The 56,427-nt window shown below is 73.8% G+C and carries 49 protein-coding genes and 1 tRNA gene (2 of these 50 running past the window's edge); 18 read left to right on the top strand and 32 right to left on the bottom strand.

Features of this window, described 5'->3' with window-relative positions:
* The 4 genes from ACFY61_RS17830 to ACFY61_RS17815 all read right to left on the bottom strand — a co-directional run.
* On the bottom strand, positions 1–541 hold the 5' portion of the coding sequence (locus ACFY61_RS17830) for a 4Fe-4S dicluster domain-containing protein (protein ID WP_389472970.1). It extends 59 nt beyond the left edge of the window; 541 of the gene's 600 nt are visible here — the first part of the coding sequence; it begins with the start codon at positions 539–541; its stop codon lies off the left edge, out of view.
* An 8-nt stretch (positions 542–549) separates the two neighbouring features.
* Positions 550–2,853, bottom strand: a complete 2,304-nt coding sequence (locus ACFY61_RS17825) for a molybdopterin oxidoreductase family protein (RefSeq protein ID WP_389472969.1) — start codon at positions 2,851–2,853, stop codon at positions 550–552.
* The gene (locus ACFY61_RS17820) at positions 2,850–3,947 is read right to left on the bottom strand and encodes an MFS transporter (RefSeq protein ID WP_389472966.1); all 1,098 of its coding nucleotides are present in this window, start codon (positions 3,945–3,947) and stop codon (positions 2,850–2,852) included. The genes ACFY61_RS17825 and ACFY61_RS17820 overlap by 4 nt, the downstream gene beginning before the upstream one ends.
* 197 nt (positions 3,948–4,144) lie before the next feature.
* Entirely contained in the window at positions 4,145–5,554 is a 1,410-nt protein-coding gene (locus tag ACFY61_RS17815; protein ID WP_389472963.1) for an MFS transporter, read from the bottom strand.
* 219 nt (positions 5,555–5,773) lie between these two features.
* Between ACFY61_RS17815 and ACFY61_RS17810 the strand changes: the two genes are divergently transcribed.
* Positions 5,774–6,958 carry a low temperature requirement protein A gene (locus ACFY61_RS17810; RefSeq protein ID WP_389472961.1) on the top strand — a complete coding sequence of 395 codons (1,185 nt, stop codon included), beginning with the start codon at positions 5,774–5,776 and terminating at the stop codon, positions 6,956–6,958.
* Positions 6,955–8,217 carry a cytochrome P450 gene (locus tag ACFY61_RS17805; RefSeq protein ID WP_389472959.1) on the top strand — a complete coding sequence of 421 codons (1,263 nt, stop codon included), beginning with the start codon at positions 6,955–6,957 and terminating at the stop codon, positions 8,215–8,217. Before ACFY61_RS17810 ends, ACFY61_RS17805 begins: the two co-directional genes overlap by 4 nt.
* Positions 8,218–8,283: 66 nt before the next feature.
* Here the strand turns inward: ACFY61_RS17805 and ACFY61_RS17800 are convergent, their stop codons facing one another.
* Together ACFY61_RS17800 and ACFY61_RS17795 are read right to left on the bottom strand one after the other, a co-directional pair.
* Positions 8,284–8,778, bottom strand: a complete 495-nt coding sequence (locus ACFY61_RS17800) for a DUF5949 family protein (protein WP_389472957.1) — start codon at positions 8,776–8,778, stop codon at positions 8,284–8,286.
* Positions 8,779–8,835: 57 nt separating this feature from the next.
* The gene (locus ACFY61_RS17795) at positions 8,836–9,438 is read right to left on the bottom strand and encodes a hypothetical protein (protein WP_389472954.1); all 603 of its coding nucleotides are present in this window, start codon (positions 9,436–9,438) and stop codon (positions 8,836–8,838) included.
* A 155-nt stretch (positions 9,439–9,593) separates the two neighbouring features.
* On the opposite strand from ACFY61_RS17795, the gene ACFY61_RS17790 reads away from it, so the two are divergent.
* Positions 9,594–10,034 (top strand): DUF6299 family protein, encoded by a 441-nt coding sequence (locus ACFY61_RS17790; RefSeq protein ID WP_389472953.1) that lies wholly within the window; start codon positions 9,594–9,596, stop codon positions 10,032–10,034.
* Between the two features lie 42 nt (positions 10,035–10,076).
* Here the strand turns inward: ACFY61_RS17790 and ACFY61_RS17785 are convergent, their stop codons facing one another.
* The 4 genes from ACFY61_RS17785 to ACFY61_RS17770 all read right to left on the bottom strand — a co-directional run bounded on the left by ACFY61_RS17785 (position 10,077) and on the right by ACFY61_RS17770 (position 15,734).
* A complete protein-coding gene (locus ACFY61_RS17785; protein WP_389472951.1) occupies positions 10,077–10,241 on the bottom strand; it encodes a hypothetical protein in 165 nt (54 codons plus the stop codon).
* A 70-nt stretch (positions 10,242–10,311) separates the two neighbouring features.
* Positions 10,312–12,480 (bottom strand): SpoIIE family protein phosphatase, encoded by a 2,169-nt coding sequence (locus tag ACFY61_RS17780; protein WP_389472949.1) that lies wholly within the window; start codon positions 12,478–12,480, stop codon positions 10,312–10,314.
* Between the two features lie 364 nt (positions 12,481–12,844).
* A complete protein-coding gene (locus ACFY61_RS17775; RefSeq protein WP_389472947.1) occupies positions 12,845–14,113 on the bottom strand; it encodes an NAD(P)-binding domain-containing protein in 1,269 nt (422 codons plus the stop codon).
* Positions 14,114–14,231: 118 nt separating this feature from the next.
* Positions 14,232–15,734, bottom strand: a complete 1,503-nt coding sequence (locus ACFY61_RS17770; RefSeq protein ID WP_389472944.1) for an ATP-grasp domain-containing protein — start codon at positions 15,732–15,734, stop codon at positions 14,232–14,234.
* Between the two features lie 149 nt (positions 15,735–15,883).
* Between ACFY61_RS17770 and ACFY61_RS17765 the strand changes: the two genes are divergently transcribed.
* Positions 15,884–17,377: a glycoside hydrolase family 26 protein gene (locus ACFY61_RS17765; RefSeq protein ID WP_389472942.1), complete on the top strand. Its 1,494-nt coding sequence runs from the start codon at positions 15,884–15,886 to the stop codon at positions 17,375–17,377.
* 17 nt (positions 17,378–17,394) lie between these two features.
* Here the strand turns inward: ACFY61_RS17765 and ACFY61_RS17760 are convergent, their stop codons facing one another.
* The 9 genes from ACFY61_RS17760 to ACFY61_RS17720 all read right to left on the bottom strand — a co-directional run bounded on the left by ACFY61_RS17760 (position 17,395) and on the right by ACFY61_RS17720 (position 28,705).
* On the bottom strand, positions 17,395–18,543 hold the full coding sequence (locus ACFY61_RS17760; protein WP_389472939.1) for a GNAT family N-acetyltransferase: 1,149 nt from the start codon (positions 18,541–18,543) through the stop codon (positions 17,395–17,397).
* On the bottom strand, positions 18,540–19,250 hold the full coding sequence (locus ACFY61_RS17755) for a lipopolysaccharide biosynthesis protein (RefSeq protein WP_389473239.1): 711 nt from the start codon (positions 19,248–19,250) through the stop codon (positions 18,540–18,542). The genes ACFY61_RS17760 and ACFY61_RS17755 overlap by 4 nt, the downstream gene beginning before the upstream one ends.
* 261 nt (positions 19,251–19,511) lie before the next feature.
* Entirely contained in the window at positions 19,512–20,789 is a 1,278-nt protein-coding gene (locus ACFY61_RS17750) for a glycosyltransferase (protein ID WP_389472936.1), read from the bottom strand.
* Entirely contained in the window at positions 20,786–21,571 is a 786-nt protein-coding gene (locus ACFY61_RS17745) for a polysaccharide deacetylase family protein (RefSeq protein ID WP_389472933.1), read from the bottom strand. Before ACFY61_RS17745 ends, ACFY61_RS17750 begins: the two co-directional genes overlap by 4 nt.
* Complete coding sequence (gene murJ / locus ACFY61_RS17740; protein WP_389472931.1) at positions 21,561–23,432, bottom strand: murein biosynthesis integral membrane protein MurJ; 1,872 nt, start codon at positions 23,430–23,432, stop codon at positions 21,561–21,563. The genes ACFY61_RS17745 and murJ overlap by 11 nt, the downstream gene beginning before the upstream one ends.
* A complete protein-coding gene (locus tag ACFY61_RS17735) occupies positions 23,429–24,850 on the bottom strand; it encodes an O-antigen ligase family protein (protein WP_389472928.1) in 1,422 nt (473 codons plus the stop codon). Before ACFY61_RS17735 ends, murJ begins: the two co-directional genes overlap by 4 nt.
* A gap of 2 nt (positions 24,851–24,852) precedes the next feature.
* Entirely contained in the window at positions 24,853–26,355 is a 1,503-nt protein-coding gene (locus ACFY61_RS17730) for a sugar transferase (protein WP_389472925.1), read from the bottom strand.
* Positions 26,352–27,578 (bottom strand): glycosyltransferase, encoded by a 1,227-nt coding sequence (locus tag ACFY61_RS17725; protein WP_389472922.1) that lies wholly within the window; start codon positions 27,576–27,578, stop codon positions 26,352–26,354. The genes ACFY61_RS17730 and ACFY61_RS17725 overlap by 4 nt, the downstream gene beginning before the upstream one ends.
* A gap of 20 nt (positions 27,579–27,598) precedes the next feature.
* Complete coding sequence (locus tag ACFY61_RS17720; protein WP_389472919.1) at positions 27,599–28,705, bottom strand: DUF3344 domain-containing protein; 1,107 nt, start codon at positions 28,703–28,705, stop codon at positions 27,599–27,601.
* A 291-nt stretch (positions 28,706–28,996) separates the two neighbouring features.
* On the opposite strand from ACFY61_RS17720, the gene ACFY61_RS17715 reads away from it, so the two are divergent.
* The 4 genes from ACFY61_RS17715 to ACFY61_RS17700 all read left to right on the top strand — a co-directional run bounded on the left by ACFY61_RS17715 (position 28,997) and on the right by ACFY61_RS17700 (position 31,624).
* Positions 28,997–29,398 (top strand): rodlin, encoded by a 402-nt coding sequence (locus tag ACFY61_RS17715; RefSeq protein ID WP_389472917.1) that lies wholly within the window; start codon positions 28,997–28,999, stop codon positions 29,396–29,398.
* A 215-nt stretch (positions 29,399–29,613) separates the two neighbouring features.
* Entirely contained in the window at positions 29,614–29,847 is a 234-nt protein-coding gene (locus ACFY61_RS17710; protein ID WP_389472914.1) for a chaplin, read from the top strand.
* 133 nt (positions 29,848–29,980) lie between these two features.
* Complete coding sequence (locus ACFY61_RS17705) at positions 29,981–31,102, top strand: chaplin (protein ID WP_389472912.1); 1,122 nt, start codon at positions 29,981–29,983, stop codon at positions 31,100–31,102.
* Between the two features lie 180 nt (positions 31,103–31,282).
* Positions 31,283–31,624, top strand: coding sequence for a hypothetical protein (locus tag ACFY61_RS17700; protein WP_389472910.1), 342 nt, complete (start codon positions 31,283–31,285; stop codon positions 31,622–31,624).
* A gap of 88 nt (positions 31,625–31,712) precedes the next feature.
* Here ACFY61_RS17700 and ACFY61_RS17695 read toward each other — a convergent pair whose 3' ends face one another.
* Both ACFY61_RS17695 and ACFY61_RS17690 read right to left on the bottom strand, forming a co-directional pair.
* On the bottom strand, positions 31,713–31,952 hold the full coding sequence (locus tag ACFY61_RS17695; protein WP_389472907.1) for a chaplin: 240 nt from the start codon (positions 31,950–31,952) through the stop codon (positions 31,713–31,715).
* Positions 31,953–32,095: 143 nt separating this feature from the next.
* Positions 32,096–32,524, bottom strand: a complete 429-nt coding sequence (locus ACFY61_RS17690) for a hypothetical protein (RefSeq protein WP_389472906.1) — start codon at positions 32,522–32,524, stop codon at positions 32,096–32,098.
* Between the two features lie 327 nt (positions 32,525–32,851).
* Here ACFY61_RS17690 and ACFY61_RS17685 point away from each other — a divergent pair, with 327 nt between their 5' ends.
* On the top strand, positions 32,852–33,262 hold the full coding sequence (locus ACFY61_RS17685; protein WP_389472903.1) for a rodlin: 411 nt from the start codon (positions 32,852–32,854) through the stop codon (positions 33,260–33,262).
* A 70-nt stretch (positions 33,263–33,332) separates the two neighbouring features.
* Here ACFY61_RS17685 and ACFY61_RS17680 read toward each other — a convergent pair whose 3' ends face one another.
* A complete protein-coding gene (locus ACFY61_RS17680; RefSeq protein ID WP_389472900.1) occupies positions 33,333–33,992 on the bottom strand; it encodes a vitamin K epoxide reductase family protein in 660 nt (219 codons plus the stop codon).
* Between the two features lie 182 nt (positions 33,993–34,174).
* Between ACFY61_RS17680 and ACFY61_RS17675 the strand changes: the two genes are divergently transcribed.
* Positions 34,175–34,963, top strand: coding sequence for a DUF6227 family protein (locus tag ACFY61_RS17675; protein ID WP_389472897.1), 789 nt, complete (start codon positions 34,175–34,177; stop codon positions 34,961–34,963).
* A gap of 100 nt (positions 34,964–35,063) precedes the next feature.
* Here ACFY61_RS17675 and ACFY61_RS17670 read toward each other — a convergent pair whose 3' ends face one another.
* The gene (locus ACFY61_RS17670) at positions 35,064–36,593 is read right to left on the bottom strand and encodes an MFS transporter (protein ID WP_389472895.1); all 1,530 of its coding nucleotides are present in this window, start codon (positions 36,591–36,593) and stop codon (positions 35,064–35,066) included.
* A gap of 62 nt (positions 36,594–36,655) precedes the next feature.
* Between ACFY61_RS17670 and ACFY61_RS17665 the strand changes: the two genes are divergently transcribed.
* Positions 36,656–37,654: a helix-turn-helix transcriptional regulator gene (locus ACFY61_RS17665; RefSeq protein ID WP_389472892.1), complete on the top strand. Its 999-nt coding sequence runs from the start codon at positions 36,656–36,658 to the stop codon at positions 37,652–37,654.
* Here ACFY61_RS17665 and ACFY61_RS17660 read toward each other — a convergent pair.
* The 3 genes from ACFY61_RS17660 to ACFY61_RS17650 all read right to left on the bottom strand — a co-directional run bounded on the left by ACFY61_RS17660 (position 37,651) and on the right by ACFY61_RS17650 (position 41,259).
* On the bottom strand, positions 37,651–38,634 hold the full coding sequence (locus ACFY61_RS17660; RefSeq protein ID WP_389472890.1) for a sigma-70 family RNA polymerase sigma factor: 984 nt from the start codon (positions 38,632–38,634) through the stop codon (positions 37,651–37,653). The genes ACFY61_RS17665 and ACFY61_RS17660 overlap by 4 nt on opposite strands.
* A 352-nt stretch (positions 38,635–38,986) precedes the next feature.
* The gene (locus tag ACFY61_RS17655) at positions 38,987–40,504 is read right to left on the bottom strand and encodes an MFS transporter (RefSeq protein WP_389472887.1); all 1,518 of its coding nucleotides are present in this window, start codon (positions 40,502–40,504) and stop codon (positions 38,987–38,989) included.
* A gap of 92 nt (positions 40,505–40,596) precedes the next feature.
* The gene (locus ACFY61_RS17650) at positions 40,597–41,259 is read right to left on the bottom strand and encodes a TetR/AcrR family transcriptional regulator (protein ID WP_389473238.1); all 663 of its coding nucleotides are present in this window, start codon (positions 41,257–41,259) and stop codon (positions 40,597–40,599) included.
* 319 nt (positions 41,260–41,578) lie between these two features.
* On the opposite strand from ACFY61_RS17650, the gene ACFY61_RS17645 reads away from it, so the two are divergent.
* Positions 41,579–42,856 (top strand): M6 family metalloprotease domain-containing protein, encoded by a 1,278-nt coding sequence (locus ACFY61_RS17645; RefSeq protein ID WP_389472884.1) that lies wholly within the window; start codon positions 41,579–41,581, stop codon positions 42,854–42,856.
* A 45-nt stretch (positions 42,857–42,901) separates the two neighbouring features.
* Here ACFY61_RS17645 and ACFY61_RS17640 read toward each other — a convergent pair whose 3' ends face one another.
* Together ACFY61_RS17640 and ACFY61_RS17635 are read right to left on the bottom strand one after the other, a co-directional pair.
* On the bottom strand, positions 42,902–43,327 hold the full coding sequence (locus ACFY61_RS17640; RefSeq protein WP_389472881.1) for a hypothetical protein: 426 nt from the start codon (positions 43,325–43,327) through the stop codon (positions 42,902–42,904).
* Between the two features lie 103 nt (positions 43,328–43,430).
* Positions 43,431–44,474, bottom strand: a complete 1,044-nt coding sequence (locus tag ACFY61_RS17635; protein WP_389472879.1) for an endonuclease/exonuclease/phosphatase family protein — start codon at positions 44,472–44,474, stop codon at positions 43,431–43,433.
* Between the two features lie 99 nt (positions 44,475–44,573).
* Between ACFY61_RS17635 and ACFY61_RS17630 the strand changes: the two genes are divergently transcribed.
* Positions 44,574–44,646: transfer RNA gene (locus ACFY61_RS17630), tRNA-Arg, on the top strand.
* A 290-nt stretch (positions 44,647–44,936) separates the two neighbouring features.
* Positions 44,937–45,785: a nitroreductase/quinone reductase family protein gene (locus tag ACFY61_RS17625; protein WP_389472876.1), complete on the top strand. Its 849-nt coding sequence runs from the start codon at positions 44,937–44,939 to the stop codon at positions 45,783–45,785.
* A gap of 1,325 nt (positions 45,786–47,110) precedes the next feature.
* Here the strand turns inward: ACFY61_RS17625 and ACFY61_RS17620 are convergent.
* From ACFY61_RS17620 to ACFY61_RS17610, 3 genes are all read right to left on the bottom strand, one after another.
* Positions 47,111–47,314, bottom strand: coding sequence for a hypothetical protein (locus ACFY61_RS17620; RefSeq protein ID WP_389472874.1), 204 nt, complete (start codon positions 47,312–47,314; stop codon positions 47,111–47,113).
* Positions 47,315–47,397: 83 nt separating this feature from the next.
* Positions 47,398–49,356 (bottom strand): MFS transporter, encoded by a 1,959-nt coding sequence (locus ACFY61_RS17615; RefSeq protein WP_389472871.1) that lies wholly within the window; start codon positions 49,354–49,356, stop codon positions 47,398–47,400.
* An 83-nt stretch (positions 49,357–49,439) separates the two neighbouring features.
* Complete coding sequence (locus ACFY61_RS17610; protein WP_389472869.1) at positions 49,440–52,232, bottom strand: hypothetical protein; 2,793 nt, start codon at positions 52,230–52,232, stop codon at positions 49,440–49,442.
* A gap of 160 nt (positions 52,233–52,392) precedes the next feature.
* Between ACFY61_RS17610 and ACFY61_RS17605 the strand changes: the two genes are divergently transcribed.
* The 3 genes from ACFY61_RS17605 to ACFY61_RS17595 all read left to right on the top strand — a co-directional run bounded on the left by ACFY61_RS17605 (position 52,393) and on the right by ACFY61_RS17595 (position 54,739).
* Positions 52,393–53,163 (top strand): GPP34 family phosphoprotein, encoded by a 771-nt coding sequence (locus tag ACFY61_RS17605; protein WP_389472866.1) that lies wholly within the window; start codon positions 52,393–52,395, stop codon positions 53,161–53,163.
* Positions 53,164–53,340: 177 nt separating this feature from the next.
* On the top strand, positions 53,341–54,234 hold the full coding sequence (locus ACFY61_RS17600) for a helix-turn-helix domain-containing protein (RefSeq protein WP_389472859.1): 894 nt from the start codon (positions 53,341–53,343) through the stop codon (positions 54,232–54,234).
* Between the two features lie 292 nt (positions 54,235–54,526).
* Positions 54,527–54,739, top strand: coding sequence for a DUF397 domain-containing protein (locus ACFY61_RS17595; RefSeq protein ID WP_389472856.1), 213 nt, complete (start codon positions 54,527–54,529; stop codon positions 54,737–54,739).
* A gap of 84 nt (positions 54,740–54,823) precedes the next feature.
* Here the strand turns inward: ACFY61_RS17595 and ACFY61_RS17590 are convergent, their stop codons facing one another.
* Entirely contained in the window at positions 54,824–55,675 is an 852-nt protein-coding gene (locus ACFY61_RS17590; RefSeq protein ID WP_389472853.1) for a hypothetical protein, read from the bottom strand.
* A gap of 152 nt (positions 55,676–55,827) precedes the next feature.
* Here ACFY61_RS17590 and ACFY61_RS17585 point away from each other — a divergent pair, with 152 nt between their 5' ends.
* On the top strand, positions 55,828–56,427 hold the 5' portion of the coding sequence (locus tag ACFY61_RS17585) for a PLP-dependent aminotransferase family protein (protein WP_389472850.1). The gene runs 597 nt beyond the window's last position; the window shows 600 of its 1,197 coding nt (coding positions 1–600); its start codon is at positions 55,828–55,830; the stop codon falls past the right edge of the window.

Below are 56,427 nucleotides of genomic sequence, written 5' to 3'. Positions count from 1 at the left end.
GGACCTTGTCGGCGGGCACGACCATGGCGACCCCGGTCCTGACGACGACGTCGCCGAAGGCGAAGGAGTCGGCGACCTGGACGCCGGGGCGTTCGGCCTGGAGCTCTTCGAGGGTCCCGTAGAAGAGGGCGCCGGTGGGGCAGACGGTGGCGCACATCGGGGCCAGGCCGTAGGCGGTGCGGTCGTAGCAGAGGTTGCACTTCATCTGGAGCTTCGCCTGGAGGTCGATCTTCGGTACGCCGAAGGGGCAGGCGTTGACGCAGTTGGCGCAGCCGATGCAGCGGGTGGTGTCGGCCTGCTGGACCACTCCGTCGGAGGTGACCAGGATCGCGTCGGCGGGGCAGACCTCGGCGCAGGGGGCGACGGGGTCCTCGCAGTGCATGCAGACGGTGGGGAGGGAGGCGACGGACCGGCCGGGGTCGGTGTAGTCGAGGTGGATCATCGACTTGCCGCGGTGGGAGTCGCATTCGCGGCAGGCGGACACGCAGGCCTGGCAGCCGATGCAGCGCCCCGGGTCGATGAAGATGGTGCGGCCCATCATGGCTTCGATCAGCTCCTCTCCGCCGTTCCGCGTCCCTGTGAGGACGTGGGCGGCAGCGGGTCGGTGCGCGAGACCTGCGTTTCGGGGTAGGCCTCGCGTCCGGGGGCGGTGGGCGGGGCCGGGACCTCGTCGATCCGGTCGCCGGCCTCGATCCGGGCGGCACACACCTTGTACTCCGGGATCTTGGACCGGGGGTCCAGGGCGTCGATGGTGAGCCCGTTGGCGGCGGTGGGGATCGGCCAGTGGTAGGGCACGAAGACGGTGTCGGGGCGGATGGCCTCGGTGACCAGGGCGGGGAAGGTCCCGCTGCCGCGCCGGGTGACGACCCGGACGGGGTCGCCGTCGCGGAACCCGTGGGAGGGGTGGACCTCCACCCAGGGGCGGGGGGTCTGTTCGACCAGGGCGCCGAGGCGGCGGGTCTGGTTGCCGGAGAGGAAGTGGGCGACGGTGCGCCCGGTGGTGAGGGAGAGGGGGAATTCCTCGGTGTAGGGGTCCATGGGGGCGTGCCACTCGACGACCTGCAGGTGGATCTTGCCGTCGGGGTGGTAGGTCCGGCCGTCCTCGAAGAGGCGGGGGGTGCCCGGGTGCTCGGTGGAGGGGCAGGGCCAGGCGATGCCGCCGGTCTCCTCCAGGCGTTCGTAGGTGATGCCGTAGTAGTCGTTGACCGTTCCGGCGGAGGCGACGCGGAGTTCCTCGAAAACCTCGCGGGAGCCGGGGAAGTCGAACTTGTCCCCCTGCCCGAGCCGCCGGGCGAGTTCGCAGATGACCCAGGTGTCGGTGCGGACGCCGGCGGGTGGCTCCTGGGCCTTGTTGTGCTTGACCACGCGGGCCTCGGTGTTGGCCATGACGCCCTCGTCCTCGGCCCAGACGGTGACGGGGAAGACCACGTGCGCGTTGGCGGCGGTCTCGGAGAGGAAGAAGTCGAACTGTGCGTGGAACTCCAGGGCGTCGTAGCCCTCCTTGACGGCCTTGTAGTTGGGGAGGGAGACGAAGGGGTTGTTGCAGATTCCGACGAGTCCGCGGATCTCCTGGCGCTGCATCTGCCAGACCATCTCCATCATGGAGGTGCCGGCGGGCGGGAGCTCGGACTCCTCGATGCCCCAGATCCGGCAGATCTGCCGGCGGTGCTCGGGGTTGGTGATGGAGCGGCCGCCGGGCAGCAGGTCGGCCTTCTGGCCGTGCTCGCGTCCGCCCTGGCCGTTGCCCTGGCCGGTGATGGTGCCGTAGCCGGCTCCGGGCTTGCCCAGGTTCCCGGTGGCCACGCACAGGTTGATGATCGAGAGGCAGTTCTCCACTCCCTGGGAGTGGTGCTCGACCCCGCGGGCGTGGAAGGCCATCGCGCGGTCGGCTCCGGCGAACATCCGGGCGACCTGGACGATCTGCGCCTCGGGGATCCCGCAGATCTCGGCGGACCGGGCGGGCGGGTAAGCCTGGACGGCCTTCATCACGTCCTCCCAGCCGGTGGTGTGCGCGGCGAGGTAGGCCTCGTCGGTGAGGTTCTCGGCGACGACCACGTGCAGGACGGCGTTGAAGAAGGCGGAGTCGGTGCCGGGCTTGAGGGCCACGTGGACGTCGGCGGTGCGGGCGACCGCCGTCTCCCGCGGGTCGACGACGATCAGTGCGGCGCCGCGGTCGCGGGCTCCCCACAGGTACTGGGTCATCACGGGGAAGCACTCGCCGACGTTGGACCCGGCGATCAGCAGGCACTGGGTGAGGAGGATGTCGGAGAAGGGGTTGGCGGCCCGGTCGATGCCGAAGGCCAGCTTGTTGGCGCCGGCGGCGCTGACCATGCAGAGCCTGCCGTTGTAGTCCACGTGCCGCGTCCTGAGGGCGACCCGGCCGAACTTGCCGACGAGGTAGGTCTTCTCGGAGTACAGGCTGGCTCCGCCGAGCAGGCCGAAGGCGTCGTTGCCGTGGGCGGTCTGGATGCGGCGGATCTCGGCGACGGTGTGGTCCAGGGCCTCCTCCCAGGAGACCTCCCTGAACTGCTCGTCGCGGGAGCGGCGCATCAGCGGGGCGGTGAGCCGGTCGGGGTGGTTGACCTGCTGGTAGGCGTTGATGCCCTTGGGGCAGAGCCGCATCCGGTTGATGTCGTGGTTGCGGGGCTCGACGCCGAAGACCTTGCCCGCCCGGTCCACCCGCAGGTACATCCCGCACTGCACTCCGCAGAAGCAGCAGTGGGTGGGGACGAGGGTCTCGCCCTCCTGGTCGGCGTGCCAGCGGTCGGCCGGGATCCCGCCCGCGTCGCGGAAGTCGCGGGTGCCGGGCGGGGCGATGGACGGGTCCAGCGGGAGGGGCTGGCGGGAGGTCACTTGAACCCCTTCTTGACGTGAGTGAGGTAGGCGTTGCCGCGCAGGACCCGCTTGCAGCGGGGGCAGTACTCGGCGAAGGCGTTGAAGTCGAGCTCCAGGTCCCGCATGGTGGCGCGGAGGTTCTCCACGTACGGGGCGGTGTCCACGGGTTCGCCGCAGCGCCGGCAGGCGAACACCTGCTCGTCCTGCCGGGCCGTGTACTTGAAGAGCTGCATGCCGACGGCGGCGGGGCGCTGGACGATGTGGAAGAACTTCCCGAACGGGATGTAGATGAGCGTGAACACGACCGAGACCATGTGGAGGACCGCCAGGAACTCGTAGCCGCCGCCGTGGAGGAAGATCGAGGAGAAGGTGAGCAACAGGCCGGTCACCGAGATGACGATGAGGCAGATCAGCGGCAGCAGGTCGTAGGCGAAGCGCTGGCCGGTGATGGCGCCGCGGTCCTTCATGCGCCGCCACAGGAAGTACGAGGCGCCGGGGATGACGAGGACGGCGGCGAGGTCCAGGCCGTGGAACATGAGCCAGCCGACGAGGTTCAGGGAGTCGAAGCCGAGGACCTTGAAGCCCCAGATGCGCATCTCGTAGCCGGGCCCGGCGGCGGTGCCGGCGGTGAAGGTGAACCAGCCCCAGGTCAGCGGGAAGGTGATCGCGGCGGCGAGCACGCAGCCCCAGAAGATCAGCTGGTGGGCGATCCAGCGGGAGCGCGAGCGGGCGCCGAGGAACTTCTGGAAGCCGAGGTAGGTGGCGATCATCCGGGGCAGGGCGGTGGGGGCCCGTCTGAAGTTCTCGGCGGAGAAGAGGCTTCCGAAGCCCTTCCTGAACAGGCGGCGGGCGGCGGGTGCGGAGACCCAGACCGTGTAGCGGTAGACGACGCCGAAGGCCAGGAAGACGGTGGCCACCGCGTACGGCAGCAGGGCCGAGTCGAAGTCGCGGAGGAACCGGCTGCCGAGCACGATCGCGACGATCAGCAGGAGGGACACGGCGGCCCCCGCCAGGGTGGCGCGGGCGGTGACGGAGCGCCGGGCACCGGGCGGGGGCGGGGGCGCCTCGGGGGGAGGAGGCGGAGCGGCGACTGCTTCGGTGGGCTCGGACACAGCACCACGCTAGGTGGTACGTACCGATTCAGCCCGCTATGCGGACTGTTCTGTTGCGCCGTTCAGGTGATCCAGACCGCGTGGAGTCCCTGCGCCTCGAAGACCTCCTGGGCGCGGCGGTCTGCTCCGGCGTGGGGGACGGCGTGTCGCGCGGGGTGAACGGCATGTCCAGGGCGGCGGCAGCGGCCGGGGCCGCGTCAGCTGGGGGCTTCGGCGCCCTTGCGGGCGTAGAAGTACCAGGCCACCACCACGCAGGAGGCGTAGAACCCGACGAAGCCCCACATCGCGCTGGTCACCGCGAAGTTCGCGAACATCGCCGGGACGAAGAAGAAGCCGTACGCGGCGATGCCCGCCGTGAAGCCCGTGACCGCACCGGACTCGATCTCCGCCTGCCTCAGCGCCGCCGCGTACGCGGGCGTGCCCTCCGCCAGCCCCTTCAGGTGCTGCGCCCGGAAGATCACCGGGATCTGGCGGAACGTGGACCCGTTGCCGATCCCCGAGAACAGGAAGGCGGCGAGGAAGCACAGGAAGAAGCCGGTGAAGGAGCCCTCCGAGCCGGCCGAGGGAAGGAAGGTGATCACGCCGGTGATCGATCCGGCCATGCCCAGGAAGGACAGGATGGTCACCCGCGCCCCGCCCAGCCGGTCGGCGATCCACCCGCCCGCCCAGCGCGCCAGCGCGCCCAGCGCCGGGCCCATCCACGCGTACGTCGCGACGGAGTACGCCGGGAAGGTCGTCTTGATCAGCAGCGGCAGGGCCGCGGCGAAGCCGATGAACGAGCCGAAGGTGCCGACGTACAGCCAGGTCATCAGCCAGTTGTGCTTCCGCCGGAAGATGATCTTCTGCTGGCCGAACGGGGTGGAGGCGACCTTCAGGTCGTTCTGCCCGAACCACGCCAGCGCGGCGAGCAGGACCAGCACCGGGATCCAGACGAAGGCCGCGTTCTGCAGGTGGATCTCCGTGCCGTCGGCCTTCTTCTGCCCCGCGCCGACCGCCAGCACCGAGGAGGTGATCAGGACGGGCGTCAGCAGCTGCACCACGGACACGCCGAGGTTGCCGAGGCCGCCGTTGATGCCGGTCGCGTTGCCCTTCTCCCGCTTCGGGTAGAAGAAGCCGATGTTCGCCAGCGAGGAGGAGAAGTTGGCGCCGCCGACACCGCAGAGCGCCGCGATCGCGACCATCACGCCGTACGGGGTGCCCGGGTCCTGCACGGCGAAGCCCAGCCACAGCAGCGGCACGACCAGCACGACCGTCGAGATCGCGGTGAACCGGCGCTGGCCGACCATCGGGCCGAGGAAGGTGTAGAGGATCCGGGCGGTGCCGCCGGTGATCCCGGGTACGGCCGTCAGCCAGAACAGCTGCGACCGGCTGAACCCGAAGCCGACGTCCGCGAGGCTGGTGGCGGTGATGCTCCAGACCTGCCAGACCACGAAGGCGACCAGCAGCGCGGGCACCGCGATCCACAGGTTCCGGGTGGCGACCCTCCGGCCCGTCGACCGCCAGAAGGACGGGTCCTCCGGCGCCCAGTCGGTGATGGTGCGGCCGGGCCGGTACTGGTCCGGGTCGGCTGCCTGCCGTACCGCTGCTTCCTGCGTTGCGGAACCCATGGCGCATCCTGAGACGTTGGGAGATGTCTTGCCCGTCCAGGTTCCGCCGCGCGCTCCGGCCCGCGGCAGGGCAGAACGTCGCCCGCGGCACGGGACAAGGTCCCGCCCCGGGCGGTGCGTCGGTCACGCCCGGGACCGGTCCGGCGCCGTCGGGCCATGCGGGTGCCGCGGGCCGCGCGCCTCGCCGGATCGCCCCCGTACGGCTGCTGTGCTGGGCGGATGGCCTACGTACCGATGACCGCCCGGAACCCCGAGGAGGGCCACCGGGCGGCGACACCGCTGGAGCTGTTCTTCGACCTCTGCTTCGTCGTGGCCGTCGCCCAGGCCGGGCGGCAGCTGGTCCACGCCCTCGCCGAGGGCCACACCGTCGACGGGATCACCGGGTACCTGTTCGTCTTCTTCGGCGTGTGGTGGGCCTGGATGAACTTCACCTGGTTCGCCTCGGCCTACGACATCGACGACGTGCCGTACCGGCTGGCGACCCTGGTGCAGATCGTCGGCGTGCTGATCTACTCGGCGGGCATCCCGCGCGCCTTCGACGGCGACGACTGGACCGTGGCCGTCCTCGGCTACGTGGTGATGCGCCTGGCCCTGACCGCCCAGTGGCTGCGCGCCGCGGCCGGCGAGCGGGGCCCGGCCCGGAGGTGCGCGCTCACGTACGCCGCGGGGCTGGTGGTCTGCCAGGCCGGGTGGGTGGCGCTGCTGGCGGCGCCGGAGAGCAGCCGCCGCTGGCTGTTCCTGGTGTTGGTGGTGGCGGAGCTGCTGGTCCCGGTGGTCGCCGAGCGGGGCCACCGGACGCCCTGGCACCCGCACCACATCGCCGAGCGGTACGGGCTGTTCACCATCATCGTCCTCGGCGAGACCATCGCGGCGGCCACCGTCGCCGTCCAGTCGGCACTCGACGAGGACGAGGCGCTGGACGAGCTGCTGCCGATCGCCGCGGGCGGACTGCTGCTGGTCTTCGCGGCCTGGTGGATCTACTTCGCGGTGCCCGCGCACGACCGGCTGCGCAGCAACCGGGAGGCCATCCCCTGGGGCTACGGCCACTACGTGATCTTCGCGTCGGCGGCGGCGATCGGCGCCGGGATCGAGGTGGCGGTCGAACACGCGGTGGGCAAGGCCCACGTCTCCACCGTCGCCGCGAACCTGGCCGTGTGCGTGCCCGGGGCGCTGTTCATGGCCTTCGTGTGGCTGCTGCACTCCCGGCACTTCAAGCGGGGCCCGGCCCAGCAGCTGGTGCTGCCGGTGACGGCCGTGCTGCTCCTGGCCTGCGCCTGGACGGGCCCCCTGGCGGTGCTGTGGGCCGGGCTGGTGGCGGCGGCCGCCGTGGCGGCGGGCGTGACCTTGGTGCACCGGGAGCGTTCTGGTCGTCAGGTGAGCGAGCAGGAAGGTGTGCGGCCATGACGGTCCCGGCACAGCGGTACAGCGACACGGGCGGCGACCCGGCGGGGGTGGACCTGGCCGATCCGGCGTTCTGGCAGCTTCCCCCCGAGCGGCGGCTGGAGGCGTTCGCCCGGCTGCGGGCGCTCGACGGGCCGCGCTACTTCGCCGAGGGCCGCGGGCGCGGGCACTGGGCGCTGGTGCGGCACGCCGACGTACAGGAGGCGAGCCGGAACCCGAAGGTGTTCGCCAGCGCCCCGGGGGTGACCACGCCCGAGCCGGCCCGCTGGGTGCGGGCGCTGTTCGGGGACTCGATGGTCAACCTGGACGGTGCGGACCACGCCCAGCTGCGCCGGATCGTGCAACGGGCGTTCACCCCGCGCCTGCTGGCCGCCGCCGAGGACGACGTCCACGCCGTGGCGGCGCGGATCGTCGACGACGTGCTGGCGGACCGGCCCGACGAGTTCGTCACCGCCGTCGCCTCCCGGCTGCCCCTGGAGGTCATCTGCAACATGATGGGGATCCCGGAGCGGTACCGGCCGGAGATCGCCGACCGGGTCAACCACGCCTCCGAGAACATCGGGGTCGAGCGCGGCCTGGCCGCCCGGATGCGGATCCCGGGCCGCGGTCTGCGCGCGCTGGCCCGGATGCAGCGGATGGTCGCGGGGATCGGCCGGGAGCGGCGCCGGGACCCGGGCGACGACCTGATCTCGGCGCTGGTGACCGCGAACGTGGACGGTCAGGCGCTGGGCGCCCGTCAACTGGGCGCGTTCTTCTCGCTGCTGATGGTGGCGGGGGTGGAGACCACCCGGAACGCGATCACGCACGGGCTGGCGCTGCTGACGGACCACCCGGAGCAGCGGGAGCTGCTGGTGTCGGACTTCGAGCGGTACGCCGACGGCGCGGTGGAGGAGATGATCCGGCACTCCACCCCGATCATCCAGTTCCGCCGCACGGTCCGGACCGAACACGACCTGGGCGGACGGACCTTCGTGCCGGGCGAGAAGGTGGTGCTGTACTACGCGTCGGCCAACCGGGACGAGGCCGTCTTCGCCGACCCGGACGCCTTCGACATCACCCGCTCCCCCAACCCCCATCTGGGGTTCGGCGGGGGCGGGCCGCACTTCTGCCTGGGCGCGCACCTGGCCCGGGTGGAGATGAAGGCGCTGTTCCGGGAGCTGCTGGCCCGCCCGCGCGGGCTGCGCGCGGTGGGGCTGCCGGATCTGGCGGGCTCGAACTTCGACAACCGGGTGCGGTCCCTGAAGTTCGCCTTCGACCACTGAGCGGTGCCGGCCACCGGGCGGGCTGGGAGCCCGGCGGCCGGCGGCCCGGGGGGGCCGCTCGCGCGGCTACTTCTGCAGCCGCATGACCCGCAGCACGCAGTGGGCGCTGCTGGTGAGCACGGACTCGTCGCCGACGTAGGCCCGCAGGGTGGTGTCGGTGACCGGCCGGCCGGGCACGGCCTCGGGCCAGGGGCGGGTGGCGAACAGGAAGTAGACCTGCTCGCTCTCGGAGGCGGCGGCCACCCACTCGGGCGGGGCGGTGCACTTGGCGTTCAGGCCGGGCAGGGTGAGGGCGACCTGCTCGCCCTCGACCAGTACCTGGACGGGGAAGGAGGAGGGGTTGCGGGTCCCGTCGAGGACGACGTCGCCGATCGGCAGTCCGATCTCCTCCAGCAGGCCCTTGGCGGCCTCCCCGGCCTTCTCCGGGCCCTGGGGGCCGTCGCCGAGGATGTAGGCCATGAGATACGGGATGTCGTGACCGTCACTGGGGTCGCCGATCCACGCCAGCACGGAAAGGGTGCCGAGCTGGGACCGGTCGATTTCGGCGTGAGTTGAAGTCATGCGCCGAACCCTAGTGGTCCCGGCCGCACCCCTTTCACGGCCCTTCACCCGGGCGGGCTACACCTCCCAGAATCCTTCTCCGGCATTCGACCGGGTGTTCGCGTCCTGGTACTGGAGGCGCACGATTGCCGCGTTTTCCGGGACTTCGAACACGACCCAGCCTTCCAGCCGGTCGCCGACCTCCAGGGAATCGAAGACGATCGGTTTGCCGGTGGTGAGTTCGCCGGCCGGGACCGACGGGTAGCGCCGGCCCGCGCTGTCGAGCGCCCACATGCGTCCCAGGGAGCCGTACGTGTCGCCGCCGACGTTGACGAAGGTCATCCCGGCGCCGACCCAGCGCTTGCCGGCGGGCGGGCCGAACTCCTTGTCCAGGCTGACCGCCGGGTCCACGTAGGCGTCGAGCACGGCCTGGAGGTGGCGGCCCACCTTGCGGCCGCTGATCCGGACGGGGTCCCCGACGTGCGCGGCCGCGGCGCCGGAGCGGCCGGACGCGGGCCGGGACTCCTCCTCGGCGTCACCGCCCGGCACACCGTCGTCCACCGGTACGGCGGGGGCTGCGGCGGGGGCGAGGGTCGTCCCGCCGGACCCTTCGGTGCAGGCGGCGGTGCCGAGGAGCAGCAGGGGGAGGAGGGCGAGGCAGGCGGGGGCGGACTGGCGCATGGCGAATCCCTTCGGGGGACGTATTTCGGTCAGTCTCACGCGGCCGAGCGGGCAATTGCACACAACGACACGAGCGCGCCGGGTGAGTCGCGCGGGCCGGGCCAGCACAATTCGTTCCGGCGGATTTCGACCGCCCCGTCACTTCCGGAGGAATCATGCGAATTTCCCCCCGCCGAGTCGCCGTCGCCGCGCTGTCCACGCTGGCCGCGATGTCGGCATTCACCACGCCGGCCGGCGCCGGAGCGTTCGGCGATGAGATTTCCGTACTGCCCTACGGGCACATCTCCGAGAATTCCGTCACCCTTTACGGGACCTACCGCTGCGACCCGGCGTCACCCCGTGGAGTGCAAATCCAGGCCACCGTCGTCCAGGACGGCACCCGGCTCGCCTTCGGCGGCGAGGAGGCCGTCTGCGACGGCGAGCAGCACAAGTGGTCGGCCACCGGGACGCTCCGGATGACCCCGGACGTCCACCCGGGCGGCGCCGGCGCGGAGGTCCGGCTGCAGCACGCGAGCGTGGGCTCCTCGCCGTTCAGCGTCCACGTGTCGCACCTCGCCGAGCAGCACCGGGACATCGAGCTGGTGCCGCGCGGCTAGGCCGCCCGTCACCGGCTCCGGGGCCGGGGCCGGTAGCCGCCGCTACCGGCAGTCGCGCTCGACGCCCACCATGGACATGAAGGCGACCGGCCGGCACGGCCCGGCCGCACGGGTCGGTGCCGTCGCCCAGCCGACCGCCGTCGGCACGGCGGCGGCCAGCAGCAGCACGGCCAGGGCCAGCAGGGCCGCGCGGGTCACCCCGCGCACGGCTGATTCTCTTCCATGGCGCGATGGTCGCCCCGCCGGCCGCGGCCCACAACTCCACGCGTCCGTCCGGTCACGGCGCGCCCTGGGCCGGGGCCTCGAACTCGCACCAGACCGCCTTGCCGTCGCCGCGCGACTCCACGCCCCAGTGCGAGGCCAGCGCGTCCACCAGCAGCAGTCCGCGTCCGGTGGTCGCCGCCTCGCCCGGGCTGCGGCGGCGCGGCCACACGCTGGACCGGTCCTTGACCCACAGGCGGACCTTGCGGACCGGCTCCGGCAGCACCTCCATGGTCAGCACGGCCCCGCCCTCGGTGTGCAGCAGGGCGTTGACCAGGAGTTCGCCGGCGGCCACCTCGACGTCGTCGGCCAGCGCCGGCATGCCCCAGTCGCGCAGGGCCTGGCGCAGCGCGAACCGGGCCTCCGACAGGCCCTCCGGGTCGGCCTGGTGCACGTACTGGTGGATCCGTGGGGCCCGGTGGGTGCCCGGGTCGGGGGCGCGCCGCAGCACCAGCAGGGCCACGTCGTCGCCGGAGCCCCAGCGCTCCCACAGCCGGTCGGAGAGGTGGTCGGCGAGCGCCTCGGGCTCCTGCGGGCCGCTGCGGACCGCTTGCGCCAGCGCGTCCATGCCGGCCGTGATGGTGGTGCCCGGCTCCTCCACCAGGCCGTCCGTGCACAGGACGAGCGTCTCGCCCGGCACCAGGTCCAGCCGGGTCTCCGGGAACTCCTCCTGCTCGAAGACGGAGGCGAGACCGAGCGGGAGGCCGCCGCGCAGGTTGGGCCAGCCGGTGCGGCCGTCGGTGTGGCGGATCAGCGGGCCGAGGTGCCCGGCGCGGACCGCCCGGACCCCGCCGGTCTCCAGGTCGACCTGGGCGTACGTACAGGTGGCGAAACGTTCCGTGTCGAGCTCCGCCAGGAACCGCGAGGCCCGGGCCAGGACCGTGGACGGCGGGTGGCCCTCCCCGGCGTAGGCGCGCAGCGCGATCCGCAGCTGGCCCATGATCGCCGCCGCGTGGGTGTCGTGGCCCTGGACGTCGCCCACGACCAGCCCGACCCGGTCCCTGGGCAGCGCGATGACGTCGTACCAGTCGCCGCCGACCTCCCGCCCGCTCCACGCCGAGTGGTAGCGGACCGCGATCTCCCCGCCGGTGATCTCGGGGATGCGGCGCGGCAGCATCGAGGACTGGAGCTGGGTGGCGAACTCCCGCTCCTGGTCGAACAGCAGGGCCCGCTGGAGCGACTGGGCGACGATGCCGGCCAGGCCCAGGGTGAGGTTGCGTTCCTCGGGGGTGAACTCGGTGCGCCGCCGGTAGAACAGCACCAGCCCGCCGATCGCCCTGGCCTGCGCGATCAGCGGCAGGTAGGCCGCCGCGTCGAAGGCGATCGCCCGCAGGTACCGCTCGATGTGCGGGTACTCGGCGGCCAGTTCGTCCATCGAGGTGACGAAGCGGGCCTTGCGCCCCGTCACGGCGTGGGACAGCGGAAGGTCGCCGTCCAGCCGGGTGAACCGGCGCTCGTTGAGGATCTCCAGCGACTCCCCGCTGAGCGCGATGATCTTGATGGCGCCGTTCTCCACCAGCCCCAGCGCCAGCCCGTCCGCGCCCAGCCGCTCCAGCGCCCCGGCCCCGGTGAGCACCGCGGTGACGTCGTCCACGGTCACCGCCCGGGACAGCGCCTCCGTGGTCCGCTGCACGATCGTCGTCTGCTTGGCCCGGGCCGCCTCCAGCTTGCGCAGCAGCTCCGAGTGGGCCAGCTCGGCGGTGGCGTCCCGGACCACGCCGACCACCCGGCGCGCCCGCCCGCTCCCGTCCCGCAGGATCCGGCCCTGGGTGTGGGTCCACTGGTCCCGGCCGTCCCGCCGGCGCACCGTGAAGTACGAGCCGTACGACTGCTCACCGGCCTCGAGCGCGGCCTGTACGACCTCCTCCAGCCGGACCCCGTCCTCGGGCGGGATCCGCAGCCCCAGCCCCTCCGGGGTGCCGTCGAACTCGCCCGGGCCGAGGTCGAAGACCACCATCCCGGAGGCGTCCAGGTCGAGGGTGCCGGCCTGCAGGTCCCATTCGAAGCTGCCCATCCCGTTGAGCGCGAGCCGCTCCCCGGGGCCCGTGACCGCGTCCGGCCCGTAGTCCGGTCCGGCGTCCGGTCCGTAGTCCGGTCCGGTGTCCTGTCCGGCGTCCGGCCCCGGGTCCGGCCCCGCCGGAGGGCGGGGGCGGGCGCCGTCGTCCGCTGCCGCTGCCGCTGCCATGGACACACCACCTCCGCGAGGGCCGGGCCGGTCAGGGGCCGGGCCAGCAGGGCCGGGAGATCAGCCGCTCCCACTCCTCGTCAGGATGCCCGGGAAGGGTGAGCCCGGCCTCCCGCCAGCGGTTGACCAGGGACAGGTAGATCACCGGCCCGGTACCGCGGTCCGCGGGTGGCGCGGGGGCCGGGCCCGGGCCCGGGCCCGGTTGCCGGGCGCCGCCCGGGCTCTCGCCGTGCCCCGGGGCCGGACCCGCCGCCGGGGCCGGACCGCGGCCGTACCCAGGACCCGCGGGCTGCTCCGCGCGGCTCGCGGGGATGCGCACCCAGCCGCGTCCCTGCGCTCGCTCCCGGCTCATCTCGGACCCCTCTCACCGCTTCACCGTGGACAGGCCGTCCTGGTCGTCCACCGACCGCCGTCCGGGGGCACCGGGCGGCGGGACCCGCGCGCCGAGGCGCCGGCGGACTCCTCCTACCAGTTTCCCCGCAGTGAAGCCCGCGCCGTGCACGAATCGCATGGAAGGGCCGAACGAGGGAGCCGTGAGCAGCCCCGCGAAGAACAGGCCCGGGTAGGAGGACTCGAAGCAGCCGCTCAGCTCGGGCGTCCGGCCCGTCCCGGTCCTGCGCAGCACCTCCCGGAGCCCGGCGTCCAGCAGTTCCAGTCGTCCCAGGTCGGGGGTGAAGCCGGTGGCGGCGACGACGTGCGCGACGTCCAGTACGACGGTCTCCCCGGCGGCGCTGGTCAGGCCCAGCCTGGTCCGGGCGCCCGCCGGCACCGCCCGGTGCACGGTGTGCCCGAGCAGCGCGGGGACCTGCCGTTCGAACCGCTCGCGCAGCCACCAGGCCCCGGCCGGGCCCAGCGCGCCGGCCGCGATCCGCTCCCGGGTCCGCGCCGGCAGCCGGCGCACCGCCCAGGGGAGCTCCGACCAGACCCAGCTGCGCCAGCCCGTGCCGAGCCCGCTGTGCGGTTCCCGCAGGGCCCGCAGCGGGGGCCGGTCGAGGGGCTGGGGCACGGTGTTCCAGCTGATCCGGTGGCGCCGGGCCACCAGGGTGGGCCGGGCGCCCAGCTCGGCCAGGAGCGCGGCGGTCTCCAGGGCGGCCTGGCCGGCGCCCACGACGGCGACGTCCTGGCCGGCGAAACGGCAGAGGTCACGGTGGTCGCTGCTGTGCGAGCAGTGGCCGGGCGGCAGCCCGGCGAGGGTCCCGGGCAGGTTGACGAAGGGCATCACCCCGGTGGCCAGCGCGACGGTCCGGGCGAACAGGTCGGGGCCGTCCGCGGTGGCGATCCGGAAGCCCGCGCCGTGCGGGGTGACGCGGGTGACGGTCCGCTCCTCCACCGCCGGGACGGCCCGCCGGGCGAACCACAGGCCGTACCCGGTGAAGGTGCCGATCGGCAGCGGGCTGCCGTGCTCCGCCCTGATCCCGTGGTCCTCGCAGTACTCGGCGAGGGTCAGCCGCCCGCCCGGCGCGGACAGGTTGGAGGACCAGGGTTCGGATTTGAGGTACATCCCCTCCGGCATGTGGTCGCGCCAGGAGGCCATGGGCCGGCCCAGCACCCGGACGTCCAGTCCGGCCGCGGCGGCGTGGGCGGCGATCGACAGCCCGTACGGGCCCGCGCCGACCACCACGAGATCGTCCATGCGCTTCACGTTCTTCCCCTTCCGTACGGGTGGGGCGTTCACTCCGCAACGGCCCGGGATCCCTCGTGCGGGTGATGTGCCGGGCCTGCCGACCGGGGAGGCGGTACGGCCGGTGCGGTCAGCGGGCGACCAGCTCGTCGGGCTCGGAGGGCGCCGACGGGCCTGCCGGGGCGGGGAGTTCACGGCCGCGCTGCCGGGGCGTGCGGACCATCGCGCGGGCCGTGCGCCGTCCGCGTGCGGGGACACCCCCGAGCGCGTTCCGGACGGCGTGCGCCCCCTTCCGTACGCCGCGCAGCAGGAACGCGGCGATCATCGCCAGGAAGGGCACCGGGTCGTCGGCCGCGAACCACGCCAGCTCCACCCGGGTCCGGCCGCGCGGCCCCGCCCCGCCCTTCCGCACGGCCCGCCCGCGCCCGTACCCGGCACCAGCAGCCGCACTCACACCCACAGGGCGCGGCCGTGCGGCGGCCCCCGGCTCCGCCGCGGACTCCGCGGGCCGGCTCGGCCCCGGGACCCCGGGGCGGGCCTGCGGGACCGGCAGGGGTGCGCCGGGCGCGGGCCGCGGCGGACGGGAACCGCGCAGGGCCGCCAGCAGCGCGTAGTTCTCGGCGACGAACACCCGGCGCGGCGCGGGGCCGCCGGTGCGCGGCACCGGCTGCCCGGTCAGGTCCAGGTACAGCGCCTGGACGACGTCCAGCCCGGCCTCGTCCGCGAACAGCCGGAACTGGGCGCCGGGCCGGGGGTTGAAGTCCACCAGCCGGAACCGGCCCTCCTCGTCCCGGCGGAAGTCCAGGTCCAGGATCCCCTGGTAGCCCAGGCGTTCGGCCAGCCGCAGGGCCGCCTCCTCCACCTCCGGGTCGGGCAGCCACCGGCCGACCGCGGTCAGCCCGGTCCGCACCGGCCAGGACATCTCCTTGCGCCCCGATCCGGCGAGCAGCGGCCGGCCGCCGGCGGTGAAGCAGCCGTGGAAGAACCGGTCGGTGTCCGGCCCGGCGGGAAGGAACCGCTGGAGCAGCAGCCGGCTGCCCGCCTCCGCCGACCGCTCGTACAGGGCCCGGGCCTCGGCGGCGGTGTGCACCAGCGTGGTGCTGCGCAGCCCTCCGCCCGGCGGGAGCAGCCAGGGCCGGCTCCACTTGGCCACCACCGGCAGGCCCAGCCGCCAGGCCGCGTCCGCCGCCTCGGCGCCGCTCCCGGGGACGGCGGTCTCCGGGTGCGGGATGTCCCAGCGGGCGCAGAGCCCGGCGAGCTCGGCCTTGTCGGCGACCCGCTCCGGCAGGCCGTCGGGCTGGTGGGGCACCCGGTACCGGTCGGCCAGCCGGGGGGCGAGGCGGGCGACGGTGATCGCGCTCAGGTCGTCCATGGCCACCAGTACCGCGGGCCGCCCGATGCGTTCCGACACCGCGGTCAGGCGGTCCAGCAGCCCGTCGGGACCTGACGGTCCGGCATGGACCGCCCGGAGGTGACGGGAACGGCTCACCGGCCCGCCCCCGGCCGCCACGACCGCGTGGACCTCGACACCGCGGCGGCCGAGCGAGCGCACGGCGCCGAGGGTCCCGTGGTGGAAGGGGTTCGGGTCGAGCCTGAGCAGGACCGCGGGCGCATGTGTGGTGAACGCGTGCATGGGAACGGTGTCTTTCACCTAGTCGGACCAAGCGGGGGGTGTGCGCAGCTGCGAATGGCCTAGGAGCAGGTCATCGGACAGGCCGTCAGTCGTATCTGATGCCTAACGTCTTGGTAAGCAGACCGAACTCAGGAAGCCCGGGAGTTGCCATGTCCAGACCACGCCGCCGGCTGGTGAGCGCCTGCGTCGGCACCGTCACGGCCGGGCTGCTGGCCACCGGTGCGGCGCTTTCGGCACCCGAGGACGACGAACCGTCGGAAGCGGACGTGGCGGTCGGCGCCTATCTGGACTACGGCCCGAACGGCGTGGCCCGCATCCCCCGGCTGTCCCGCTGGCTGGGCGGCAGGGAGATCCGGGTCGGGCACACGTACCTGCCCGGCGACCGGTGGTCGAACATCGCCGGCTCCCCGAATTTCCTGGAGGACTGGGCCGCCTGGCGCCGGGCCGACCCGGACCGGATGTTCGTCCTCAACGTGCCCATGCAGGAGCGCAACGAGGAACGCGTGCCGGACCACGAGGTCGCCCGGCTGATCCGGGCGGGCGCCGAGGGCCGGTTCGACCGACACTTCCGGGAGCTCGCCGAGCGGCTGGTGTCCCTCGGCGTCCCGGACACGGTGATCGTGCTCGGCTGGGAGATGAACGGCACCACGTACACCCACCGGTGCGCTCCCGACCCGCGGAACTGGAAGAAGTACTGGCGGCGCGTCGTCGACGAGATGCGCTCCGTGCCGGGGCAGCGGTTCCGCTTCGACTTCGCCCCGAACCGGGGCACCGACGCGATCGGCTGGACCGAGTGCTATCCCGGCGACGACCACGTCGACATCATCGGCATGGACTCCTACGACCAGGGGCCCGGCCACGACTTCGACGACATGGTCCGGCAGCCCTACGGCCTCCAGCACCACGTCGACTTCGCGAAGGCACACGGCAAGCGGACCTCCTACCCCGAGTGGGGGCTGTTCCGGCGCGGGGACAACCCCGAGTACGTGCGGCGCATGCTGAAGTGGATCGACCAGCACAAGCCGCTGTACCACACCATCACCGACTACTGCCCGCACGGCGTGTGGCAGTGCAAGTCGAACCCGCGCTCCACGGCCGTCTTCCGCGACCTGATGTGGAAGATCCCGGACCCGGTGGTCCCCACGCCGCAGATCCCGACGCCGCAGATCCCGAGCCCGCAGGTCACCCCGCAGGTACCGACGCCCCAGGTCCCGACCCCCGTGGTCCCCACCCCGGTGCTCCCGTCCCCGGTCCTGCCCTCCCCCGCCGAACCGTTCCCGGACGGCCCGGTCGAGCCGAGCCCGCAGGCCCCGAGCCCGAGCCCGAGCCCGGCCGCCCCGGACCCGGGCCCCGACCCGCTGGAGCCCGAGCCCGAGCCCACCGCCACCCCCACCCGCACACCCGCGCCCAGCCCGGTCGTACCGGAGCCGGAGGTCCCGGCCGCCACCCCCACACCCACGCCGACGCCGACGCCGAAGGCCACGCCGACGCCCACCGAGCCGGTCCCGCCCCGGCCCGAGCCGCAGCGCCCGCCCCTGAACAGCAGGGAGTGGTGCGTCCCGCTCAACTTCGGCGAGTGGCTCAACAAGCTCCTCGGCAACCAGACGGTCTGCGTCACCCTCCCGTGGGAGTGGCCCTTCTAGCCGGGCCCCCGGACCGGTCACCGGACCCGCAGCTCGTTCAGCCGGGCCCGCCAGTCCCGGGCGGCCGGCAGCGCCTCCCGCAGCGCGCCCACCGCCCGCTCGCGCCCCGACACCTGCGACTCGTGCAGCCGCAGCAGGGGCGCGAGCGGCGCCGTGGCCAGCAGCAGCCGCTGGTTGACCACCACCTCCGGCCGCCAGTGGTTCTTGTACGGCTCGGTGCCGCGCAGGAAGCTCACCACCTGGCGGCCTTCGGCCAGCGCCCGCTGCGCCTCGTACCGCAGCAGCAGCGAGGACACGTCCACCTTCCGGGTCCGCAGCTCGGGATCGGCCCCGTACAGGTACCCGCCGCTCAGGCCCGCCGACAGCAGGGTCACGTTGGCCGCGACCACCCTGCCGTCCAGCCGGAACTCCGTCAGCCGGCCGTGCCCGCTGCGCACCATCCGCCGGGTGGCCCGCGTCAGGTGCTCGGCGAACCGGGGCTTGAGGTGCTCCGGGGTCACCCCGCGTCCCCGCCACTGCTTCTCGTGCAGCCGCAGCAGGGACCGTACGGCCCGCGGCACCTCGTGCTCGGTGACCTCGTGCTCCTCGATCCCGGCCGCGTCCACCTTCCGCAGCTTGGCCCGGACCCGCTGGGCACCGGCCGTCGGCATCCGCTTCACCAGCTCGTCGAACGGCAGCACCGGCAGCTCCATGCACGCGGAGTCGGCCAGCCGGCCGCGCGCCCCGGTCCACTGCGCGTACAGCTGTTCGGCGGCCGCGCCCGGACGCACCTCCCGCAGGTCCACCACCGCGCCCCGGGCGGCCCGGTGCAGGCCCCTGGCCAGCGCGGCCAGCACCTCCTCCGAACGGTCCCCGTCCACCAGCACGTCGAAGTAGTCGGTGATCCCGCCGCCCAGCGGCACCAGCAGCGGCAGCGGCCGGTGCACGAGCATCAGCGGGGCCGCGCCGACCAGTTCGCCGCCGCGCCGGACCAGCACCAGGCGCAGTCGCCCCTCCCGGCCGTACGACAGCCACCAGGAGTGCAGCCAGGCGTGGCTCTGGAAGGGCGTGGCGGTGGGGCACTTGGCGACGAGCCGGTTCCAGGGCTGCTCCAGGGCCGCGAACTTCCTCGGGTCCCGGCACAGGCTCACCGTCAGGGCGCCCACCGCCGCGGGGCCCTCGCTCATCGGGCCGGCTCCTTCTCCTTCACGGCGCCGGCCACGGAGTCCGCGCCCTCACCCTGGGCGGGCAGCGAGGTGACGTACACCTCCGGCGCCTCCCCGGCCGGCTCCCGGTCGAGGCGGGACGGCGCCGCTCCCACCGGGTCCCCGGCGTCGCCGGCGCGCCGCCGGCCGGCCGGCCGGGTCAGCAGCCACAGTCCGCCGACGAGGCCGCCCGCGCACATGCCGACGGCACCGCTGATCGGGGCCGACGGTGAGGCCGGGTCGGTGGGGGCCACGGCCTGGTTGAACAGGAGCAGCTGGACGCCGGTGTTCTTGGCGGCCTGGTTGCTGCTCAGGGACAGCGCGTCGGCGACCGCGTTCGCGATGTCGGCGGCCTGCGCTGGACTCTTCGAGGTGCCGGTGATCGCGATCATCGGCGATTCGGGGGAGGTCTCGGCCCGCACCTGGGTGCGCAGCGTCCGCGCGTCGAGGCCCGCCCGCGGCTGCGCGTAGGCGAGCGTGGCGCTGCTGGTGGCGATACGGGCGTACGCCTGGGCGAAGCCGAGGGCGGTGGCCGGCTCGGTGGTGTCGTCGGGGACGGCGACGACGTAGCTGGTGGCGGCGTACTCGGGCGCCTTGAGCACCCCGTACGCGCCGCCCGCCGCGAGACCCAGCAGGGCGCAGGCGGGCAGCGGCCACCAGGCGGGCGGCGGGAGCAGCCGGCCGCGCAGTCTGCGGGCGGGGGCCTCGGACCGCTGCTCCTTGCCGCGGCGGGTCCGCCGCGCGGCCCGGGACTCCGTCCGCCGGTCCGCCCCGTCCGTCCGGGAGGCGGCCCGGCCCTCGGCCCGCGCCTCTGGCCCGGGCTCGGACTCGGCGGTCTGCTTCTGGGCCTTCTTCTGGTCGGAGGTGTCGGCCATCTGCGTGCTCTCTTCCTCGTGGAGTGGTTCGGGGGTTCGTGCCGCGGGGCCCTGCGCAGGGGCCCCGACGGCCGGTCAGACGTGGTCGGTGCCGGGCGGCGGCGCGGAGCCGCCGGAGGGCCCGGCCGGGCCCGGCGCCGTCGGGGTGCCGTGCAGGGCGGGCCCCTCCGGCGACCGGGGGCCGGTGAGCCGGACGGCCGGGCCGAGGGCCCGGGAGTAGACGTCGAGGAGTTGTTCGGCACTGCGCGCGATGTCGTAGCGGCGCACCACGGGCGGCGGGGGCAGCCTGGTGGCCCCGGCCTCCATGTGTCCGCGCAGGGCGGCGACGAGCTCCTCGGTGCCGGTGCCGATGCGGCGGGCTCCCGGCGCCTGCGCGGGCGGCAGGTCGTCGATGGCGGGGCAGGTGACGTGCAGCACCGGCAGGCCCGCGGCGAGCGCCTCGACCACCGCCAGCCCGAAGGCCTCCTCCCGGGACGGCGACACGAACACGTCCATGGCCGCCAGCAGCGACGGGATGCCGGGGGTGCGGCCGTCGGCACTGTCGCCCAGCGGATCGCGTTCGCCGAGCAGGTGGATCCGGCTCTGGGCGCCGAGCTCGGCGGCGAGGCGGCGCAGCGCGGAGCGTTCCGGGCCGTCCCCCACCAGCAGCAGGTGGGCGCCGGGGAGGGCGGCGACCGCGCGGAGGAGCACGTCGAACCGCTTGCCGGGCACCAGCCGGCCCACGCCGCCGACGACGAACGCCCGCTCGGGCAGGCCGGTGCGGGCGCGGGTGGCCCGGCGTACGGCGGGGTCGAAGCGGAAGCGGCCCGCTTCGATGCCGTTGGGTACGACGTGCACCCGCGCGGCGGGCACCCCCCAGCCGTGCAGGCGGGCGGCCACCGTGTCCGAGACGGCGACGGTGGCGGCGCCCAGCCGCTCGCTGGCCAGGTACAGGGCGCGGACCCCGCCGGACAGCGGCCGGCCCTCGATCTCGCCCTCGCCCAGGGAGTGTTCGGTGGCGACGGTGGCGCCGACGCCGGCGAGCCGGGCCGCGAGCCGCCCGTACACGCAGGCGCGGTAGAGGTGGGTGTGGACGAGGTCGTAGCGGCCGCGCCGGATGAAGTTGACCAGCCGGGGCAGGGCCCGCAGGTCCCGGTTGCCGCGCATGCCGAGGTGGACGACGCGGATGCCGTCGGCCCGCAGCCCCTCGGCGACCGGGCCGGGGTTGGTCAGGGTCAGGACGTCGCAGCGCATCGGCAGGTGCCGCAGCAGCAGCCGGAGTTGCTGCTCGGCGCCGCCGATGCCCAGTCCGGTGATGATGTGCAGCGCCTTGACGGAACCCGCCGTCTCCCCCGGGCGCCCGTCGCCGGTCACGGGAGCACCGCCGCGCGGAGCTGCCGGGCGCGGTGGCGGAGCTGCTTGGCGCGCAGCCGCAGGGGGCCGTCGGCCTGGCTGACGTGGGTCCGCGGCAGGGCGTACGTGCCGGCCAGCCGTCCCGGTGCGATGGCGCAGGCGTAGGAGTAGCCGGCGGCCCGGGTGGCGGCCAGGACCCTGCGGTCGACGGTGCCGTAGGGGTAGCAGAAGCCCTCGGGCAGGGTGCCGGTCAGCTCGTGCAGCAGTTCCCGGCTGCCGCGCAGTTCCTGGGCCAGGACGTCGTCGGGGCAGGCGGTGAGGTGCTGGTGCACCAGGCCGTGCGAGCCGATCTCCTGCCCGGCCGCGGCCACTTCGCGGACGCCCTCGGCGGTGAGCAGGGCCTTGCGGGGGCCCAGCGGGTCCCAGACGTTGTCCACGCCGAGCCGGCCGGGCAGCACGAACAGGGTCGCGGAGCAGCCGTACCCCTGGAGCAGCGGCAGGGCGTGGGTGAGGAAGTCGGCGTAGCCGTCGTCGAAGGTGAGGCCGACGAGCCGGTCGGCACGGCCGGCGGCGCGGGCCCGGCGGAGTTCGCCGACCGAGACGCCGCGCAGCCCGCGGGCACGCAGCCACTGCAGCTGGGTTTCCAGGGCCTGCGGGGTGACGGTGATGCCGTACGGGTCCTCCGCCGGGTCGGTGAACTCGGCGACGGAGTGGTACATGAGGACCCACGGGGCCGGGCGGCGGCGGCCCGGCCCGGCCGGTGCGGCCCTGCGGGCCGCTTCGGTGTCGGTCTCAGCGGACATGGCGGAACCTCTGCGTGATCTGGGCGGGAAGGGCGGTCACTTCGAGCGCCCGTATGGCCGTGCCGGTGGCGGCGAACATGGCCGGGACCAGCAGGCAGCCCAGGGCGGCGCTGACGAGCGGGTCGGGGATCATGGGCCCGGCCAGCCAGCCGGTGCCGCAGGCCGCCGCGGCGGCGACGGAGAGCCGGCCGAGGCTGATGCCGACCCTGCGGACCTCGATGGCGATGATCCGGGAGCCGAGTCCGGTGAGCAGCAGCGCCGCGGTGGTGGAGATGCCCGCGGCGTTGGCCGCGGCGATGCCGTACGTGCCCCACCAGCCGGCGGCGAACGCCCCGGCGACGATGTTGACCAGGAGCCCGGCGCCCATCGCCAGGGCCGGGAACCAGGTGGGCCGGGCGGTGGAGAAGAACGGCCGGGACAGCGCGCCGACCAGGCAGTGGCCGAGCAGGCCCACCCCGTAGACCCGCATGACGGCCGCGGTGGCGAGGGTGTCCTCGCGGGTGAACGCGCCGCGCTCGAACAGCACCTGGATGATCTGCGGGGCGTACCCGATGACCAGGGCGGTGCCCATCAGGACGGCCAGCGAGGCCAGCGCCAGGTCCTGCTCGATCCGCCGCCGGGCCTTCTCGCGTTCGCCGCCGGCCATGGCCTGGGCGACGACCGGGAAGGTGACGGTGCAGATCATCAGGGACAGCACCATCGGCATCTGCGCGACCTTCTGCGCGTAGTTGAGGTGCGAGATGGCGCCCGGCGGGAGGGAGGCGGCGAGGAACCGTTCGACGAGCACCTGCGACTGCCGGAACACCGCGAAGAAGATGACCGGGGCGATGACCCCGAAGGCGATCAGGGTGGGCCGGTCCCGGTCCCGCTGGGCCCGGCTGGCGCGGGCCCGGGTCGGGCCGAAGCCCACGTTGCGGACGAACGCGGGCAGCTGGACGAGGACCATCAGCAGCCCGCCGCAGGCCACTCCGAGGGCGGCGGCCCGCACCCCCCAGGCTTGGTGGAGCGCGACCATCGTGCCGATGATGCCGACGTTGTACGAGACGTAGATCGCGGCCGGGGGCAGGAAGGACCGGTGCGCGCGCAGGGCCGCGCTGAAGTACCCGGCGATGCCGAAGGACACCACGGTCAGCGCGGTCAGCCGGGTGCACTCCACGGCGAGCCGGGGGTCCGCCAGCCCGGGCGCGAGGACCCCGACGACCAGCGGCGCGGCGACGACGAGGACGGAGGCCACGGCGGCGAGGAACACCAGCAGCCGCGGCAGGGTCGCCCCGACCAGCAGCCGGACCGGGTCCTGGGCGCGCGCCTCCCTGCGGGTCAGCCCGGCCCGGCTGGCGGACCGCCGGGCCAGGGCGTGGCTGAAGGCCGGGACCATCAGCAGCGCCATGGCGTCCTCGATCAGCAGCGTGGACGCCATCTCGGGGACGGTCCAGGCGATCAGGAAGGCGTCGCTGTCCGGACCGGCGCCGAACAGGTGCGCGATGGTCTGGTCGCGGACGAGCCCGAAGACGGCGCCGGCCGCGGTGAGTCCGGCGGTGACGGCCGCCGCCTTGGCGAGGAACCGGCCGAGCGGGGCCGCCCGCTGGGACTCCTCGCCCTCCCCGCGCCCCTCCCCCCGCCCCGCCCGACCGGGGCGTCCCGGACCGCCCGGGCCGGGCCCCGGGTCCGCGTGACCGGAACCCGCGGCCCCGGGACCGGACCCGGTACCGGACCCGGACCCGGTACCGGGCGGCGCCGGGACCGGGACGGCGGCGGGGCCGCGCAGCAGCCCGCCGGACTCCGGCGGGTGCGGCGGACGGCCCGCAGCCGCGGCGAGGTCGGTCGCCGCGGCTGCGGGCCGCCAGGGCGTGGTATCCGTCACCGGCCGGCCGCACCCTCGCGTACGGCACGGCCGGCGGCCGGGGCGGTGTCCGTACCCAGTGCCCACCAGGCCGCGAGGCCGATGATCACCCCGGTGAGCACGGTGGAGGGCCCGCCGATGTCCGCGTACAGGAAGTTGGTGCTCTGCCAGACGAACAGGCCGACCGCGATCAGTCCGCAGTCGCGGAAGCGGCGGGCGGCGGGGTCGGGGGCGGCGATCCGGCGGATCCCGGCGACCAGCAGCACCGCCCAGCCGCCGGCCAGGGCCAGCAGGCCGATCAGGCCCTGCTCGCTGAGGATCAGCAGGTACATGTTGTGCGGCGACAGCAGCGGCTGGCGGACGTAGCCCTGGCCGGCGCCGGCCGTGTCGCTGCCGGAGGACAGGCCGAGCGTGGCGTGGCCGTCGCGGTGGGCGGGGAAGCCCTTGAGGCCGACCCCGGCCGCGGGACGCTCCTGCCACATGGAGGAGGCCGCCGCCCACATCGTGTACCGGTCCGTCACGGACTGGTCGGGGGCCGATCCCACCTGGGTGATGGAGGTGAGCCGCTCGGCCATCATCTCCGAGCCCACTCCGAAGCCGCCGACCAGCACCACGCCCGCGGCCGCCAGTGCCAGCAGCACCTTGACCGCGCGCCGGATCCCGGCGAGGACCATCACCACCAGGGCCGCGCCGAACGTGGCGATCCACGCGCCCCGGCTGAAGGACAGCACCAGCGGCACCACCAGCAGCAGGGCGACCGCCGAGGCGCCGCGGGCGGTGCGCCGGCCCGCGCCGGGGGCCAGCGCCAGCGCGGTCGCGATGACCAGCCCGTACGCCACGACGGTGGCCATGCCCATCACGTCGCCGGGTCCGAAGGTGCCCACCGCGCGGATGTCCTCGCCCTGGTAGGAGGCGCCGGTGTGGGTGGCGTACTGGACCACCCCGACCGCGCCCTGCACCAGCGCCAGCGCCACGAAGCAGCCCGCGGCGAGCCGGAACTCGCGGGCGTCGCGCACCAGCAGCACCACCGCGGCGGGCACCAGCACGAACACCTGGAGGTAGCGGACGAACCCGGGCAGCGCGGCGTACGGGTCGCCGGCCGTGGCGGTCGCGACGGCCAGGCCCACCGCCGGCACCCCCAGCACCAGCGCGGCCAGCCTGCCGAGCCGGTTGGCCTCGCCGCGCAGCGCCCGTACCGCACAGACCGCGACCAGCAGCAGCGAGGCGGCGTCGGCGGGGGTGACCTTGCCGGAGGCGGTGGCGTCGCCCGCGGGCAGCGGGGCGACCAGCAGCAGGACGGTGGCGACCAGCGGCAGCAGCGGCCAGTGCTCGCGCAGCAGCCGGCCCGGACGCCCGCCCGGCGGGGCGGACCGGGCGGACCCGGCGGACGGCGCGGATTCGGCGGATCCCGCGGATGTGACGGGTACGGCGATGGCCATCGTCAGCTGCCCCCCAGCCGGAAGCGGAAGAAGGAGGCCGCGGTGCGGGCCAGGATCCAGAGGTCCTGCCACAGCGACCAGGTGTCGATGTAGTGGTTGTCGAACCGGGCGCGGTCCTCGATGGAGGTGTCCCCGCGCAGCCCGTTGATCTGGGCCAGTCCGGTGATGCCGACCGGCATCCGGTGCCGGGCCTCGTACCCCGGGTGCAGGCTGGTGAACTTCGCGACGAAGAAGGGACGTTCGGGGCGGGGACCGACCAGGCTCATGTCGCCGCGGACCACGTTCCACAGCTGCGGGAGCTCGTCCAGGGAGGACTTGCGCAAGAAGGACCCGACCGGGCTCATCCGGCGGTCCCCGGCGACGGTCCACCGGGTCGCGGACTCGTGCTCGTCCGCGCGCAGGGTGCGGAACTTCAGCAGGGTGAAGGGCCTCCCGTACAGGCCCACCCGCTCCTGACGGAAGATCACCCCGGGTCCGTCGGACAGGCGGACGGCCAGCGCGCAGGCACCGATCACCGGCGCGGCCAGCACCAGGGCCACCGAGGCCAGGGCGGTGTCGATGAGCCGCTTGGTCCAGCGCTCCAGCGGCCGCGAGGGCCGGGGCAGCAGCGGCTGCACGGCGAAGCCCCAGAGCTGGTCGGCGGGTTGGGTCACCCGCATGCCGGTGATCTTGGCGGTGCCGGTCGGGTCGGCGAGCCAGAGCCGGCAGCCGTGGTCGTGGAAGAGCCGGACGAGCGAGGCGGTCCGCTCGTCGGACTCCGGCGGGCGGGTGAACACCGCGTCGCGGACGGCGTTCTGGATGACGGCGCGGCGTACGTCCTCGTGGGTGGAGAGCATCGGCAGGACCGCGCCGTCCTCGACGTCGGGTCCGTCCGTTCCGGTCTCGGCGACGCCGACCGGCCGCAGCCCGTACTCGGGCCGCCCGTGCAGGGCGGCGGCCACCGCCGCGGCACCGGCCCCGGGGCCGACCACCAGCGTGGATCGCGGCCTGCGCACGGCCGTGCGGTGGCGCAGCCGGTGGACGAACCCCCGCGCGGCGCAGACCAGTACGGTCTGCAGGCAGACGGCCCCGGCCAGGGCGCTCCAGCCGAGGGCGGCGGCGGGGTCGACGGCGGCGACGGCCGCGGCGGCCACGCACCACAGGACGGCCGCCCGCCCGGCCAGAGCGGGCAGTTCGAGCAGGGCGGAGGGTGCGAGCCGGGGCCGGTAGAGGCCCGCCTGTGCGTGCAGGGCGGCGAGCAGTACGGCGACGGGCAGGGCGGCCTCGCCGGGCAGTTGGAGCCCGGGGGCGGCCGTGGCGGTCGCGACGGCGGCCAACGCGTCGGCGGTGACCAGCGGCCCCAGGCCCTCGTGGTGGCGGGCGCGCTGCGGCCGGACGGCCGGGCGGGCCGACTCGGCCTTGGGCCCGCGCGGCGGGTGGATGGCGGTCACCGAACGGCGCACGGCGGTGGCGGGCTGCGTGCCGCCCCGCCCGGTGTGGGGTGCGTGTGCACTCTCCGTCGTCATCGGCTGTTGCGCTCCTGGTTCAAGGGCTGGAGGTCCTCGTCCCGGCCACGCCGGGGGGACCCCCACCGGCGTAGACAGTGGGAGGGCCCGGCCAGCAGTTCGTGGTACAGGCCGGTGACCGCGTCTGTGGCCCGCCGCACGTCGAAGTCGGTCCGGGCGTGCTGCTGCGCCTGCCGTCCCAGCCGGTCGAGCAGGTCCGGGTCGGCGAGCAGTTCGCCCAGGGCCTTGGCCAGGGGCGTCGGTTGCTCCGGCGGTACCAGGCAGAGCCGTCCCTGGCCGGGTGGCAGGCTCTCCCGGGCACCGCTGACGTCGGAGACCAGGACCGGCCTGCCGCACGCCATCGCTTCCAGCGGGGCGAGCGCCATGCCTTCCCAGCGCGACGGCAGTACAACGAGATCGGCGGCCCGAAGCCACGGTCGGATGTCTGCGGCGGCACCCGGGAAGAGCACGCCGGGCGGGGCCGCCCGGCGCAGCCGCTCGGCGTCGGGGCCGTCGCCTACCAGGGCGAGCCGGGCACCGGGGACGGTGGCCAGCACCTCGGGCCAGGCCCTGAGCAGTACGTCCTGGCCCTTCTGCTGACAGAGCCGGCCCACGCACACGGCGAGCGGCCCGTCGCCCCGGAAGGCGGCGGGGAGGTCCAGGCCGGCGCGCGCGGCGGCCTTGTCCTGTGCGGGGTCGGGGCCGGCCGGCCGGAAGTGTTCGAGGTCGACCCCGTTGCGTACGACGGCCCAGTGGGCGTCGATTCCGGCCGATTCTCCGGCCCGGCGCTCGGCCTCGCTGACGCAGAGCACCCGGTCGGCCCAGCGCGCGCCGAACCGCTCCCAGCGCAGGGCGAGGGCGGCGGTGGTTCCGCCGACCGCGTCGAAGGACCAGGCGTGCGGCTGGAAGAGGGTGGGCAGGCCGCCGCGGACGGCGAGCCGGCCCGCGAGCCCGGCCTTGGCGCTGTGGGCGTGCAGCAGGTCGGGCCGGACCAGGCGGACCAGGCGGGCGGCGCGGAGGGTTTCGGCGGCGAGCCCTGGACCGGGCGCGCGGCCGGCGCGCCAGGGGTGGACCTCGGCGCCGGCCTCGCGGGCGTCGGCGGCGAGGCGTCCGCCGGGCGGGCAGGCGACGACGGGCCGGAGTCCGGCTGCCGCCTGGGCTCGTACGAGGTCGGTGACGACGCGGGCGACACCGCCCTCCACCGGTTGGACGAGGTGGAGGACGGTCACATGTTCTGACTGCACGTGGAGTGGACTTTCGTACGTCAGCGGCGGGCGTCCGTCTGGAGGAAGAGCACGCCGAGGAAGTGTCCCTGACTTTCGCCGGCGAACCGGAAACTCAGGCTGCGGGCACCAGCGGACAGGGCGGGACTCAGATCGAAGACGTCCGCGTCGTATCCGAGGTTATTCACATGTTCGGGAAGTCGCCTGAACGGGGGACGCCCGAATTCTGTGATAGTAGAATTCATCACATCATTGAAGGGGTTTTCGGGGTCGCTCAGACTCACCCGGCGACCGCTGTCCGCGGTCACGGTGAGTGAGTCGCCGAGCGTTCCGCGGTCCCCGTCGTAGCCGACGACACCGGCCTTCCCGGCGCCCCGCGCCGGCACGTCCAGCCCGTCGACCAGCACCGTGGGCGCGGGAGCGGCCTCGCCGCCGGCCGCGGCCACCGAGTCGAAGCCGTCCCACAGCGAGACCCGGCGCAGTGGCTCCTCCGCGTGCTCGTACGCGGCCACCAGCGTCCAGCCGCCCCAGGCCCCCACCGCGGAGTGCCCCATGGCGATGTTGAGCTGGGAGACCGTCCACATCCCCGCTCCGCCCTTGCGGACCAGCGAGGTCACGTCGGCGGAGGCCTGGTAGGCGTCGCTCCCGGCGTCCGTGCGGTGACCGATCACGGTGTCCGCGATCACGTCCTTGTACGCACCACCCGGCTCGGCGACCAGCACCCGGCCGTTGTCCTCCGGCGGCTTCTGCTCGCCCACCCGGAGGTTCCCGCCCCAGTACAGGCGGGCGTAGGCGATCTTCGCCCCCTCGGGCACCAGCAGCTCGGCCCGGGTGGAGTTGTACGTGTCGGGGTCCTTGTCGACCTCGCTGTAGAACATCTCGTACTCGCCGTTGACCCCGGCCGCGCCCCGCTTGACCTCGGCACACGGCTCGGCCTTCTCGGCCTCTTCCCGGCGGCAGCTGATGCCGGAGTTGGACGCGCGCACCAGGCCGCCGTGGAGGACGGCCTGATAACGCTGGGTGAACTGGATCCGGGGCAATTCCTTCGGCCCGGGAGCGGCGGCCGCGGTGCCCGCCGGGAGGTGGAGGGAAAGAGCGAGGGAGGACAGCAGACCGAGTACGCCGAGGATTCTTCGGGAGGAACCCATGACCCCGTCTCCATTTTCGATCATTGGGACGAAACAGGTTCCGCACTTTGTCAGAAATCGCGCTCGAAATCACGTCGGACTCGCTCGTACGGCCTTTTGGGCGATCAGGCGCACCCTCATGCGCGGCGAGTCGTTATGAGGGTGCGACGCCGTTCGAACGGCGCCCCCATCCGCCCGTCAACGCGGGTCCCCCGGTAGCGACGTCCGGGTGAACACACGCAACCCGCGCCGGAGCCGGTCAGTTGATCCGGTTGCTCCTGTACCGGGCAATCCTGCAGAAAAGGGACGACAGTGATCAAGAAGATGATGGCCTCGGCGGCGGTTGCCGCCACCGTCGTGGGTGTGGGCTCGACCCAGGCGATGGCTATCGGCAACGACAACGGGATCAACACCGTCAACGGCAACGGGGCCGCGCAGATCTACGGCAACCAGGCCACGTACGGCCACATGAGCCCCCAGATGGCGCTGATCCAGGGCTCCCTGAACAAGCCCTGCGTCGCCCTGCCGGCCAAGGTCAACGCCCAGTCCCTGCTGGCCCTCGTCAACGTCGGCGTCCAGGACATCCCGGTCCTGTCCAACCCGATGAACCAGCAGTGCACCGAGAACTCCACCCAGGCCAAGGGCGACGAGCCGCTCTCGCACATCCTGGACAACATCCCGATCCTCTCGGGCAACGTCTCCGCGAACAGCTGACCCGGCTCCACGGGCGAGGCCGCCGCACCTTCCGGGGCGGCGGCCTCGCCGCGTGAACACCCCCTTCCGGCCGGCGGGAATTCCGCCGACACCACCCCCACGGCAACCGAGTGAAATAGCCCCGGGCTCCACGAAATATCCGGTTTCTTTTTCCGGGACAGCTCGTTGTTAATTCTGCAGCGGCAGAACGCCGCTACGGGAAGGATCGAAAAGAAATGACGTACAAGAAGGCAGTCGTGCTCGCCGCCGGCGTCCTGATGGCCACCGGTGCCGCCGCCCCCGCGATGGCCGACTCCGGCGCGATCGGTACCGCCGCCAACTCCCCCGGTGTCGCCTCCGGCAACCTGGTCCAGGTCCCGGTCCACGTTCCGGTCAACGTCTGCGGCAACACCGTGAACATCATCGCGCTGCTGAACCCGGCGTTCGGCAACACCTGCGTCAACGACTGACCCGGCGCCGAACCAGCGCCCGCGCCCGCAAGGGCAAACCTCCTCGGGGTGGCCTCGGAGTGCACGGCGGTGCACTCCGAGGCCACCTTCGATTCAGCGCCGGCCCGCAGCGCCGGCAGACAGGGAAGGACCCATGCGACAGGTACTCAGCCGACAGGTACTGGGCAAGGGGGTGCTCACGGCCGCGGCTGCGTCGAGTCTGCTGTCGATCGCGGGCGGCGCGGCGTACGCGAGCCCCGGCGCCACCGCCGAGGCCGCGCACTCGCCGGGCGTGCTGGCCGGCAACAGCGTCTCGGTGCCCGTCACCTTCGCGCCGAACGTGTGCGGCAACTCCGTGAACCCGGCCGGCGCGCTGAACCCCTCGTTCGGCAACGACTGCGCGACCGTGACCGGCGGCGAAGCCGACTTCGACTACGAGCGCTACCTCAGCCCCGAGCACGCCGAGGCCTTCGAGCGCTACCTGGACGAGCGGCCGCACCGGCCCCGCCAGCCCTCGCACGAAGCCCCCGCCCACGCCGCGCCGGACCACGGCCCCCGCCACGAGCCGCGCCACGAGCCCCGGCACGAGCCGCAGGGCCACGGGTACGGACACCAGGGCGACGGCCCGCGCGGCGACGGCGGACCCGGTCACCACCACGACCACGACCGCGGCCCCGGCCCCGCCCCGGCCGAGGAGGAGTGCGACGACCACCCGGCCCCGCCGGAGGCGCACCAGCCGCCGGCACCCCCGCACGCCGGCCCGCCGCCCGAGCCCCACCCCGTACCCCTGCCCGAACCCGTGCCCGTGCCCGACGTGGAGCCCGAGCCGACGCCGGTCCACGAGGAGGCCCCGCCCGCACCGCTGCCGGCCCCCGAGCCCGCCCCGGCCCCGGTCGCCGAGCCCCCCGCGCCCGAGGCCCCGGCGCCCGCACCGCCCCGGGGGAGCCAGCTCCCCGAGCGCCCGGCGGCCCCGCTGCCCGCCCCCGAGGCCGTACCGGTGGTGGACCAGCCCCCGGCCCCGCCCGCCGGGGACCGCCCCATCAACGTCGAACCGGCCCCGGCCCCGGACGGCGGGCCCGCCGTCAGCGCCCCGGCCCCGCTGCCGGCGCCCACCCCGGCCCCGCTGCCGGCGCCCGCGCCCGCCCCGGCGCCGGCGCACCTGACCGCGCCGGTGCTCGCCGAGACCGGCGCCGGATCCCCGGCCGCCGCGGCCGCCCTCGCCACCGCCCTGCTCCTCGGCGGCGCGATCCTCTACCGGCGGTCCCGGATCAACTGACACACGCGGTACAGCCGCTCATCGGAAAAGCAGCGAAAAGCCGGCGGCCGGAGAATCCCCCACGGATTCTCCGGCCGTCTCCGTTCGAAAAGAACCGGCCGCAGAGTTTCTGCGGCCGCGCCGCCTCGTTACCCAGGGCGATAGTGGCGCGAGGGTCGTCACTGGAAAAGGATTCCGATAATGAAGTACACCAAGGTCGCCGCCGCCGTGGCCGGATCCGTCGCCGCGCTGGCGGCCCCGAGCGCCGCCTTCGCCGCCGACGGCCCCGCGATGCCGCCCATGAGCGTGACCGGCGGAGTGACCGAGACCCTGAGCGCCGTCGCGCCGCTCTCCCAGGACCTGCCCCAGCACGTCGGCAACGGACTGGCCGAGCAGAACGAGTCGGTGGACAAGGTGGTGGGCACGGTGCAGGGCGTGAACAAGGTCCGCAACAACGCCCCCGGCGAGGTCCTGGAGTCCGCGAACCTCGCCGGGCAGGTCCTCCCGATGCTCGGCGGCCTGCACGTGAACGGCAACGGCTGACCGCGCCCCGCGCACCCCGCGTACGACCGTGGGCGCCACCGGCGATGCCGGTGGCGCCCACGATTCGGATCCGGAGGGGGACCGGGGGTCAGGCGTTGACGCAGGTGTTGCCGAACGCCGGGTTCAGCGCCGCGATGACGTTCACGGTGTTGCCGCACACGTTGACCGGAATGTGGACCGGGACCTGGACCAGGTTGCCGGAGAGCACACCGGGGGAGCCGACGGCCGCACCGGCAGCCCCGGCGTCGGCGAGGGCGGCACCCGCGGCACCCGAGACAGCGAGACCGGCACCGGCGAGGGCTACGGCGGCCTTCTTGGCAGTGTTCATGGGAAGTGCACCTTCTGTTCGATGTTCTGCCCCGATCCGGGGTTCACACCGAGCGAAACGTGCGCTCCGCGGGGGATGACACGGCTCGGGCCGCGATCCGACCTGTTCAGCTCAATGGTCGTAACCGCGGCCCGGATCGGGCGTTACCGACTGCCGACCGGGATCGAGGGGACCTCCGGGATCTCGGGGATCTGCACGTCGGGGATCTCCGGCACGATCTCCACCGGCGTCCCCGGGGGCGTCAGCGGCGGAGGGGTGAGCGGCGGGAGCTGGGGGATCTCCACGCCGGGGATCTGCGGGAGGTCCACGCCGGGGATCGTCGGCAGCTTGATCTCCGGGAGCTTGATGTCGGGGATGCTGATCGGGGGCAGCGTGACCCCCGGCGGCAGCAGGCCCTTGATGGCGTTGAGGATGCCGTTGACGAGGTCGTCGATCGGCCCCGCGGCGGCAGCGGCCCGGGTCGCCCCGGCACGCTCCGAGTCGACGGCGCTCGCCGGGGCGGCCGCGCCGAAGAGTATGGCGGCGGCGAGGGCCGACGGGACCAGTGCGCGAGTCGCCTTCTTGAGCTGCATGGGCGTTCCTTCTGACGTGCGGGCGGGAACGGACCACGGGGTACCCGCGGAAGCTCCGGGGGCAGGTCCGTTTCCTCACCCACCGTGCGAACACCCGGTACGGAGCGCAACAGGATCTTGGAGGGCCGCCGCCCCCGCGCGTAGGCCGTACGGGTCGGGTGCGGGGTTCGTACGGGCTTCGCGCAGGCGTCCGCACGGGCCTCACCCGCGCCGGGGAAAAGGCCCCGGCGCACGGGCCGTTTGAGTGAAGGGCCGGAACCAACCCCGGGACGGGGCGGTTGACCAGGGCGCTCCGTCAGCGGGCACTCGTGCGACAGAAGGACCGAAATGCTCAAGAAGATCATGGCCACCACCGCCGCCACGGCCGCCGTTCTCGGCGTGGGCGCCACCATGGCCTCCCCGGCGATGGCCATCGGCAACGACAACGGGGTCAACACCGTCAACGGCAACGGCTCGTCGCAGATCTACGGCAACCAGAAGACCGCCGGCGCCCTGAGCCCCCAGCTCGGCCTGGTCCAGGGTTCCGCCAACAAGCCCTGCATCGGTCTGCCGGTCAAGGCCCAGGCGCAGTCGATCCTCGCCCTGCTCAACATCGGTGTCCAGGACGTCAACGTCCTGTCCAACCCGATGAACCAGCAGTGCGCCGAGAACTCCACCCAGGCCAAGGGTGACGAGTCGCTCTCCCACATCCTCAGCAACATCCCGGTGCTCTCGGGCAACGGCTCGATCGGCAGCTGAGACACCCCGTTCGGGCGAGGGCCCCGGCAGCCGCCAGCTGCCGGGGCCCTCGGCCGTCCGCGCTCCCCGCTCAGCCCGTCCAGAACTCCCACCAGCGGGTGAGGACCAGCATTCCGATCACCCCGAGGTGCAGGGCGGGCGGCGCCCAGCCGAAGTCCGTGAAGAACGTCCGGACCGGGCCGGGGGCCGGGAGCACACCGGTGCGCACGTTGTGGGCGGTGACGGCCCAGAACATCAGCAGGGTGGCCACCCAGGCGAGGCAGCACCACAGGCAGAGCGCGTTGATCTCGTAGAGGGACTGGACCATCAGCCAGGCGCAGAAGGCGGTGCCGAACGCGGTGCCGGCGTTCAGTCCCAGCCAGAACCAGCCGCGGTGCCGGGCCCCGGCCAGCAGGCCCGCGCCGACGCAGACCACGACGGCGTACCCGACCAGGCCCAGCATCGGGTTGGGGAAGCCGAAGACCGCCGCCTGGTCGCTCTTCATCACGCTGCCGCAGGACACCACCGGGTTCAGGCTGCAGGCCGGCTTGAAGGACGGGTCCTCCAACAGGTGGAACTTGTCGAGGGTGATGACCCAGGAGGCCAGCAGTCCGGCGGCCCCGGTGACGACGAGGAGCCAGGCCAGCGCCCTGGACGCGGCGGGCGGTTCGCTCCCGGTGGGGTGGCCGGCCGGGCCCTGCTGGCGGGGGACGCCGACGGTGCGGGTTGTGTTCACTGCCATGGCGCCCATAGTCCCGCGATACCCCGCAGACCGTGGTGAACCATGCGAACTCCGCCGCAAGTTGACCTGAAGGGGTGGGGGAACCCGGGGCGCTTCCCGGACGTTTTACCGAACCCCGGACGTGATGTCAGACCCAGGGGCTACGTTGTGCTTCCGCTAAGTGACTTGCAGCGACGGCCTGGAGACCCACCTTGAGCGATCCGTACGAGACAACCGAGGCCCACCTCGAACGACTCCTGGGCCGCGCCCTGAACTCCTTCGACCTGCCGGACCCGCTGGTCGAGCGCCTGGAAACGGCGCTGGCCCACAGCTCTTCGCTCCACACCGCGCACCACGAGGCCTCCGGCCGCTGGCAGGAGACCCACCGGCACACCTACCTGCTGGCCGACGGCGGTGCGACGGCCCTGTGGGAGCTGGTGTACCGCCAGGAGGACGATCCGGAGGTCCGATCCGAGGTCTTCGCCGGCCGGGAGGAGCTCGCCCTCGCGGTCGACCGGCTGTCCGGCGGGGAGCGTGCCCGGGGCGGCGGGTTCGTCCTGCTGCCGGAGGGCCCGGACGGCGCCGACGCGGCCGGGGACGACGTGGCGGCGCTGAGCGCGCTGTTCGCCGCCACGGCGGCGGCTCCGGCGCAGCGGCACCGGCAGTACGAGTACGCGGTCGACCAGTCGGCCGACCACGCGCGGCGGGTGCTGCGCCGGGCGGAGAACGCGGACCGCCCGGGCGAGGACACGGCCCGGCTGCTGACCGCCGCGTACGGGCACCGGATCACCCAGGTGTTCGGCGGCCGGCAGTGCGTGGTGGACGGCCGGGACGCCGGTTTCAGCCTGTACGAGCACGCGTTCCTGCTGCTGGACGGCTCCGAGTTCAGCCTGTGGGAGGTGGAGCACACCGCCACGCCGGACGGCCGGCACATGTGCGAGGTCTACTGCAGCGAGGCCGCCGCGCGCGGGGCGATGGAACTCCGGGCCAGGGTCCGCTGAGTCCCTGCCCCGGTACCGGTTGGCAGCAAGGCGAACGAAACGGGCATGCCCGCCCCGTGGTGGGGGTGGGCATGCCCGTGGGGCGGCCGGTGGCCGGAGGTCAGCCGGCGGGGACCTTCACCGGGTCGGGGGCGGCGCCGGGCTCCTCCGTGAGGGCGCCCGCCTCGGCCTCGTGGCCGACGCCCGCGGCCTGCTTCCGCGGCAGGGCGAACATCACGGTGAAGATGACCAGCATCACCGCGACCACCCACCACAGCGCGCTCCGGAAGGCCTCGACGTACTGCGGCCCGAAGACGTGCTCGTCGCCGATGAAGCCGAAGTAGACGACCGAGGTCAGGCCCAGGCCGAGCGCGTTGCCCATCTGGCCGGTGGTGTTGATCAGGCCCGACGCGGAGCCGGCGTGCTCGCGCGGCACCTCGGACAGCACGGCGTCGGTCAGCGGGGCGACGATCAGGCCCATGCCGACGCCCATCACCACCAGCGGGGCGGCCATCTGCCACGAGGCGATCTCCATGCCGAAGTGCTGGGACTCCCAGATGTAGAGGAGCACTCCGGCGGCCATGGTCAGCGCGCCGGCCTGGAGGACCTTGCGGCCGAACCTCGGGACCAGCTTCTGCACGGAGAGGCCGGCGGCCACGGAGACGGCGATGGAGAACGGGATGCCGGTGAGGCCCGCCCGCAGGGCGCTCCACCCCAGCCCCATCTGCATCATCAGCGTCCAGACGAGGAAGAAGATGCCGGTCGCGATGCCGAAGGTGAGCTGCACGGCGATGCCGGCGGCGAAGCTCTTGACCTTGAACAGGGAGAGCTCGACCAGCGGCGAGCCGTCCTTCTTGATCTTGTACTTCTCGTAGGCGACGAAGGCCGCGAACACGAACGGCACGGCGCCCATGCACAGGAAGCCCCACAGCGGCCAGCCGTTCTCCCGGCCCTGGGTGAGGGGGTAGATCAGCATGATCATGGCGAGGGTGGCGAGGATGACGCCGACCAGGTCCAGGCGCAGCGCCTTGGGGGCCTTGGACTCGGTGATGAACGCGCGGCCCAGGAGCACGCCCGCGATGCCCACCGGCAGGTTGATCAGGAAGATCGGCCGCCATTCGAGGCCGAAGAGGTTCCACTCGGTGAGCAGGGCGCCCAGCATCGGTCCGGAGACCGCGCCGAGTCCGACGATGGCACCGAACATGCCGAACACCTTGCCCCGCTCGTGCGGCGGGAAGGTGACGTGGACGATCGCCAGTACCTGCGGCACCATCAGGGCCGCCATCGCGCCCTGGAGCAGGCGGGCGGCGACGAGCATGCCGGGGCCGGCCGCGATGCCGCAGAGCAGCGAGGCGACGGTGAAACCGGTGATGCCGAGGAGGAAGAGCCGCTTGCGGCCGTAGATGTCGCCGAGGCGACCGCCGGTGATCAGGCCGGCGGCGAAGGCGAGGGCGTAACCGGCCGTGATCCACTGGATCGCGCTGGTCGAAGCGCCCAGGTCGGCCTTCATGCTGGGTATCGCGATGTTGACGATGGTGACGTCGACGAGGTCCATGAATGCGGCGGTCATCACGACGGCCAGAGCCAGCCAGCGGCGCCGGTCGGCGGTGGCTGCCCGGGCGGCGGCGTCCGGAAGGGTGTCGGTGCTCATGGAGCCAACGTAGACGGTATGTAGGTCAGAAAATGTCCTACTTCCCTGGGAGCCTGGATCCCATGACGGACACACCGGCGCGGCTCCTCACCCTGCTGTCCCTGCTCCAGACCCCCCGCGAGTGGCCGGGGCGGGAGCTCGCGGAGCGGCTCGGGGTCAGCTCGCGCACGATCAGGCGGGACGTCGACCGGCTGCGGGAGCTGGGGTACCCGGTGGAGGCCACGCTGGGCTCGGAGGGCGGTTACCGGCTGGTGGCGGGCGCGGCCATGCCGCCGCTGGTGCTGGACGACGAGGAGGCCGTCGCCATCGCGGTGGGGCTGCGGGCGGGCGCCGGGCACGCCATCGACGGGGTCGAGGAGGCCTCGGTACGGGCGCTGGCCAAGCTGGAGCAGGTCCTGCCGGCCCGGCTCCGGCACCGGGTGGGCGCCCTGCAGTCGGCCACCGTGCCGCTGACCCGCGGGGACGGCGCGAGCATCGATCCGCGCACGCTGACGGTGATCGCCGCGGCGGCGACCGGGCGGGAGCGGCTGCGGTTCGCCTACCGGGCCCGCGACGGGGCGGACTCGCGGCGGCTGGTGGAGCCGTACCACCTGGTCAGCACCGGGCGGCGCTGGTACCTCGTCTCGTACGACCTGGAGCGCGGGGACTGGCGGACGTTCCGGGTGGACCGGATGTCGGAGCCGTTCCCGACCGGCGCCCGGTTCGCGCCGAGGGAGCTGCCGATGGCTCCGGAGTCCTTCGTGAAGCGGGCGCTGGGCGGGCGGGAGGAGTACGAGGTCCGGCTCGCCTTCGCCGCGGCGCCCGAGGAGCTGCCCTCGTGGCTGGGCCCGGCGGAGCCGGACCCCTCCGGCGGCTGCCGGGTCGGCTTCCGCACGTCCGACGCACCCGAGTGGCTCGTGGCCCGGCTGGCCGTGGCCGGGCTGCCGTTCACCGTGCTCGCCCCGCCACGGCTGGCGGCCTGCGCGGCGGAACTGGGCGCCCGCCTGACGGCGGCCGGATCCGGGGCCGGCCCGGCTCCCGGCCCTGCTCCCGGCTCGGCTTCCGGTCCCGCGCCGGCCTAGGCGACGGCGTCGAAGCCGGTGTCGTGGGCCATCCGCTTGAGCTCCAGCAGGGCGTGCTTCTCGATCTGGCGGATGCGCTCGCGGGTCAGTCCGTGCTCCTTGCCGACCTCGGTGAGGGTCCGCTCCCGGCCGTCCTCGATGCCGTACCGCATCTTGATGATCGACGCGGTGCGCTGGTCGAGCTTGCCGATGAGGTCGTCCAGCTCCTCGCTGCGCAGCAGGGAGAGGACGGACTGCTCCGGGGAGATCGCGGAGGTGTCCTCCAGCAGGTCGCCGAACTGGGTCTCGCCCTCGTCGTCCACCGGCATGTTCAGGCTGACCGGGTCGCGGGCCCAGTCCAGGACGTCGCCCACGCGCTGCTCGGTGGAGTCGAGCTCGGCGGCGATCTCCGCGTGTTCGGGGTCGCGGCCGTTCTGCCGGTTGAACTCGCGCTGCACCCGGCGGATCCGGCCGAGCTCCTCGACGAGGTGGACGGGGAGGCGGATGGTGCGGGACTGGTCGGCGATGGACCGGGTGATGGCCTGGCGGATCCACCAGGTGGCGTACGTGGAGAACTTGAAGCCCTTGGCGTAGTCGAACTTCTCGACCGCGCGGACCAGGCCGGCGTTGCCCTCCTGGACGAGGTCGAGGAGCGGCAGGCCACTGCGGGGGTAGCGGCGGGCGACGGCGACGACCAGACGGAGGTTGGAACGGATGAAGATCTCCTTGGCCCGCTCGCCCTCCTCGGCCAGCGCCCGGAGCTCGGCGCGCTGCATGGGGCTGCCGGCGTCGCGGTCCGGTATCTCGCCGTCGAGGATCTGGCGCGCGTACACCCCCGCCTCGATGATCTGCGACAGCTCGACTTCCCGGGCGGCGTCGAGCAGCGGGGTGCGCGCGATCTCGTCCAGGTACATCCCGACCAGGTCGCGATCGGCGATCTCGCCACCGGCGGCGCGGCTGCTCTCGGCGGACTGACGACTGGCGACGGCGCGGGTTGCCATGCGTGCTCCCTTGCGAATGGGTTCGGTCGCGGTGCGGCTTGCGGCTGTGCGGTGCTGCGCGGTTGCCGGAAACCCTCTCCCGGGCGCCGGCATCCGAAGGAAACAACGACCGGAATCGGGACAGAATTCCCACACCGCGTCCCGAATTTCGAGATCTTGCAGTATCCTGCGGCGCCGCGCTGCGGGCGCGAGCCGATACGAGCGCGTATCCGCAGGTCAGCGGGGGTTCTGAGGAGTTTCGCTCGCCCCTGAAGACGCCATCGCCCCCGATCCGGTTGCCTCCCCGTGGGCTGGAAACGCGGGGGGCCGCCTGCCCCGGGCGGGGAGGCGGCCCGGCGTGGGGCGGCGGGGGTCAGTGGGCCATCGCCGGGAGCTTCGGGTCGGCTTCCGCGGAAGCGGAGGCGTACAGGTTCGGGCGCCCCGCGTTGACCATCACCAGGGCGATGCCCGCGCTGATCACCAGGATGCCCACGGCCCACCAGATCGCGGAGGCGTACCCGTGCACCATCGCCTCCGCCTGGACCAGCCGCGCGGCGGGCCCGCCCGCCGGGTGCGAGGCCAGGTAGGCGCTCGTGGCCGAGGCCGCGATGGTGTTCAGCAGCGCCGTGCCGATGGCGCCGCCGACCTGCTGCGAGGTGTTGACCATCGCGGAGGCGACACCCGCGTCGGCCGGGTCCACCCCGTGCGTGGACAGCGACATCGCGGGCATGAAGGCCGTGCCCATGCCGAGGCCGAGCAGCAGCTGGGCGGGCAGGATCAGGCCGGCGTACGAGGAACCGACCTCCAGCTGGGTGAGGAGCAGCATGCCGGTCGCCGCGACCAGGAAGCCGGGGCCCATCAGCAGCCGCGGCGCGACCCGGGTCATCAGCCGGGCGCCGATCTGCGTGGAGCCCGTGATCATGCCGGCGATCATCGGCAGGAAGGCGAACCCGGTCTTGACCGGGGAGTACCCCTTGACCACCTGGAGGTAGTAGGTGAGGAAGAGGAACAGGCCGAACATGGCGATGACGGCAAGGCCGAGCGAGAGGTACACCCCGCCGCGGTTGCGCTCGGTCAGGACGCGCAGCGGCAGCAGCGGGGAGCGGACCTTCGACTCGGTGACGACGAACGCCGCCAGCAGCACCGCGGAGCCGACGAACAGCGCCACGGTGACCGGGTGCGACCAGCCGTCGGACTCGGCGCGGGTGAAGCCGTAGACGAGGGCGACCAGGCCGAGGGTGGAGAGCACCACGCCGGGGATGTCCAGCGACGCGCGGTTGCGGCTGCCGGACGGCTCGCGGATGACCAGGTAGGCGCCGACGGCGGCGACCACGGCGAAGGGGATGTTCACGAAGAACGTCCACCGCCAGTCGAGGTACTCGGTGAGGAAGCCGCCGAGGATCAGGCCGACCGCGCCGCCACCGCCGGCGATGGCGCCGTAGATGCCGAAGGCCTTGGCCCGCTCCTTGGCGTCGGTGAACATCACGGCCAGGAGGGACAGCGCGGCGGGCGCGAGCAGCGCGCCGAAGACGCCCTGGAGGGCGCGGGCCCCGAGCATGGTGGCCTCGCCGGTGGCGGCGCCGCCGAGCGCGGAGGCCACGGCGAAACCGACGAGGCCGACGATGAAGGCCCGCTTGCGGCCCCACAGGTCGGCGACGCGGCCGCCGAAGAGGAGCAGCCCGCCGAAGGCGAGGGCGTAGGCGGTGATGACCCACTGCCGGTTGCCGTCGGAGATGCCGAGGTCCTGCTGGGCGGAGGGCAGGGCGATGTTCACGATGGTCGCGTCCAGGACGACCATCAGCTGGGCGAGGGCTATGAAGACGAGCGCTTTCCAGCGGCTGGGATCGGCCTGATCGGCCTGCTGGAGCTCGGGCTCGGCTGTTTTCGGCATGGAGGTACCCACTTCACGGTGCGGATGCAATAAAAAGGGCTGCTACGGGAACAATTGGCCGTCTATCAGCTAATAGGCGACGGCCGGCGGTGTCACACGGTTTTCCGCCTCAGGTCGTCGAGCGTGGCCGCCGACCCGGGCAGCTCGGAGCGGGCGGGGGCGCGCAACCCGTCGAGGAACAGCTGGAGGTGGCGGTGCACGAACCGGTCGGCGTCCAGGCAGGCACTGCCCGGCAGGGGCCGGCTGAGCTGGGCCAGGGCGACCATCAGGTCGCCGACGGCGACGTCGGTGCGGAGCAGTCCGGCGGCCTGTCCGGCCGCGACCAGCGCCTCGACGGCCTCCTCCAGGCGGGTCCGGGCGGCGAGGAGTTCGGGGTGCTCGCGGTCGAAGTCCCCGGAGAGCATGGGGCAGAGGGCGCCGATCCGCTCGTCCGCGGCGGCGTGCGTGAAGCGCTCCAGCGCGGCGAACGCGTCGGTCTCCTCGGTCAGGGCGTCGTCGGCGTGCGCGGCGACGCGGCCCATGACGTACAGGACGACGTGGTGGACGAGGCCGGCGCGGTCGGGGAAGTGCCGGTAGAGGGTGGCGTTGCCGACCCCGGCCCGGCGGGCGATCTCGTCGAGGGCGATCTCCGCGCCGTGCTCCACGAAGGCCTCCCGGGCTGCCGCGAGGATCCGCTCGCGGTTGCGCAGCGCGTCGGCGCGCGGGCGGGGCACCTTGGCGGGCGCGGGAGCGGGAGAAGGGGCGGGGCCGGGCACCGGTGCGGGCGCCGATGCGGGGGCGGCGGCGGCCGGCTGCGGCGCCTGCGGGTTCGGTCGCTCCATCGCCGGCCTCCTCGACTCTCGGTTCTCGACTCTCGCGCAAACGGGGACTGGCTCCCCGCTTTGCGGACACCGGGTTAAACGGGGAGTCGATCCCCGGATATTTCACTCGCAGGAGTGAGCCGGGTCACACGACCGAGCGAGGTCGCCCACGTTCGGCCGCTCCCGGCGCGCCGATGCACGCGGCGCGTCGGAGGGTGAATCGCACAGCGCAGCCCGGACCCGGCCGGCTGCCGCGGACCCGAAGGCGACCGCCATGCCGCAGACCCGCCGCCGGATACGCAAGGCCCACCGCACCGGCGCTTACATCGGAATCACCGCGCTGGCCCTCGGGGTCACGGCGACCGCGAGCACCGGGATACCGGACCGGGCCACTTCCGCGCCCGGCCCGGTGGCCGCCGCCAACGAGAGCGCGCTGGCCCCCTGCCGGATCGCCGGGACCGTGGGCGTCCAGATGTCCGAGGGGCTGCCGACCCCGCCCGGGTACTCCCGGAGCACCGGCGAGGTCCGCGCCCTCAACCTGATGATCGACTTCCCGGACGCCAAGGGCGAGGGCACGGCCATGGACCGTCTGGCCGAGTTCTTCCCCCAGACCGCGCAGTGGTTCCGCACCAGTTCGTACGGGCGGCTGAAGTACCTGGCCGAGGCCCCCGTGAAGGCCTGGCTGCGGATGCCGATGCCGTTCGCGGCGTACGGGCTGGACCGCGGCGCGGCGTACGAGCCGGGCTACCGGCAGCTCGTCGAGCACATCGTGAAGGCCACCGACGACGAGGTCGACTTCAGCCAGTACGACCTGGTCAACATCCTGGTGACGCCGAACGCCGGGCCCTCCGCCCTCGACACCGTGCTGTCCGTGACCTTCTCCGGCAACGCCGAGGCGCCCGTCGCCGACGGCGTCCCGCTGGCCAACACGTCCTTCGTCTACAGCCGGCAGGACGACGGCTCCGGCTCCTACCGGGAGACCGGCTACCGCGTGCTGCCGCACGAGAACGGCCACGTCTTCGGGCTGCCCGACCTCTACACCGCCGACGGCGGCGGGGCGGTCGGCCACTGGGACATCATGAGCGAGGACTGGGGCGCCAACAACGACCTGCTGGGCTGGCACAAGTGGAAGCTCGGCTGGCTCGACGGCACCCAGATCAGCTGCGCCTCCGTACGGGGCACCAGCACCCACGTGCTCAGCCCGCTGGCCGTGGAGGGCGGCACCAAGCTGGCCTTCGTACCGCTGTCGGAGAGCACCGGGTACGCGGTGGAGGCCCGCACCCAGGCCGGGAACGACGAGGCCGTCTGCAAACCGGGCGTACTCGTCTACAAGGTGGACTCCGACGTGGACACCGGGCAGGGGCCGGTCACGGTCTCCGACAGCACCGCGGCGAGCGGCGGCTGCACCCGGAAGCCCAACGTGCACGCCGAGCTCTCCGACGCGCCGTTCGGGCCGGGCGAGTCCTTCACCGACAAGGATGAAGGAGTCACCGTCTCGGTCCTCGCCGAACTCCCCGACGGCAGCTACCGCGTGCGCATCACCCGGCCGTGAGGCGGCGGGCGGGCTCCGGGCCGGCAGACCCCGGGCCGGCGGTGCTCACGTCCCGGAACCGCCCTGCGGCGGCGACCAGTTGACGTGGACGTTGTCCAGCCGCTGGGCCTGGAAGACCGGCCCGTTCACGGTGCCGCCGCTGACGTCGTTGTGGACGGTCACCGGTCCCGGCCCGCCCCGCCAGCCCGGGTTCACCTCGTCCAGCAGCGCCGCCAGCTCCTCGGCCGCCGCCGGGTCCGCTTCGAGGACGGCCCGCAACCGGTCCCGCCAGTCCGCCACCAGCCGGGCCTCCGCGGCGGTGTCGCCGTCCGCGCGCGCCACGAGCAGGTCGACCCGGGAAGCCGCGGGCTCGCTGCCGCCGCGGCGCCGCACCAGCCGGCCGAACCGGTCGCTCACCTGCACCCAGGCGTCGGTGGCCATCAGACCCACCACCGTCGTCGCCCCGGCCGTCGCCAAAGTCGCCAGATCCACGGAACTCCCCCGTCCCTCGGCCGGATGCGCCCCTTCGCGGTCTCACGTTAGCCGCCGGGGGCCGGGCGGGTGGCCCGGACGGAGAACCCCGTCCCCGTCGGTGTCATCCCGGGGTATGGCGGAGGCGGGCGGCGACCGGGAGGTGGTCGCTGGCGGTCGCAGGCAGGGTCCAGGCCGCGACCGGATCGAGGCCCCGGACGAGGACGTGGTCGATCCTGGCGACCGGGAACGCGGCCGGCCAGCTGAACCCGAAGCCGGACCCCGCCTCCCGCTGCGCCGGGCGGAACCCGGAGAACACCGCCGCCATCGCCCGGTCCCCGGTGGTCCCGTTGAAGTCGCCGACGAGGACGGTCCGGCCGGGCGGGCCGGCCTCCAGCTCCGCGGCGAGCCGCGCGGCGGCCGCGTCGCGGTTGCCCGTGGCGAACCCGGCGGAGGGCCTGATGCGGACCGAGGCGAGGTGGGCGACGTACACGGTGACCGGACCGCCCGGGGTGTCGGCGGTGGTCCGCAGCGCCCGGGTCCACGGCATCACCGGCACCGCCCGGGTGTCGCGGAGCGGGTGGGTGCTCCAGATCCCCACGGTGCCGCGCACCTCGTGGTACGGGTGGCTGGCCGCGAGCACCGCCTGGTACGTCCGCACGGCCGGCTGGACCAGCTCCTGCAGGGCGATCAGCTGCGCGCCGGAGGCGGCGAGGGCACGGGCGGTGCCCTCGGGGTCGGGGTTGGCGTCGTCGACGTTGTGGCTGACGACGGTGAACCCGCCCGGACCTTCCGCCGCCGTACCGCCGCCGCGGGTCAGGGCCGGCCCGAACGAGCCCGCCCAGACGACGGCGGGCAGCAGCGCGCAGACCAGGGCGGCGCGGGGGCGCCGCGCGAACACCGCGGCGGCGGCGAGCAGCAGGACGGCCGGCACGCCGGTCCAGGGCAGGAAGGTCTCCACGAGGCTGCCGAGGTTGCCGGGCCGGTTGGGGATCCGGTCGTGCAGCAGCATCACCAGCGCGAGCAGCACCCCGGCCCCGCCGACGCCCCACGCCCACACCCGTCTCCGGGTCCGGGTCCGGGTCCGGGTCGGGGTCCGGCGGGCCGGGGCGAGGGGGGCCGGCGCCCCGGCGGCGGCTGCGCCGGCCCGTGCTGTGGTTGCGGTCATGACAGGGGTGACGCCACCCGCGGCGATCGGGTTCTGCGCCGCACCGAATGGGGGGCGACCGCCCCCGGCACGATCCGCTAGGCTGTCAGCGGTCCGCCTGCCTTCGTAGCTCAGGGGATAGAGCACCGCTCTCCTAAAGCGGGTGTCGCAGGTTCGAATCCTGCCGGGGGCACAGCGCGCCTGCGCAGCAGGCAGCAGCACCGGAGGCCCTCCGTTCGTTCCGAGCGGGGGGCCTCCTCGCGTTTCCGGGAGTGCGGAAGCGGCTTGGTGGTCGGGGCGGGGGCGTGGTTCCATGGGGGCGTGCTGCGTGGCGCCGCCTACTGAGAAGTGGGCCGGGCGGCGATCGGGCAGACACCAGGACCGAAGGACGCCGCATGAGCGCGTACCCCGCCGGTTTCGACTGATCTTCACGGTAGTTGCGCATACCTGTCTGCCTGCACACCGTGAAGGGGCATCAACACCTTGTCTTCCGAGACATTCGAATCGTTCAACCAGCATGTGATCGACGAGTTCCGCGCCAACGGAGGCCGCGTCGGCGGGCCGTTCGAGGGGGCCCGGCTGGTCCTGCTGACCACCACCGGGGCCAGGAGCGGGCGCGAGCACACCGTGCCGCTCGGGCTGCTCTCCGACGGGGCCGGGCAGGCCGTCGTCGTCGGCTCGGCCGCCGGGAGCGACCGGCATCCCGCCTGGTTCCACAACGTCCTCGCCCATCCGCTCGTGACGGTGGAGACCGGCGGCGAGACCTACGAGGCCGTCGCCGTCCCCGCCGAAGGGGCCCGGCGGGACGAGCTGTTCGCCCGGATCGTCCGCGAGGAGCCCGGGTACGGGGAGTACCAGGAGCGGACCCGGCGGGTGATCCCCGTCGTGGTGCTGCAGCGGACCGTCGAGGTGACCGCGTCCGAGGGCGGCCTCGCCGGGAAGCTGCTCGAAGTCCACGGCTGGCTGCGCGCCCAGCTGGCGCTGGTCCGCGAGGAGGCCGGGGCCGACGGCGGGGCGGGCGCGTTCGGCCTGCGGCTGCGGCAGCACTGCCTGGCCTTCTGCCACTCGCTGCACGTCCACCACACCTCCGAGGACACCGGGCTGTTCCCGTGGCTCGCCGGCCAGTACCCCGAACTGGCCGGGTTCTTCCGGCGGATCGACGAGGAGCACCGGCGGGTGGCCGACCTCAAGGACGCGATCGTCGGGGCGCTGGACGACCCCGGCCGGGCGGGACTCGTCGACCGGCTGGCCGAACTGTCGGCGGAGCTGGAGGAGCACTTGGACCGCGAGGAGGCCCAACTGCTGCCCGTTCTGCGGACGTTGGGCGCGTAGCCCGTCCCGGGTGCGGAGCCGGGGTGCTTGCAGGCCCCCCGGCGGCCGTCGGCGGCGCCGGCCCCCGCCTCCGGTTCCGGTTCCGGTACGGCAACCTCGCCGGAGGCCTCGGCCTCCGCCCGGGACCGGCCCCGCCGGCCGGGTGCTCTTCACCCGGCGCCCCACCCGGCGCCGCATGACGGCCCTGCGGCCGCGGCGAGGGCCCGACCGCGGCGGCGGCACGAACGGCCGCCCCCGCCGGGCCCGGCCCCGGACGGCAGCCGCACCACGCCGAGGCGCCGCTTCCTCTCCGGGCGGTACACCGCCCCGCCGGAGGCCTGGAGCCCTCAGCCAGGGGGCCGTGGCGGCGCCGGCGGGGACCGGTGCCGGCGGGACCTTCGCCACGCCCGGGCGGGCCCGGCGGTGCCGCAGGGCGCCGCCCGCGGTGGCGGCGCGGATGGCCGCCAGCGGCCGGGTCCCTGCCATGGACGGCAGCCGCACTGGCGGCCTCGGCGGGGGCCGCCCCCGGGCCGGCCCCGCCCTCCACGTCCATGCCAGCCGGGGTGCTTCAGCCCCATCCGGTGGGGCTCCCGTATGGCCCGGCCCGCGATAGGAGCCGTGGCGGAGCCGGCGCCAGGGACCGGTGTCGGCGGGCTCCGCCGTGCGCCGGTGGGCCGGTGGCTGCCGCGGGGCGCCACGGCGGTGGCGGCGTGGACGGCCGCCCCGGGTAACGACCAGCGTTAGGAGCCGTGGCGGCGTCGGCGGGCCGGCGCCAGGGGCCAGGGCCCGCGGGGGCCTTCGCCCGGCGCAGGCGGGGCCGGTTGCTGCCGTAGAGAGCCACTGCGGTGGCGGCGCGGATGGCCGCCCCGGGCCCAGCCAGGGTCCGGAGCTGTGGAGGCGTCGGCGGCGCCGGTGCCGGGGGCTCGCCGCAGGCGGGCCCGGCGGGAGCCGCGGCAGCGTCGGCGGCGCCGGGGGCTTTGCCGCGGGCGGGGCCCGGCCGGTGCCCCGGGGCGCCGCGGGGGCGGGCGCGGGGGTGGGCGCGGGGGTGGGCGCGGGCCGGTCACGCCGGGAGGGCCTGTCCCGCCAGTGCGGCCGGTCCCGGGCTTCGCGCAGGCGGGGCCCGGCGGGATCCGTGGCGGCGGCGGCGCCGGTGCCGGGGGCTTCGCCGCGGGCGGGGGCCCGGCCCGTGCCCCGGGGCGCCGCGGGGGCGGGCGCGGGGGCGGGGGCGGGCCGGTCACGGCGGGAGGGCCTGTCCCGCCGGTGCCGCCGGTCCCGGGGTGGGGGCGGGTATGGAGAAGCCCTCCCGGGCGGGGCCGGGAGGGCTTGGTGTCGAACGGGTCGGCGGATCAGCTCAGGCCCTTGCTGCGTTCACCGATGCGGTCGCCCTGGGGGGTGCCGGCCCGCTTGAGCTCGGCCTTGGTGTGCACCCCGCCCTTGATCTTGCTCCGCACCGGGCCGTCGAAGCCGTGGCCGGCCAGGCGCGGCGGCCGCGCCGGCTCCCCGCCCTTGGCGGCTCCTCGGAAGTCCTGCCGCTTCTGCTCTTTGCTCATCCCGTCGTCACTCCCTCGGGCAGCACCCAATCGGACTATTGGGATCGTATGCACGCATCGCGCGCGCCGCACCCGGGCTGCCGCTACGGGGTCGGCGCCCACCGCTCGGACGAGCGCTGCGGAGGCGTGCCCAGCGTCTGCTCCACCAGCTCCGCGGGACAGGGCGTACCCCGCGGGAGCTGGTACTTCGCCGCGAGACGGTACTGGCCCGGCGCGGGCGCCAGCAGCTCCGTCCAGGAGTCGCCCTCCAGGTCCTCCTCCGCCTCGAACAGGCACCCCGCCGTGTTCTCGTACTGCTTCACCGGCGTCCACCCCGCCTTGGACGTCTCCGTCTCCTGCGGCGGCGGCACCGCCCTGCCCTCCGCGTCGAGGAGGCCCAGCCACGGCGAGTGCGGCACCTTCACCAGCACCCGGCCGGCCGCCCTTACGTCGATCACGATCTCCCCGGCCGTCGCGCGCACCACCTCCGCCGGGCCGCTGACCAGCTGCGTCGGCTGGTGGACCTTGAACAGCTGCCAGTTCGCGTCGCCCCACACCTGCTGGAGGTACGGCAGGCCCTCCCGGACCAGGACCGCCTCCGCCTCCCCGCCCGAGTCGGGCTTGTCGGCGGGCAGCACCACGTAGTGCACCGCCCAGCGCTCCAGCCAGGCCCGGTAGCTCTCGGCCGTCAGGGTGTCGTCGTAGAACAGCGGGTTCCGCTCCAGGTCCGCCTGCCGGTTCCAGCCGCGGGCGAGGTTGACGTACGAGGGGAACGCCGAGGACTCGCGGTGGCTGCTGGCCGGCACGACCTCCACCCGGCCGCGCTCGGCGCCCGCCTTCTTCAGCTGGTCCACCAGCGGGGCCAGCTCGCGGTTCCACGCCGCCACCGGGGTGGTGCGGACGATGTCGGTGATGCTGTTGGTGGTGATCCAGAAGTTCAGACCGGCGAACGCGAGCAGCACGCAGTACCAGTGCCGCGACCGCGGCACCGCGTACGGCACGGCGGCGAGCAGCACCGCACCGCCGAACAGCATCACCAGCCGGGTCACGTTCGAGCCGACCTGGGAGTCGATCACCCAGGTCAGGAAGACGCCCAGGGTGTACACGGCGGACGCCACCCGGACCGTCCGCCAGGCCTTCGGCACGAGGAAGACGATGGCCAGCCCGAAGACGAACGGCACCCAGGCCGAGCCGATCTTCATCGGCTGGGTGCCGGAGAACGGGAACAGCCAGGCCGACAGCCCGACCACGGCGGCCGGGGCGAGCCCCAGCGCGTACGCGCCCGGCCGCCGCCCGGTCAGGAACAGGGCGGCCGCGATCACGCCGAGGAACAGCCCGGCCACCGGACTGGACGCGGTCGCCAGCCCGGCCAGCAGCGCGGCGACGGCGGCCTTGGCCCACCGCCGGTGCGCCAGTGACCGGGGCCAGCAGAAGGCGGCGGCGATCGCACCCAGCGCGAACATGACACCGAGGCCGAAGGTGACCCGGCCGGACAGGGCGTTGCAGAACAGGCCGTAGACCCCCGCCAGGGCCGGCCACAGCGGGGTCCGGACGGCCCCCCGGCAGCGGGTGAGGATCAGGGCGAGCAGGGCGGCCGAGGCCGTCCCCGCGACCATCATCGTGGTCCGCACGCCGAGCACGTGCATCAGGTACGGCGAGACCACGCTGTAGGACACCGGGTGCATGCCGCCGTACCAGGCCAGGTTGTACGCGGAGTCCGGGTGGCGGCCGACGAACTCGGCCCAGGCGTCCTGTGCGGCGAGGTCACCGCCGCTGTTGGCGAAGCAGAAGAACCAGACGACGTGCAGGACGGCGGCGACGGCGGCGGACACCACCACCGGGTGCTGCCGCGCCCGGTCGAGCAGCCGCCGCACGGCGCCCGGCCACCCGGACCCGGGTACGGCTACGGGCCCGGGCACGGGCACGGGCGCAGGTACGGCCGGTTGTGGGCTGATCTGCACTTTTACGCGGGACACGCCCGTCCGGTCCCGTATGTGCGGGTCGTCGGCCACGTCGGCCACGTCGGCCGGCTCGGGTCCCTGCTGCTGCTCAGCGGTGGTCACGCGCACTCCCCAACTGCGTCCCGGCACCTGTTGCCGCGGACGCGCGCCGGCACCCCGGGTTCGCCGGGGTGCCGGGTCGTCGATCAGCCGATCCGGGTCAGCTTGCTGCCGATGCCCGGGGCGGCGAGGTCGGTCTGCAGCGCCACCGGCACCTTGACCTGGCTGGCACCCTCGCCGACGGTCAGCACGCCGATCTCGGTCCCTGCCCTGGCGGACTGCGGAAGCTTGCCGCCGCCGTCACCCAGCTTGACGTCCACGGTGAGCGAGGGCCAGCCGACGGCCTCCACGTCGGCGGTGGCGACCACCTTCGTCCGGCCGCCGAGCCCGTCGTCCACGTAGCCGACGACGTCGCCCTTCTTGACGACCGCCTCGCTGGTCAGCAGCTTCTGCGTGGCCAGCATCATCTGCTTGCTGGCGCTGATCGCCGTGCCGAGGATCGGCGTCTTGTGCTGGGCGAGGACCGCGCCGACGATCAGCTGGTTGGTCCCGCCGACCTTCTTCTCCGCGGCGAAGAGCAGGTTGCCGCCGGCCTTGGTGGTGGAGCCGGTCTTGATGCCGAGCGAGCCGTTGTACGGGACGAGGTCGTTCCAGTTCCGCCATTCCTTGCCGCTGGGGTCGGTCCACTTCGGCAGGCGGGTGATGTCGGTGAGCGCCGGGATCTCGACGAGCTTGAGGCCGAGCTTGACCTGGTCCTCGGCGGTGCTGACCGTGGTCGCGTCCAGACCCGAGGGGTCCGTGTACGTGGTGTTGGTCATGCCGAGTTCCTTGGCGGTGTCGTTCATCTTCTTGACGAACGCCTCCTGGCTGCCGGCGTCCCAGCGCGCGAGCAGTCGCGCGATGTTGTTGGCCGACGGGAGCATGAGGGCGGCGAGGGCGTCGTACTCGGAGATCTTGTCGCCCTCCTTCACCGTGTTGAGGGTGGACTCGTTGTCCGACTTGTCCTTCTGTCCCTCGATCTCGGCGGTCTTGTCGATGTCGATCATCGGACCCTTTTCCCCCTTCTTGAGGGGGTGGTCGCGCAGGATGATGTACGCCGTCATCGACTTGGTCACGCTGGCGATGGGTACGGGCTTCTGCTCGCCGGAGGAACCGACGGTGCCGAGGCCCGCGGCGGCCATGAAGGACTGGCCGCCGCTGGGGTACGGGAGCGTCGGCTTGTCACCGGCGAACGAGAAGGACTTCTGGGCCGTCATCACCAGCTTGGGCTCGGGCAGCGGGCGGACCAGCTGCACGATGCCGAGGATGACGACGAGCAGCACCAGCAGCGGCGCGTAGATCTTGACCCGGCGGATGGTGGTACGCATCGCGCTGGGCGGCGGGGGCGGGTTGTTCGTCAGCTCGGCGAGCATGTCGAGCGGCGGGCGGGGCGGCAGCGGCTGCTGCGTGGTCCGCTCGGGGCCGACGTAGGCGGGCGGCTGCTTGACCTCCGCGGTGATCGCACCGGAGGACTCCGGAGCCGGCTTGGGGGCCGGCTTGGGGGCCGGCTTGGGGGCCGGCTTGGGGGCCGGCTTGGGGGCCGGCGTCGGGGCCGGCTTGGACGCCGTCGCGGCGGGCCCGGGGGCGCCGGGGTGCACGCCCGGCCCCTTGGGCGCCGTCTTCGGCGGCGCACCGGCTCCGGGGCGGGGCAGGTCGTCGTCGGTGCGCAGCGGGACGAAGGTGCTGGTGCGCTCGCCGTCGCCCCTGGGAGCGGGAGCGGGCTTCGGCTCGGACTTCGGCTCGGACTTCGGCTCGGCCTCGGGCTGCGCCGCGGTCTGGCTCTTGGGCGGCCGGAACCAGTCGTCGCCGACGGGGGCGGCCGGGGCGCCGCCGGGGCGCACCGCGCGGAAGACGGTGGTCTGCTCGCTGTCCCGAGCGGAAGCGGAATCGGTGGGGGCGGAGGCGGAGTCATCGCGCATGCCCCGAGCAACGGCGTCCGCAGGGCGGGAGTCACCGGCGGCCGACGCCGCCCCGGACCCAGAAGCGGAACCCGGCTTGACGGCCCGGAACACGGCAGTCCGCTCGGACTCGTCCGGCTCGGCGGGCTCGGCAGCCTTCCCGGCTACCGGAGAAGCGGAACCAGCAGATGCGGAGCCGGAGCCATCGCCCGCAGGGCGGGAGTCACCGGCGGCCGACGCCACCCCGGACCCAGAAGCGGAACCCGGCTTGACGGCCCGGAACACGGCGGTCCGCTCGGACTCGTCCGCCTCGACGGGCCTGTCGCCGGACGCGGGCTTAGCCGGGGGCGTGGTGGGGACCCGGAAGACGGTGGTCCGTTCCGACTCGTCCGGCTCGGCCGGCTCGGTGGGCTTCGCCGCGGGCGGGGTGACGGCGCGGAAGACGGCGGTCCGCTCCGACTCCTCCGGCTCGGCCGGCTCCGCGGTCGGCTTGGTCAGGACGGCAGGGCGGGCCGCGGCGGGCGGGGTGTCGCGGACCTCCTCCGGGGCGGAAGCGGAATCCTTCTCGCGCGCTTCCTCCGACTCCGCCGACGGGTCGGTCGCGTCAGTCGCGTCAGCCGCCTCGGCCGCGCCGGTCGCGCCGTCCACATCCGAAGTCCCGGAAGGCGTCGGCTCGTCGGAGATGCCGGACACGTCGGACGTTCCGGACCGCTTCGTCAAGTCCAGGCCCGCGCCGGACGACTTCGACGGCCGCTCCGACCGGTCCGCGGCGGCGGCCCACGCGGCCACCGCGTCACGAAGCGGATCCTTGCCCTCCGCTTCGCGGGGGCGGAGTACCGACAGCCGGGGATCCTCCTGCGGCGCGGCCTCCTCGCCGGGCTCGTCCCCGGCCGCGGCCGCCCCGCTGGGGTCACGTTCCTGCTCCGCGGGTTCCGCCGCTGCCGACGAACCCTGCTCTACCGCCTTGTCGGGGGACTCGCCCGCCACCAGTTCCTCCTCCATCGCTGTCCGAACCGTCTAACAGTGTCCCGTCTCGGGGGCATCGCCCCCGTGCTAGACGAGAACGACATAGCTGCCGGTTCCCCCACAAAGAAGACAGGCACTCTCGACAGATGAATGTGAGAGGGGTCACCCTGTCACTCATCCACGCGGGGAGGCATGGATGGGCAGGAGCCGCAGAACAATTCCCGAGGAGCTTCTGCTGCTCGCCTTGGACCCGGCCACGGGTACCACGGCGCAGCCGCAGTCGCTCGACCTCGGACTGGCCGGGGCCCAGCTGGTAGAGCTGGCTCTGGCTGGACGGATAGCCCCTGACGGGGATCGTATCGCCGTGGTGATGCCACGGCCGACAGGAGATCCGACCTTGGACTCCGCACTGGAGCTGTTGCGCCGTCGCGGCAGCCCGGTCCGGGCCGTCCACTGGATCGGCGGACCCCGCCTGGGGCTCCGCCAGACGTACCTCTCGCACCTCGAACGGTGCGGCATGGTCCATGCCGTGGCGGGACAGATGTGCGGGGTGCTGCCGACGACTCGCTACCAGGCGACCGACACGGCCATCAGCCGGGAGATCCGCGCCCGGCTCGACAGTGCGATCCGCACCGGCGTGCCGCCGGACCCGCGGACCGCGGCGCTCGCCGCGCTGGCCCATGCGGTCGGCCTCGGCAAGCACCTGTACCCCGGTAACGAGGGGCGTTCCTCCAGGTCCCGTCTGCGGGACCTGATCAGGCACGACCCCATGGGCGGACTCGTGGCGCACGCCGTGATGGACGTCCAGAACGGCGTGGCCGCCCAGCCGCGCCGCGAGCGTGCGACGGCCACGGCGCCGGCCTCCGCGTCCGCGACCGCCAGGTCCGCGGCAGCGGGCCCGGGCGGCAGCGTGCCGCTGCAGCCGCGCAGGGGTGCCGCCATGGCCCGCGCGGCCGCCGCTCACTGACCCGCCAAGCGCACCGCGACGCGCGGGGTGGCGGGGCCGGTACGCCGGTCCCGCCACCCCGCGCGCCCGTTTTCCCGGATCCCGCAGCGGTACCAGGCCCTTCGGTGGCAGTCTGCTCCCCAATAGACACGCAGAGAGACAGTCACAGACACGACAGAAGGCGGAGGTGCCGTTCCCGTGGCGTCCAATGTCAATCCAACCGTCCGACGCCGCCGACTGGGCATGGAGTTGCGCAAGCTCCGCGAGGACAAGGGCATGACGGCCGAGCAGGTCGCCGAGCGACTGCTGGTCTCCCAGTCCAAGATCAGCCGGCTGGAGAACGGCCGCCGTTCCATCAGTCAGCGTGACGTCCGCGACCTCTGCGAGGTGTACGAGGTGGAGGACCGCAGACTCGTGGACTCGCTCATGCAGATGGCCAAGGACTCCCGGCAGCAGGGCTGGTGGCACGCCTTCGGCGACATCCCCTACAGCGTCTACATCGGACTGGAGACCGACGCGGCCAGCCTGCGCGTGTACGAGCCCCAGGTCGTGCCCGGGCTCCTCCAGACGCCGGAGTACGCCCACGCCATCATCCGGGGCGCGCTGCCGGAGACCGCGCCGCTGGACATCGACAAGCGGGTGCAGGTGCGGATGCGCCGCCAGGACCGGCTCTCCGAGACGGCGAACAACAACCCGGAACTCGGCCCGCTGCGGCTGTGGGCGGTCATCGACGAGGCGGCGCTGCGCCGGCACGTCGGCGACGCGCAGCTGATGATCAGGCAGCTGGAACACCTGATAGAGGTTTCGGAACTCCCCCACGTCACGGTCCAGGTGATGCCGTTCACCATGGGCGCGCACCCCGGCGTGAACGGCCAGTACGCCATTCTGGAATTCCCGGACGCGTCCGACTCGACCGTCGTCTACATCGAGGGCGTGACGAGCGACCTCTACCTGGAGAAGGCGAACGACGTCCAGAAGTACAGCGTGATGTACGAGCACCTGCGGGCCCAGGCGCACAACGTGGAACAGACCCGCGAGTTCATCCACGGCATCATCGCGGATTACGAGAAGGTGGCGGGTCCCGCCCTCTGAGGGCATCGGGCGCCGCCGGAGGGCGTCCAGGGCCGTTTCACGGGCGGTCCAGGGCCGTCCAGGGCCCTTCAGGGCCGTTCAGGGCCGTTCAGGGGCCTCCAAAGGGCCGGGGGGCGGCGGCGGGCCGGTACGGTACACCGCCGCCGCCCGGGCGCATAAGGCCTGACTGGAATATGCCACCCGGTCGAGTGAACGACTCCGTCACCCATCGAGCCGTGCGAGTAGCGTCGATCACGCCAACCAGCAGAAGGTTGGCGCCACATCCGCAGGACTCGCCGGACCGGAGAAAAACATGGCCATTCGTCAGGGCGCCACCGAAAACTGGACCAAGTCCTCCTACTCCACCGGGAACGGTGCGTGCATCGAGGTGAAGTCCCCCGTCATGGAGACCGTCGCCGTGCGCGACTCGAAGGTGCAGGACGGACCGTCCGTCGCCTTCGCGCCGGCCTCCTGGACCTCGTTCGTCAACGGGGTCACCGAAGGCGGTCTGGGGCGCCTCGTCTGAACGTCGCGACGAGACCCCGCAGATCCCGCCGATTGAGCCCTCTCGACTGGTCCGCCGTCCCGGCCGAGGGGGCTCGGCCTTGCCTCAGCGCAACTGGTCCACGTAGCGGTCGGTCCCGGGCACGGTGGGGATGAACGGGGCCACCAGCTCCACCCGCCCCAGGCCCGCCTCCGCGACCTCCTCGTCCAGACCCAGGAACCGGTCCCAGCAGTCCCTCGGATCGGCCTCCAGGAACCACAGCAGGGTCAGCCGGGTGTCCACCCCCTCCACCTGCTTGACGTAGGTCATGCGGTCGCCCGGCAACGGCGTCGGACGGAAGACCGTGACCATCGCGGCCGGCCCGCCCGCCAGCCGCCGCGGCAGGGCCCGCGAGCGCAGCCACTCCAGCAGCTCGGCCCGCCGCTCGGGGCCGTCCGCGTCGACGACCTCCACCACGAGCCCCCGGTAGGGGTGGTCCAGCGCGTGGAAGTCCCGCGGGCCCGCCGCCCCGTCGCGGTAGACGGTGGCCTCGTGGTCCTGGAAGGACGTGAAGACGTGCGTCCGGTCCCGGTAGACCCGGGCGTCCCGGTTGAGCCGCTTGTTGATGCCGACCGTCCACTTCATGTGCTCGCCGTAGCGGCCGTCGGTGATCCAGTACGTGGAGACGTAGCAGCCGGTGGTGACGGGCTGGGCCACCGCCGACTTCTCCGGGTACCGCAGTTCCTGGAGGTCCCGGGTGGCCACCCAGCGGCGCCCCGCGTACATCCACGGCATGGCCATGGCCCCGGCGTAGTAGTGGTCGTCCTCGTACCAGCGGTTGTAGGCGTACTCGTGGCCCGGGTGCGGCTCCACCATGGTGATGAGGGCGTGGCCGGGGTGCACGCCGTACGGGCCGACGGCGGCCAGCTCGGCGTACGCCTCGGCGCGGGTGTCCTGGTGCGTGTCTTCTGTCGCCATGCCCACCGGTTTAGCTGATGCAGCGTCAGATGGGGAGCCCCCGGACACGGCGCCCGGCACCGGCGCGTCCCACGCACCGGACAACTGATTGGCGGATACACGTTCCTTCACTACTGTGTCCGCCAACCAGGAGTCCCGGCCGAGGAGCCCGCATGCGCGCCCAGCACGAGCAGCCGCCCCCGTTCGCCACCCGCGCGACCTCGGTCGGGGGATCCCCCGTACGCGAGATCCTCGCCCTCACCGAACGCCCCGGCGTCATCTCCTTCGCCGGCGGCCTGCCCGCCCCCGAACTGTTCGACACCGCCGGCCTGCGGGCCGCCTACGACACCGCCCTCACCACCTCGGCCCGCCGCGCCCTGCAGTACTCCACCACCGAGGGCGCGCCCGAACTCCGCGAGGCCGTGGCCGCCCGCGCGACCGGCCGCGGCCTGCCCACCGCCCCCGACGACCTGATCGTCACCACCGGCTCCCAGCAGGCACTCACCCTGATCACGGCGACCCTGGTCGACCCCGGCGACGTCGTCCTGGTGGAGAACCCCACCTACCTCGCGGCCCTCCAGTGCTTCGGCATGGCCGGCGCCCGCGTCCTCGCCGTCCCCTGCGACGAGGACGGCATCCTGCCCGACGCCCTCGAGGAACTCGTCCGGCGCGAACGCCCCAAACTGCTCTACACCGTCCCCACCTTCCAGAACCCCACCGGCCGCACCCTGCCCGCGGCCCGCCGCGCCGCCGTCGCCGCGACCGCCGCCCGC

Source organism: Streptomyces sp. NPDC012888 (assembly GCF_042900645.1).
Classification (GTDB): Bacteria; Actinomycetota; Actinomycetes; order Streptomycetales; family Streptomycetaceae; genus Streptomyces.
Note: the sequence above shows the minus strand (reverse complement) of the source record. Positions and strands in the feature narration are given on the sequence as shown.

Bases quoted from the DNA above. Each gene is read 5' to 3' on its own strand.
- ACFY61_RS17710 (WP_389472914.1), top strand. From the start codon at position 29,614: ATGACGTACAAGAAGGCAGTCGTGCTCGCCGCCGGCGTCCTGATGGCC.
- ACFY61_RS17660 (WP_389472890.1), bottom strand. From the start codon at position 38,634: ATGGCAACCCGCGCCGTCGCCAGTCGTCAGTCCGCCGAGAGCAGCCGC.
- ACFY61_RS17805 (WP_389472959.1), top strand. From the start codon at position 6,955: ATGACGGTCCCGGCACAGCGGTACAGCGACACGGGCGGCGACCCGGCG.
- ACFY61_RS17695 (WP_389472907.1), bottom strand. From the start codon at position 31,952: ATGAACACTGCCAAGAAGGCCGCCGTAGCCCTCGCCGGTGCCGGTCTC.
- ACFY61_RS17745 (WP_389472933.1), bottom strand. From the start codon at position 21,571: ATGTCCGCTGAGACCGACACCGAAGCGGCCCGCAGGGCCGCACCGGCC.
- ACFY61_RS17595 (WP_389472856.1), top strand. From the start codon at position 54,527: ATGGCCATTCGTCAGGGCGCCACCGAAAACTGGACCAAGTCCTCCTAC.
- ACFY61_RS17795 (WP_389472954.1), bottom strand. From the start codon at position 9,438: ATGCGCCAGTCCGCCCCCGCCTGCCTCGCCCTCCTCCCCCTGCTGCTC.
- ACFY61_RS17655 (WP_389472887.1), bottom strand. From the start codon at position 40,504: ATGCCGAAAACAGCCGAGCCCGAGCTCCAGCAGGCCGATCAGGCCGAT.
- ACFY61_RS17700 (WP_389472910.1), top strand. From the start codon at position 31,283: ATGAAGTACACCAAGGTCGCCGCCGCCGTGGCCGGATCCGTCGCCGCG.
- ACFY61_RS17705 (WP_389472912.1), top strand. From the start codon at position 29,981: ATGCGACAGGTACTCAGCCGACAGGTACTGGGCAAGGGGGTGCTCACG.
- ACFY61_RS17730 (WP_389472925.1), bottom strand. From the start codon at position 26,355: ATGACGACGGAGAGTGCACACGCACCCCACACCGGGCGGGGCGGCACG.
- ACFY61_RS17690 (WP_389472906.1), bottom strand. From the start codon at position 32,524: ATGCAGCTCAAGAAGGCGACTCGCGCACTGGTCCCGTCGGCCCTCGCC.
- ACFY61_RS17720 (WP_389472919.1), bottom strand. From the start codon at position 28,705: ATGGGTTCCTCCCGAAGAATCCTCGGCGTACTCGGTCTGCTGTCCTCC.
- ACFY61_RS17645 (WP_389472884.1), top strand. From the start codon at position 41,579: ATGCCGCAGACCCGCCGCCGGATACGCAAGGCCCACCGCACCGGCGCT.
- ACFY61_RS17635 (WP_389472879.1), bottom strand. From the start codon at position 44,474: ATGACCGCAACCACAGCACGGGCCGGCGCAGCCGCCGCCGGGGCGCCG.
- ACFY61_RS17760 (WP_389472939.1), bottom strand. From the start codon at position 18,543: ATGAGCGAGGGCCCCGCGGCGGTGGGCGCCCTGACGGTGAGCCTGTGC.
- ACFY61_RS17665 (WP_389472892.1), top strand. From the start codon at position 36,656: ATGACGGACACACCGGCGCGGCTCCTCACCCTGCTGTCCCTGCTCCAG.
- ACFY61_RS17620 (WP_389472874.1), bottom strand. From the start codon at position 47,314: ATGAGCAAAGAGCAGAAGCGGCAGGACTTCCGAGGAGCCGCCAAGGGC.
- ACFY61_RS17800 (WP_389472957.1), bottom strand. From the start codon at position 8,778: ATGACTTCAACTCACGCCGAAATCGACCGGTCCCAGCTCGGCACCCTT.
- ACFY61_RS17670 (WP_389472895.1), bottom strand. From the start codon at position 36,593: ATGAGCACCGACACCCTTCCGGACGCCGCCGCCCGGGCAGCCACCGCC.
- ACFY61_RS17780 (WP_389472949.1), bottom strand. From the start codon at position 12,480: ATGGCAGCGGCAGCGGCAGCGGACGACGGCGCCCGCCCCCGCCCTCCG.
- ACFY61_RS17775 (WP_389472947.1), bottom strand. From the start codon at position 14,113: ATGGACGATCTCGTGGTGGTCGGCGCGGGCCCGTACGGGCTGTCGATC.
- ACFY61_RS17790 (WP_389472953.1), top strand. From the start codon at position 9,594: ATGCGAATTTCCCCCCGCCGAGTCGCCGTCGCCGCGCTGTCCACGCTG.
- ACFY61_RS17605 (WP_389472866.1), top strand. From the start codon at position 52,393: ATGGGCAGGAGCCGCAGAACAATTCCCGAGGAGCTTCTGCTGCTCGCC.
- ACFY61_RS17810 (WP_389472961.1), top strand. From the start codon at position 5,774: ATGGCCTACGTACCGATGACCGCCCGGAACCCCGAGGAGGGCCACCGG.
- ACFY61_RS17735 (WP_389472928.1), bottom strand. From the start codon at position 24,850: ATGGCCATCGCCGTACCCGTCACATCCGCGGGATCCGCCGAATCCGCG.
- ACFY61_RS17610 (WP_389472869.1), bottom strand. From the start codon at position 52,232: ATGGAGGAGGAACTGGTGGCGGGCGAGTCCCCCGACAAGGCGGTAGAG.
- ACFY61_RS17765 (WP_389472942.1), top strand. From the start codon at position 15,884: ATGTCCAGACCACGCCGCCGGCTGGTGAGCGCCTGCGTCGGCACCGTC.
- ACFY61_RS17680 (WP_389472900.1), bottom strand. From the start codon at position 33,992: ATGGGCGCCATGGCAGTGAACACAACCCGCACCGTCGGCGTCCCCCGC.
- ACFY61_RS17815 (WP_389472963.1), bottom strand. From the start codon at position 5,554: ATGGGTTCCGCAACGCAGGAAGCAGCGGTACGGCAGGCAGCCGACCCG.
- ACFY61_RS17770 (WP_389472944.1), bottom strand. From the start codon at position 15,734: ATGCACGCGTTCACCACACATGCGCCCGCGGTCCTGCTCAGGCTCGAC.
- ACFY61_RS17685 (WP_389472903.1), top strand. From the start codon at position 32,852: ATGCTCAAGAAGATCATGGCCACCACCGCCGCCACGGCCGCCGTTCTC.
- ACFY61_RS17590 (WP_389472853.1), bottom strand. From the start codon at position 55,675: ATGGCGACAGAAGACACGCACCAGGACACCCGCGCCGAGGCGTACGCC.